This is a genomic window from Methylophilus sp. E2MeOHC9 (assembly GCF_058744375.1).
In genome coordinates, this window is the sequence record NZ_CP196024.1 from 576201 (window position 1) to 631496 (window position 55296).

The window sequence follows — 55296 nt, forward strand, 5'->3', positions numbered from 1 at the left end:
TGTAGATGTCATCACTGCAATTTTCAGTATTGGTGCTCTTGTGATTATGGTCGATTTGGCACAAATCGCTTATCAGCGTGTTCGTCGCCATATCAAAGGTGCAGCTTACTAATTCATCAGCCGGAGAGAAATCTCCGGCCTTCTAATTATGGTTTTCTCACTCGACCCCCAATTTTATTATTTAGCGGCTCTTTTTCTTGGAATGGTATGCGGTTTTGTTACCGTTTTAGGCATTAAAAAATGAAATCTTTTAGATTGATATGTATTGTTTCGGCGTTAATTATTCCATTGAACAGCTATGCGATTTCTAATGCGGCCTATAACGGAAAAATTAATAACGCTATTGGATCAATCATTGAATCAAAAGCGAAGAAAGCTGGATTTGCAGCTAACGATCCTAGGATTACAGAGACTGTTAGTACTGTCTCTAACCAGTTAACTGGTCTTGGCACTAGCATGGTTTCATCTGGAGCGGCGGCGGCATTGTTTGGTTTGTCATGGCCTGCTGTTTTGGCTGCTGTAGGAATTGCTGGGGCCACCTATGTGATTTCAGAAGGTCTTCAAATTGGTGTCACTAGTGCTATTAATTGGGTTTATGGGGACGGTGAAAATAAACAAAAAATTACTGTAAGTGGTACTGGTCTCGGTACCTACGATATCAAGTTATTACCTGTTATGCCTAAAACGTATGAAGAGGTAGCGAATAAATATTCGCCTGATAATGAGTTTTGGTTTCAAGATTCAGGAAAGGCTAGGCAGTTCAGATTCATACAAGTACCTTGCCAAATCTCGAATATATTTTGTAATGGTACTAACCCAAGTACTCAACAAATCGACTACACATTTACTGCAAATACAGGCGGTCCATATCCTGGGGCCAATGGTTATTGGAATAACGTTTTTAGACGAATTATTTCCACTGGTCCTGTTGTCCCTGGTGGTCCTAATGTTAATACAGTTCAGATCCTATACGAGTTTAAACCACCTACATCAGTAACGCTCCAACCTCCGTTATCGACCAACGACTATAAAACCATCCCACAAGCTATTACGGCTATTCCGCAAACGATGGCACCGGAGGCGCTTAGCGATGAAATGCTTGCAGATTTGGTAAATAGAGCATGGACTCAATCATTATCCTCATCTATAGCCGCTGGCCCTGCTACTCCTGATGGGACATCTACTGGGTTTATTCCTCCATTGAAGGTAACCCCATCGGACATTGCACAATGGAGACTGTACAACCCGACTCTCGTGCCTACAGTCCAGGACTTTGCAACACCAGTAGCCCCTTTAGGCGAGAATCAAATTTTTATTCCTCGTACTCAGTCTGGTGAAGATGCTTCGCCTAATCCTGGTACACCAACTCAATCTACTACTACTGATCTTAAGATTGATTTCGGTAGTTTTACGCCTCCCGCTTTGGAAACTGCTCCAACTACTGAGCAAATTTTAGATCCTTTGTTTAATTTTTTCCCGCAGTGGGCGCACTTCCAAATTCCACAGCATTCTTCAAGCTGCCCAACGGCAATGATTAGTGTTCAGTTATACGGCCATCAATTATTTGATGGGGATTTAATGGGTCGGATGTGTGAAATGTTCGAAACTTATAAGCCCACTATTCGAGCACTGGAGATTTTAGGTTGGTCTTTTGCTGCTGCAATTATCGTTTTTAAAGCTTAACAAGGGGTAAATATATGGGAGCCATTTTTACTGCGTTTGCTGCGTTCTTGATTAGGGGTGTAGTTGTTAAGTTGGTTTTATTCTTAGGGTTGATGTATGTCACCACTTCTTTTGCTGCGTATTTGGTTACTAAACTGAGTGTAGTCAACCCAGAACAGATTAATTCAAGCTTTGCCAGCATAACTCCTGCAATGTGGTATTTCTTTGAGTTTGCGGCGCTGGATTACGGTCTGCCACTAATTATTTCGGCATTGATACTTCGCTTTTCAATTCGCCGCATCCCATTGATAGGGTAATTATGTCTGTACTGGGATATTTTGGCATTAATGGTAGTGGTAAGACTTATGAGGTCGTGTCGGCTGTTATTTTATCTGCTATCGAAAATGGCCGCCGGGTAATTACCAACATTGACGGTGTGGACTCAGATCTCATCCGTGAATTCGTTTTTAAGAGGTACAACCTAGATGATTATGACAGGCTTGGAACTGTTCTTAAAGTACATAAAAAAGACATTCTTACAGCTGATTTTTTTCCGTTTTATGACTTAGAACATAACATCATAGCAACAGGTATAGTCCAGCCCGGTGATATCGTTGTAGTTGATGAGGCGTTTAATGTATGGGGTACCGATAACAATATTCATAAAAATCACCTCTCATTCTTTCGTGAGCATCGTCACTTTACTAACCCAGTTACTTCAGTTTCTTGCGATTTAGTAGTAATCAGCCAAGATATAGGCGATGTTCATAAGCTGTTAAAGGCGGTTCTTCAAGAGTCATACATGTGCCATAAAGCGAAAGCAGTTGGCATGTCTGATACTTATACAGTAACTGTTTTTTCAGGTTCAAAAATCAACCGTCGCACAAAATTAAATGATTTCACGCGCAAATATAATGCAGACATATTCCCTTTATATAAAAGTTACTCTGCTGGATCTGGGCAGGAGTCCCAAGTCGATAAAAAAGGAAATTTAGCTGCCGATAAACGTATTTATTACAAGCTCGGTATAGCCCTATGTGTTCTATTATTGTGTGTTTGGAACCTATATAAGAAATTTCATCCGGATTTCAACAAAGGTAAAGATCAAGATTTATCCTCCTTGTCCTCTCAATCTATAAGCGGCCTTCCTGGGCAAGTCAACTCATCTAACCAAAATTTCGCGACCTCACTCCGTATTTCGGGCACCTTAAGAATTGACGGTTTTGATTTTGTCATTCTGACTGGCTCTGATGGACATAGCGAAATACAACCTAGATCTAATTTTTCCGGCTCTGGCATGAATATTAATGGCAATGTTAATGGCCGTAACATAACCAGATTCAGTGCTCCTAAACCTGTATCAAATGATAAAAAGGGTGTTTTATGAAGGCGGCTATCTGTTTTATTTTTATACTTTTATGCTCGCTATCAAATGCTGCTGAAAAGCCTTATTCACCTAGAGACCTCAAAATTGAACTGGACCAGGTAGAAATCAGCGAAGTTGTTCGCTTTGTATATATTGAAGCATTCAAACAAAAGCCATACTTTTTAGCTCCTGAACTTTTAGATGATAAAAGGCTAATCAGCTTTCGTTTTTCGAGTGACTATTCTCAATTCAATCCTTTTTTCAGAGAATTTTTAACGCAACTTGGTTATGAAATTAGGTCACAAAACAATGTTGATTTCATTTCCAAATTAAAAGAAAAGTCCACAGAACTTACGCAAAAGAAGGAGGAATTGGCTCCTGTTTTAGATCCTAATGTTGAAGTATTTTTATATACTCCGAAATATAGACAATCTAACTTTTTGATTAATACACTAAGACCTTTATTCAAAGGTCAATTTACACAGCAAGGTGGAATTACTCCAGCTTCCTCAGGTGCGTTTTCTGCTGTTGATCCATCGTCTCAGCAATCTGGATCAGCTCTTTCAAATGTACGCTTAAATAATGGTGTACTGGTATTTTTTGGGGACAAAAGAGAAGTTGTTGCATTAACTAAACTCTTAGAAAGGATCGACACTAAAACGCCTGAAGTTATGGTGTCCGCTGTTGTGTATGAAGTTGGTACCGATAAGCAAAATCAATCTGCAATTTCAATTATGGCCAACCTTCTGAAAAATACGCTTTCACTCTCTATAGGTACGGCATTCACCGCAGATAATTTTTTCAAGGTAACTACTACAGGCGGTCTCTCTTCTATTATTCAATTGCTAGGCACAGATTCACGATTTTCAGTACTATCAAACCCTTCTTTACGCGCAGTAAGCGGTAAGAATGCGACTATAAATATTGGTGAAGATGTACCTGTAATCGGATCTGTAATCGTTAATCAAAATCAGCCTCCAGTTCAATCAGTGGAATATCGTTCTTCTGGTTTGATTTTTGATTTATTACCAACCGTATATGACGAAATAACAAGTGTCCATGTCGTTCAAGAGTTGTCTAGCTTCACTAATACTAAAACTGGTGTTAATAATACCCCTACTCTAATCAAGAGAAGGGTTGAAACTGATATTCAATCAAGTGATGGCGAATTGATTGTTTTGGGGGGATTAAAGGCCAATAGAGACTCTAAAGGGAGATCTTCATTGCCTTTGCCTGGATCATCAGTAACTCTGGGTAACTCTTCCTCAAATACGACTAGTGAGATCTTGTTACTTTTGGAATTGAAACGTATTTGATAAAAATTTAAGGTTCAGCTTGAAATGATTAATACTGAAGTAGGGGCAAATGAGGTATTACAGTACTGTATTGACTACGACACCCAACAAACTGCATTAAAAGCTGCAAAAATGGACTTTAATGAAGCATTGGCAAAGATAGCGAACACACCAAAGTCTGCCGTTGTTAATAGGCATAAGGAAGTTGACATGGAGAAAGAAAGACCCTATAGTGAAGTTATTGGGGCGACTAAAAAGCCGCCCCAGCCTGACTAAATCAGGCGCTGATTAATATGCAAATCAGCAACGCCGCTGTCACTAAAGCGATTGCTAGAAACATGATAACTCCTTTCGTAATGCGCCGGTCTAGGGCTTAGGTTAGGGAAAATGAAAGCCCTGAGTGTTCCACCACTTGGGGCTTTCGCCTTTCTGGATTGGATATTACAAATCATTATCCAAGTCCAGTTCGATAGTTTTGTTAATCAGTTTATATCTGTTGGGTACGCTTCCAATGCCTTTAAGTACTATCCTTATAGTGCCTTCACTACAAAGTTCATTGAGAATAAGCGCAATCCTTGCTCTAGGTTGTTGACCATTTACTGGAACACCTATTTTCTCAAGTACCTCATGTACATGAGCGACAGTAAATTGCTGATCTGCAAATTGTTTTACTACTTCTTCAATTTCCTGCTTAAAGGTCTTTTTGGCAGGCGTTGAAGCTGCCAAGCTTTTGACATTTATAATTTGATGCCTTGGAATGGTTGGTTTTTCTTTGCCAAATACCTCTTCTGGAGTTTTAACCTGTCCAGAAAGACCCATCATTTCTTCCATTACCTTTAAAGCCTCTTCCTGCTTCTGAATAAGCTTTTTATTTTCTTCTATCTTAAGTCGCAGCTCTAGAAGTGCGTTGTATGCATTATCCATAGGTCACCCCCTTTTTAGGAATGAAGTGAGTATATTCTTAAAGAATGAAGTATGCAACATCAAGATAAGATAATAATTTAAGTGTTGCACTTATCAAATGATGATGATTTAGCATGAAGCTAGATGAAGTAAATAAAAAGCCGCAATTAAGCGGCTTAAGTCTGTCCATTCAAGTATATTATTACCTAAAAAAATGGTACTTCAATCAACTCAGATGGACTGACTCTAACGTTAAGACCGTATTTTTCATTTACATCATTCACTAATTTTACAAACCATTCAGGGGCTTTGGGAGAAACAAATACTTCTTCAATGAGAACGTCCAGATCGCATGGAATCATTTTTCCAATATCCTGATGATAAAAATCAATTATTAATGCTCTGACCTCCCTTTCATGTTCAAACGATTTACGTTTTCTCCAAAATGCTTCATCGACACCTGCATAATTTTTGTTTAGATCGATGTACTTTATACGGCCAATATCTATTTCCGGATCTCTACCTAGAGACTGATATAAACTACTATACGAAGTTCTTACTGCAACTGCATGTTCCAAAAAGCTTGAGTACAGTCTCCACATAGCCTCTGATTCGTGTGCACTCTCATGCCAACAATTTACGAAGGTTCTTTTTTTATTGGCCTCACCAGTTAATTCCATATCTCCAAGCAGCTTTTTTGCTGCCTCTTCAACTTCAGCATCAGACAGTTCGCATTTTCTTCCCTCAGGAGGATTTAATATCGAAGTTCTAAAAAACTGAAGATAGTGTGTATCCCAAGTTAGTTTATTCTTTTTAAAGCCTTTTGCACCCTCAAACAAATCTTCAAAACAATCTGTGCGCGTAAAATACAGAGCTTTGGATGAAAGCAAACTTACATATTTTGTGAAATCCATATAACGCCACAATTTTCCAGATTGATCGGGTAGCTCATACGGTCGTGGACGAAAATAATGTCTTCTGGCTGTTTCCTTTAGGCTGTCTGTACAATTGCCGCAAATATATAAGGGATTGTCACTTTCTCCATAACCAAGGTGTGAAGTATCCCCTTCTTTGAATTCGTATTTGCATAGCACGCAATTGTCATAGTTTTCAAACGCTAAACGTTTCAACTCAATTGTTAAGCGTCCCGTCATTTTTTGCATTTTCTCTCACACCCGTGCATAAGATCAGTCTTGTATTTTCAATTCCGTTATTGATTGCTTATATTCTATTTTTAGTATATTTTTAACAAAAAATAACAATTAAAATTATGGAGGATATTGTGCTAAATGAACTATATCAATTAATCGAAAAAGAAATAAGCCAGCAATTTAAGGTTTCACTAGAAGAAGCTGCTACATATAGAGCTTTAATAGGGTTAGCTCTATTGGTCTTACTAGTCTATTTAGCTCCAATTCCCGGATTGATATGTTTATTTGTAGTAGTAATTTCTCAACTTAGTAATCCTCTGCGTGACCTTGAAGATATGAAAGACGCAGTTGAAGATATTCGAGATGAGCTTAAAAACCGAGACCAATTATAAGTCATTGATTTAATTACGTTTAACGCGTGAAACACTCTTTACAACAATTCCTTTCCTGTTCGCTTTCCAAAGTTAATTCGTTCGTGTTTATTTTCGTCAGTAACCTCTTCCATCAATTCTTCTAAATTAAACTCTGTGCCAGCAGATGGTGTGCATTCAGACAATACCAAATCAGGATGACTATCAGTACTAAGATCGCATTTATCTATCATTTCTTGCAACGTTGATACAGTTAGTAGCTCCATATTTTGCGGAACTATCCTGGCGATTGCTGCTAGTTGCTCAGAAGTAGGTAGTCCATCATCAGGTGGGTATGCGAATCTATTCGTTACACTAAGTTGACTCTTTAAAATTTTTTTCCTTTTTTTCTTCAATTTAGTCATTTCGTAATAAGAATTTTTAGACATAAATTCACCTTTTTCTTAAGACTTTCTGAATTATTCTTACTTCATTTTCTGAAAAATTATTTTATAAATTAATTCAAAATTAATAATAATATTTCATTAAATTTTCTGAAAACTTTACACCCTTGTTTCACGCGTGAAACTCAATTAAATCAACAACTTATATTAATGTCAAATAAATGTTGACAGTCATTTTTGCCTAGTTTAAGATGTGTTTAATGCTTCTAAAGCAGAGCTGTTTTTCTCTTGAAAATAGCATTTCAAAATTAGCCTTGAATGGCGAAAACATGACCCGCGTGAGTTCATGTTTTTAAGAATTTGAAGAGTGGTACCTGCATGAGCTATTTAGTTTATGCTTGTTTCTTCCTAATGTTCGCTTCAATGCGGCAGTCCAATATTTAGTTATTGGCCTGTATTGCCCTTCATGGGAGGGCTGTTCTTCCCCGGAGAACGGCCTTAGAACTAAATCCAATCAAATAACTTGCTGGTCGCTACTGCGTATTTTTTCGCATGCGTTTTCTTTGCCATGTCCGGGGCTTGGCTTTTTGGAAAATGCATTATGAAACAATACGGATTAATTCCAGCTTCTATCTTGCGCTGGAAAGAAGTACGCTTGTTAACCTCTCCACATAAGCTTCTATTTGTGGTGCTATTTGCAAACACGAATAATGCTGGCGTTCATCAAGTAGATGTGGATTTCCTAGCGATTGAAACTGGTCTTGAATCAGGAACAATCTACCCTTCAATTGAGTATTTATCTGCCCAGGGATTGTTGGTATTTGATGCTCAGACAGATGAAGTGTTTTGTACTAAATTCTGGTCTCATAACAACTTCAAATCTTTATCGAAACATTTTCATAAAGACTATGAAGAGATTCAATCAAGCACCGTAAAACGCTCTATTAGCAGCAAAATCAAGCACTTACTTCCTAAAGAAAAGGAAATAAAAGAAAATAAAACCCCAGTGGCCCCCGAGAAACCTTTTACTGAAGTTGATGCCTCTGATAATTCTGGACTTATTTCTGGGGATGGCGGGGTATTTTCAGATGATCAACTTCGACATGAAGCTTCAAGCTATATTCGTCGTAATTGTTTTCCTTTTTGGTCTGATTTTAGCAAGCTTACTTGTAATCTACCTGGATCTGATTGCCTCAAATGGGCATTTTGCTTAGTCTCAATTTATGATGATCCAAACGTAAAAAATACGCTGGCCGTCTTTAATACTCGTTTGAAAAATAACAATCCTGAAGATGGTGGTGCTTATCTAAATTACATCAACAAAGAAAAGAATTTTGCTGAGATACAGAAGCAGCATAAATTAGCTGACCAAGCACTACTTGCCAGCATATCCCCTGCTGCTAAAGCAATCGCCAGCCAGAAGAGCGCTAAAGCTGCTCTAAATGCGTCAAAGCGGGGGGCACTATGATCAGATTACCTCGCCCTTACGGAAAGATGCTTCCAGTAGCCTTAGCCTTGCCTCTGCATAGTGAAAAAGTAGAGCTTGTATACGACCTCCTTTGTGATTCACTTACGGTAGATTCAGATACAGATTCATTGAGCTTTTTTGCACGGTCTATTGGTTCTCAATTGCTTATGTTTATTCCTAAGCAATTCACAGATGAAGAAATCGTTAGAGCATGCATCACCATCATCTGGATGCATCAATTCAAGTTTGCTAACAGAGGTACTGAACGTCATAAAAGATTGTTTTCACAGTACTGCATACGCTACAAGTCATTCATTCTCATAAGCTGGTATCAGCAAAAGGTTGATCAACTTCATTCGAAAGAGAGTTTCTGATGTCCCCTCTCAGTAAAAATGAAATGATTCAATTAACTGGCCGTACTAAGTTCAAAAAAATGGTTGAAGAGCTCAAGTGCATGGGTATTCCATTCTTACTAAGAAAAGATGGATTCCCAGTTGTTTACCCCAAAGACTTACATCGAGGTCCAGAGATAATTGCAAGTGCAAAGAAAAGACCGCCTAGAAATCCGAACTGGGAGGCACTCATATGATGTTTTTTCTGTTTGCATTGTCTTTATCTGCCATGTTTTACGGTTCACTGCACTACGCATGTCTGTTCGCATTCCTGCTTGCAATTGATATTGCTGTGGAGGCGAGATGAAAGAAGAATTTAAGCGTCTAAGGGTAAGAAAGCGTAAAAACGGAAAATCCCATTACTACTATGATCTTCATCAAGACGGTGAGCGAACCTTAATTCCTTTAGGTGATGACTTAGGTAAAGCTATTACCAGGTATGAACATTTAGAACGTAAAGAAGATAGTTCTATAGAAGGGAGTCTTGAGCATATTTGGCTTCTATACGTTGATTCTCCAAATTATGCTCGCCTCAAACCTCGTACCAAAAAAGATTACAAAAAATCATGGGATTCTATGATTACTTATGGGCTTAAGATTGCACCAGTTGATGATCTTCGACCAAGGCATATTCTAAAATTTTTATCCGATAATTCTCATAGACAAATTCCAGCTAATCGTGCAGTTTCGGTTATATCTGTTCTTTTTAATTTTGCTAAAGTTCTTGAATACACTGAAAGAGAAAATCCTGTTTTAAAGGGTATGAGATTTCCAGAAACACCTAGAGATATTTATGTAACTGATGAACAATTGAAAGCTTTCTTAGTTGGTGCTGATACCAATTTTTGCAATGATATCCATTTGCTTTGTCTATTTGCTCAGAGGTTTTCTGATGTCCTTAAAATTCTCAAATCTGATTTTAAAAATCTCAAACAGGATAAGACTGGTGCAAAACTTGAATTTGTTCCTGGGCCACGATTATCTGCACTTATAGAGTCTATTGATCACCACAAACCAACGTTATTTTTTCACTGTGAAAGTGTATTTCGTAAAAAGTTTTATGTGCAAAGAAAGGCGACCGGAATTTACTTTACCGTTCATGACTTACGAGCCAAGGCGCTCTCAGACATTGAAAGAGATTATGGTTTTAATTCTGCTTTTGAATTATCAGGTCACTCTCACCCACAAATGACAAAAGATTATTTGCGTAACAAAATTGGTAAGCGTGCAAAAACGCTTTGAAACGCGAACCAAGTTAGCTAAAAACGCGAACCAAAAAAAAGGGCTTACATAATGTAAGCCCTTGATTTTAAATGGTGGCCCCTCTGTGAGTCGAACACAGCACCAACGGATTATGAGTCCGCTGCTCTAACCAAGCATGAGCTAAGGGGCCGGAAAGCGAGTGATTATAAACTAATCTTGTCCGTTTTCTAAGAAGCTGCGCAGGCGTTCGGAGCGTGTTGGATGACGCAATTTACGCAGTGCTTTTGCTTCGATCTGACGGATACGTTCACGGGTCACGTCAAACTGTTTGCCCACTTCTTCCAGCGTGTGGTCTGTATTCATTTCGATACCAAAGCGCATGCGCAGTACTTTTGCTTCGCGTGGCGTCAGTGATTCCAGCACTTCACTGGTGGCATCGCGCAGGCTAGCGTAAACCGCTGCATCCATAGGCGCCAGTGTGGTGTTGTCTTCGATAAAGTCGCCCAGATGGGAATCTTCGTCGTCACCAATTGGCGTTTCCATCGAGATGGGTTCTTTGCTGATCTTGAGGATTTTGCGGATTTTTTCTTCCGGCATTTCCATTTTTTCAGCCAAGGTTGCCGGATCAGGTTCCAGACCAGTTTCTTGCAGGATCTGGCGGCTGATACGGTTCATCTTGTTGATGGTTTCGATCATGTGTACCGGGATACGGATGGTACGTGCCTGGTCAGCGATAGAACGCGTGATTGCCTGGCGGATCCACCATGTGGCATAGGTAGAGAATTTGTAACCACGACGGTATTCAAATTTATCGACGGCTTTCATCAGGCCGATGTTGCCTTCCTGGATAAGGTCGAGGAACTGCAAACCACGGTTAGTGTATTTTTTAGCAATCGAGATCACCAGACGCAGGTTGGCTTCGATCATTTCGCGTTTGGCACGGCGTGCACGCGCTTCGCCTGTGGTCATTTGCTTGTTGATATCGCGCAGCTCTTTGATAGGCAAGCCAACACGTACCTGCAGGTTTTGCAGGCGTTCTTGCTGATCAAGGATGGAGTGTCTGAAACGTGACAGGCGCTCGGTGTACGCAGGGTTACCCGCCAATTCACCATCCAGCCAGTTCAGGTTGATTTCGTTACCCACGAAGCTCTTGATGAATTGCTGACGCGGCATACCGGCTCTGTCTACGCAGAATTCCATGATTTTACGTTCATGCGAGCGCACTTCTTCAACCATGTTACGCACCTGGTCACACAGGGCCTCTACTTGTTTGGCAGAGAAACGGAAGGTGGTCAGTTCATCCAGCACTTGCTGGTGCAAGGTTTTGTATTCGTCGTTTTGTGTGCCTTTGTCCGCACGGATTTCATTCATCTTGGCATTGGTTGCACGAATGACGGAGAAGCGGTTGAGCACTTCTTCTTTAAGCTTGGCCAGCAACTCGGCAGACATGGAAGACGCTTTGGCTTCATCATCTTCCTCGTCTTCTTCTTCCTCTTCTTCGCCAGCTTCTTCTTCAGCTTCCACCGCAGCCAAGGCGTCGTCCAAGCCCAAGTCGCTATCGATCAAGCCATCCACCAGCTCGTCGACGCTCATTTCGTCTTTTTCGACTTTATCTACCATCTCCAGCAACTGGGCGATGGTGGTCGGACAGGCGGCAATCGCGTGCACCATGTGCTTGAGGCCGTCTTCGATACGTTTGGCGATTTCAATCTCGCCTTCACGGGTCAGCAGGTCAACCGTGCCCATTTCGCGCATGTACATACGCACCGGGTCGGTGGTACGGCCAAATTCTGAGTCCACGGTTGCCAGGGCTTGCTCAGCTTCTTCGGCAGCATCTTCATCGGTGACAGCTGGCGGTGCATCAGACATCAGCAGCACTTCGGCATCAGGCGCCTCTTCGTACACCTGGATACCCATGTCATTGATCATGCCGATAATGCTCTCGATCTGCTCAGAGTCTTGCACATCATCCGGCAGGTGGTCATTAATTTCGGCGTATGTCAGGTAGCCACGCTCCTTACCCAGAACAATCAGGGTTTTAAGGCGGGTACGGCGTGCTTCGGCATCCATTGCCTGTGTGGCTGGGTCTTTAGGGGATTCGACTTCTTTGATTCCGAGTTCTTTATCTAAACTTTTATCTGCTTTGGGTCTGGCCATGGCCGATTCCACCTCTAAAATGATTGTTGTCGAGCGCCGACCATATCTTCTGACACGCCACTCGCTATAACATTACGGGAAACCCTACATTTTACCTGATTTTTACATTTTCTTTAAGCATACCCATGACGCTTTTTGTGGGTATTTGGTAAAAACAGGCTAGCGCTTACTGGTTAACTGCCGTAACGACTCTCGTTCAGCATCTGAGAGTGTAGAAAACGGCTTTTCTGTGAGTTTGCCAAGCAGCGATTTATCTCGCGCTGCCAGCGCCATATCGGATAATTGGGTACACGCCCCCTCAAATTCAAGAGTGAAGTCCAGGCTTTCATCCAGCAAAGACAGCTCTCTGTGCAATTGATTGCTGAATACTTGAGAAATGGCTGGACTGATGATCTGCAACAGCACCACCGGACGCGACTCAGGATGCGTGATTGCCGCCTTGACGATCTCCCGCAGCATGTGCTCTTCATCGCTTTCACCCAGAATCTGCTCGAGTAAATCCTGTCGTGCCCATTGCGGACGCATGAGCAATATTAACGCCAGGCGCTGATGCAAAGATGAAGGTGTTCTTGAACGTGGCCGCGCCGCTTTTTGCTGGGTTTTGGCCGGGTTGGGCAATTTAAGCATGCGTTGCATTTCCCCCTCCCCCAACCCGGTCATTTCAGCGACTTTTTTGCGCAACAACATCGCAAAACGCGGCGCCTGGATCTGCTTGAGGATGGGCTCGGCATCATTCAGGAACTGTACTTTATCCTCCTGTGACGCCATAGCATTATGTTTGCTCAAGTGCTGGATAATATATTGCGACAGCGGCATGGCTTTATCCATCTCCGCCTCGAATGCCTGTTTGCCAAACTCGCGCACAAAGCTGTCAGGGTCATGCTCGGCAGGCAGAAACAGAAAGCGCAATTTCAAGCCGTCTTTAATGGCGGATAAGGCATTCATCACCGCGCGCCAGGCCGCGGTGCGTCCGGCTTTATCACCATCAAAGCTAAAGACGATTTCATCCGTCTGGCGCATCAATTTGGCAATATGGAAAGGCGTAGTTGCTGTGCCCAACGCAGCCACCGCATATTCAATGCCATATTGCGCCAGCGCCACCACATCCATATAGCCTTCAACGACTAACACCCGGCCAGCGTCGCGAATTGCCCGACGCGCCATAAACAAGCCATACAACTCATGGCCTTTTTGAAACAAAGGCGTTTCCGGCGAGTTGTAATATTTTGGCGTATCTTCGGGGTTGATTACACGCCCACCAAAGCCGATCACTTCGCCCTTCTGGTTATGAATGGGGAACATGATGCGGTCACGGAAACGATCATAACGCCGCCCCTGCTCGTTCTGCACGACCAAGCCGGCAATCTCTAGCGCTTCGGCTTCATAATTTGGGAACACTGCCTGCAAGTTTTGCCAGCCAGCGGGTGCGTAACCGACCTGAAACTTGGCAGCCACTTGCCCGCTTAAGCCACGACCTTTTAAATATTCAATGGCATGCGGCGATTTTTTAAGCTCGGCTTTGTAAAAAGCCGCAGCCTGTTGCAAGGTCTCCTGCAAACTCAGCATCACTGCTTTGCTGGGTGCCTCGGGCTGGTTAGGGTCCCGCTTTTCCTGCGGCACAATCATGCCCACTTGCCTGGCCAGGTCATTAATGGCTTCAATAAAGCTCAGCCCGTTATATTCCATTAGAAAACTAAGGGCGGAGCCATGCGCGCCACAACCAAAGCAATGGTAAAACTGCTTGGTCGGGCTCACGGTAAAACTGGGGGATTTTTCGTTGTGGAACGGGCAGCAGGCTGAATAATTCGCACCGGCTTTTTTCAGTGGAACGACCTTGTCGATGACTTCGACAACATCTACGCGATTAAGCAGTTCTTGAATAAAGCTTTCGGGGATCATAAATACAAGTATCGCTTATGCAGAGCAAAAAACAAAGGGCGCTCAATGCGCCCCGTCAATCTCTTACTGCCGAGCACTGGCTTAACCTAAAGCAACCTTGATCAAGCCAGATACTTTTGCCATATCGGCTTTACCGGCAACCAGCGGTTTTACTGCCCCAACCACTTTGCCCATATCTTTAGCACCAGCGGCACCCGTGTCAGCCACTACTTTGGCGATGATGGCGTTAATTTCCTCTTCACTCATTTGCGCTGGCAAATAGCCTTGCAGCACGGTGACTTCGAATTTTTCCTGGTCAGCCAGATCCTGGCGGTTAGCACCTTCATACGCTGCGATTGAATCGCGACGCTGCTTGAGCATTTTCTCAATCGCCGTGATCACTGCCGCATCATCCAGCTCGATACGCTCATCCACCTCGCGCTGCTTGATCGCTGCCAGCAATAGACGAATCACGCCCAGCCTGGCCGTATCTTTGGCACGCATGGCGGTTTTCATGTCTTCGGTGATTTGTGCTTTTAAGCTCATAAGGTATCCAACAAAAAAGGCTGACTATAAATAGCTAAAGGTTGTGGCACGCCACAACCTTTGCAATATCGGGTTAACCAAGCATCTGGCTAACCGCACAACACACTCTAAAGATTAATAGAGTTTTGTCGGCAACTGTTGGTTGCGCAGACGACGGTACTGACGTTTAACCGCAGCAGCAGCTTTACGTTTACGTTCCCATGTTGGTTTTTCGTAGAACTCGCGTGCACGCAAGTCGTTCAACAAACCTGTTTTTTCAATCAAACGCTTAAAGCGGCGCAATGCAACATCAAACGGTTCGTTCTCTTTCACACGAATAGCGGTCATGTAAATCCCTATCCTTACAATTATTTGGTTAGACTAATGGTGCTTGCGGATTGATGCAGCACTGAAAACCGCGTATTCTAGCGCGCTTATTTGGATTTATCAATCTTTTCTGTAAAAAATCATGTACGGGACATTTATTAATGTTGGTATTGGGCATTGAATCTTCTTGTGACGAAACCGGGGTAGCGTTGTACGACACGCGCCGCGGATTACTGGCGCACGCCCTGCACTCGCAGATAGACATGCATGCCGCTTATGGCGGCGTGGTGCCCGAGTTAGCCTCGCGTGACCATATCCGCCGGGCGCTGCCACTGACACAACAAGTACTCACCCAGGCAGATAAAACATTGCAAGACATCGAAGGCATTGCGTATACGCAAGGTCCTGGCCTGGCTGGGGCATTACTGGTAGGCACCAGCATTGCACAATCCCTGGCATTTGCCTTGAATGTACCTTCAATAGGTGTGCACCATCTTGAAGGCCACCTACTCGCACCCATGCTGGAAGAAAACCCGCCAGCGTTCCCGTTTGTTGCCTTGCTGGTGTCTGGCGGCCATAGCCAGTTAATGCGTGTAGACGGTATCGGCCAGTATGAGTTATTAGGTGACACGCTGGATGACGCCGCTGGTGAAGCATTTGATAAAACAGCCAAGCTGATGAAGATAGGCTACCCGGGCGGCCCGGCACTTTCCAAGCTGGCAGAGTCAGGCAAACCACGCTTCCAGCTACCGCGCCCAATGCTGAACAGCCCGGATTTAAACTTCAGTTTTAGCGGCCTGAAAACGGCAGTGCTGACACTGGTGAATAATCAGCCGCAACTCGATGAAGAAACAGTGCAAGACATTGCCTGGGAGTTTCAGGAATCAGTCACCGAGATTTTGACACTCAAATGCATGAAAGCACTCAAACAGACGAAACTGAAAAGGCTGGTGGTTTCAGGTGGCGTAGGCGCCAATAAACGCTTGCGAGAACGCCTGAACGAAGCTGCAACAAAACGCGGTGCAAGCGTCAGTTACCCACGATTGGAGTTTTGTACTGATAACGGCGCCATGATTGCCTTTGCCGGTGCCATGCGCTTGCATGCCATGCAGCACAACATGCCAGATTACAGCTTTAGCGTGCGTCCGCGCTGGGACTTAGCCGAGCTCAAAGCGCCAGCTTAAATCACTTTTTACCGAAGCGGGTTTCGGTACCCGCCAGTAATTTCTCAATATTGGATTGATGGCGGATAATCAAAAACGCCGTCATCACCACAACCACCGCGACATACACCGGATAAGGTGACAGGAACTGCCAGGCAATCACCGGTGCCAATACCGCAGCAACCAAGGCAGATAAAGAAGAAATCCGGCTGATCAAAAACACAACCAGCCACACCCCGACCACACTCAGGGCCAGCCAGCCGGAGAATGCAATCATCACCCCAAGTGCCGTGGCCACCCCTTTACCACCTTTGAATTTGTGATAAATCGGGTATAAATGCCCTAAAAACACCGCCAGGCCGACCAGGGCCACCACATCCATCAGCATGCCAGCCTGCAAAGCCAGCCATACCGGCAACCAGCCTTTAAATGCATCGCCCAACAAAGTCAAAATAGCTGCTGATTTCTTTCCGCTACGCGCCACATTGGTCGCACCGATATTGCCACTACCAACGGATCGCGGGTCTGGCAAACGATATAGTTTGCTGACAATAATGCCGAAAGCAATTGAACCGATCAAATAGGCTGCCACCACCCAGATCAGCGCTTCCACCTCAAACCCGAAACCAAATTCACTCATGCTCAAACTCTCAAGAGATGCGCAGCAGGCGATATGTCAGCCACTGCGCGATGTTGTATGATGCCGAATCATACTGGATTCCGGCCCGCGCGGAAATAACAAAGGACGCATAGCGATGGACACGATTTTTCTCGAACAAGTCAAAGTACAAACCAAACTCGGCGTACCGGATTGGGAGCGCGCCGTGCCACAAACTATTATTCTGGATATTGAAATTGGCTATGACTTCAGCAAAGCCTGCCAAAGTGACGCGATTGAAGACACCGTTGATTATGGCAAGGTCGTGGCGCGTATCCGCGAGACATTGGCGGAGCGTAGTTTTAAATTGGTGGAAGCGCTGGGCGAGCATGTTTGTCAGTTGGTATTGCAGGAGTTCAACGTGCAGAATGTGAAGCTGAAGGTGAGTAAGCCAGGGATATTGCCTGGGTTGAAAGCGTTGGGAATTACGATTTACCGGGAAGGTTAAAAAGTAGTTATATATTAGTACGGATTTAAGGTCGCTTTTCGCCCCTAGGCGAGTAACTTTTCTTTGCTTGCCCAAAGAAAACGAAACCAAAAGAAATGCACCCTAGCTTCCGCTTATTCCCTGCGTTGCTCATCCTAGGACTTTCGTCCGTAACCGGACTCTATGTGGGCGTCCAACGAAACTCGCCCTGACAAGCCACACACAACGTGGCTTGTTGCGGAACTCGAACAGCCGCTGGCCGAAACCTCCCACGCCGACTGCGCTACTCGGCGCGTCAGATAGGGGCCCGTGAAAAGCACTGCGCGGTTACTTAAGTGATATTTCTAACATCGTGTCCCGTACAACCATTGAAATAAAACATAGTAATAAAACAAACCAAGCCCCCCCCCCACAAAACAATTGAATTGGTTTGTGGGGGGGCTTGCTTGGTTTAGAAGTTAAAGAAGTCCCTTAGCGCCCCTTAATGCCATACGTTTAACCAACATTTCATCGTGGTGGTTTGCAACGGGCCCCTATCTGACGCGCCGAGTAGCGCAGGCAAAATAAGGAGGAAGGGAGCGACTGTCCGAGTTCCGCGGTGGCTTGCGTAGTGTGCAAGCCGCTAGGGCGAGTTTCGTGACCGCTTATGCCTAAGTCCTGCAAGGCAACGGACGAAAGTCCTAGTTCGAGCAACGCAGGACATAAGCGGAAGCTAGGGTGCCCTTTCTTTTGGTGACTTATTCTTTGGGCAAGCAAAGAAAAGTCACTCGCCTAGGGGCGAAAAGGAAGGGTGCAATATAGCAACGAAGATAGAATGCTTAACCACCCAAAGAAATACCGATTAGGACTTCACAGAAGGTGCAGCATTCACTCTTTATTGTATCCAGGTGATGCATGAACTCCGCCTGGATTCTGGCCTTCGCCAGAATGACGAGCATTTACAGCATGCAACTGCTTTCATGTAAGCCAGTCATTACACAGGCGCATGGCACACTCTAACCACCTCCATTCCTTCCTACGTTGTAGTGGATCTCATGGAAATCACCCCCTCGGATGATGCATCTTATGCAACTGCTGCAACCTTTCCCTCGCCACATGCGTATAAATCTGCGTCGTCGAAATATCCGCATGCCCCAACAACATCTGCACCACCCGTAAATCCGCACCATGGTTAAGCAAATGCGTGGCAAACGCATGCCGCAATACATGCGGGCTGATGTGCTGAGAAATACCTGCCTGTAACGCATAACGCTGAATCAAATGCCAGAAAGCATGCCGCGTCATGGCATCGCCACGATTAGTGACAAATACCGCGTTACTTAAGCTGCCTTTTAATATTTCCGCCCTGGCATGGGCTAAATAACGGTCTATCCACTCAGCGGCTTCCTGCCCCATAGGCACCAGCCTGGTTTTGCTACCTTTGCCTGTGACGCGCACCACGCCATCTTGGGTGCTGACTTCCGCAATCGTGATATTGACCAGCTCGGAAACACGTAGCCCACTCGCATACAACAATTCCAGCATGGCCCGGTCGCGCATGCCTAGTGGCGTATTCACATCCGGCGCATGCAGCAGATCCTCCACTTGTGATTCGCTCATGGTTTTGGGTAATTGCTTGGGCATCTTTGGCGCTTCGATATGCAGCGTCGGGTCCTGCTTGATCAGGTTGGCCAGCAGGGCATAACGGTAAAAGCGGCGCAGGGTCGCGATCAGCCGGTTGATACTCCTGACCTTAACCAGGGGAAAACGGTGCGCTAGATACTCCTGCACATGATGTGACTGTACCTCCCACAGCGTGAGCGTATGTTTGCTGCCCCATTCGGCAAAGCCTTTGAGGTCATTGCGATAACTGGCAAGTGTATTCGGTGACAGCCCGTCTTCCAGCCATAGCTGATCGATAAAACTATCGATCTCGGGAAACGCGGCAACTGCCGTATTCTCTTTGTTTTGCAACATGGGAGATTTATCTGGCACGCTGCTCGTGCGCCAACAACCAGCGCTTGATATCCAGACCACCTTCTATGCCTTGCATAAAGCCTCCCAGGCCGTTGCTGGCGACAATACGGTGGCATGGGTTAAACAAAGGCAGTGGATTGGCGCCACAGGCGTTGGCGACGGCACGTGGGCCAGACTGGACAGCTGCAGCCAATTGCCCGTAGGTACGCGTTTCGCCGACCGGGATTTCGCGCATGGCTTGCCAGACACGTTGCTGGTAAGGGGTGCCACGGTTCGGGGTGATCGTTTGCCAAACTGCATGCGGATCTTCCAGATAAGCGGAAACTTGCTCAGCCACTGCGCGGGCACGCGGATTCGGATGGGCTTTCAGCGGTAAGGCATGTAACAAGAACTGGAGTTCTTCCCCTGTTTCGTAACAGCGCACCCCGACAAAACCGAACGGTGCAGGAATCAGGGCATCGAGCGCATCATAAAGGCTTTTCATCCACCTATTAAACTGTAATCCTGTGCCTGGCGCAATAACATATACGGCACTTTTGGCAATAAAAAAGCCCTTCGAAAGAAGGGCTTTTTGAGCAACGCTTAAATTAACTGTTGCTTGCAGCGATGTCTTTCTCGCGCGCAACCAGTTTTTCTTTAATACGTGCAGATTTACCTGAACGCTCACGCAAGTAGTACAACTTGGCGCGACGCACGTCACCACGGCGTTTCACTTCGATAGAAGCGATCTGTGGAGAGTAAGTCTGGAATGTACGCTCTACACCTTCACCTGAAGATATCTTACGTACGATGAATGAAGAGTTCAGGCCTCTGTTACGCTTGGCGATAACAACGCCTTCGTAAGCCTGCACACGTTTACGTGTACCTTCAACCACGTTCACACCTACGATCACTGTGTCGCCTGGTGCAAAGCTAGGGATGGTTTTGTTCAAGCGGGCGATTTCTTCCTGCTCTAACATTTTGATAATGTCTGCCATGTTACTTCCTTTCGTTCCTTTTAATTTTAAAGAGCTCGTTCCTACTCGACTTCTTTGAGTAGCCTAGCCTCTTCCTTCGTCAACTGCCTTGCGGCGAGTAAATCCGGGCGTTTAGCCCTTGTTAGCAACAGCGATTGTTGTAACCGCCATTGTCTAATCTTTGCGTGGTGCCCCGACAATAACACCGGTGGCACCGCTAATCCTTCAAATACTTCCGGGCGCGTGTAGTGCGGGTAATCGAGCAGGCCGTTTACAAACGAATCTTCCTGCGCTGAATCAGCATCACCCAGGGCACTTGGCAACTGGCGGATAATCGCATCCAGTAACACCATGGCCGGTAACTCGCCACCACTTAACACATAATCACCGATAGAGATTTCTTCATCTACCAATGACTCCAGCACGCGCTGGTCTACCCCTTCATAGCGGCTGGCCAACAGCACCAGCCCCTCACAATCTTTGAGCGCCATCACCTTTTCATGGGTGAGTGGCTGTCCTCGTGGTGATAGATGAATCACCTTTGGCGTTAACCCTTTTGCCAGCAAGCTTGCCTTGGCAGCGCCAATCGCTGCTGCCAGCGGCTCAGCCATCATCACCATACCAGGGCCACCGCCATACGGCCGGTCATCCACGGTGTGATGCACATCCTGCGTATACTGGCGCGGGTTAGTCAGGTTTAACTGATACAAACCACGCTGCCTGGCACGACTGGTAATGCCATGTTCAGTCAGTGCTGCAAACATCTCAGGAAACAAACTGATGACTTCAATCTGCATCATGAGTGCTGTTTCCTTTTAAAAATCGGCATCCCAATCAACCAGCACCGTGCCGGCTTTGATATTCACATCCGGCACTGCATCACTGGTAAAAGGAATCAAGCGCTCGCGGTATTCCTCATGCACTTTGCCATCTTTACCCTTGACGCTGGCAGGCTGCTCTTCACGCACGACCAGCACGTCATTGGCACCGGTTTCAAACACCTGGGTGATCTTACCGAACACGACACCTTGCGTATTGGTGACACTCAAACCTATCAAGTCAGACCAGTAATACTCACCTTCATCAGGTTCTGGCAAGGCCTCGCGCGGCACTGCGATTTGCTGGCCTTTCAGGCTGAATGCGGCATCGCGGTCTGCGACACCTGCCAGCTTGATCAGCAACACATCGTTGTGAATCTTGGTTTGTTCTACCGTGCATTCACGCCAATTTGGCGCTTTACCTATCCACCAGGCTTTGTAATCCAACAGCCCATCCAGATGCTCAGTATCGGGGACTACTTTAAGCCACCCATAAACGCCATATGGGGCGACAATGCGCCCCATTACAACCATATCTTCAAACGCCATCTGAGTTCAGGCGTAAGAAAAATTATTCAGCAGCTGGTGTTTCAGCAGCAGCTGCGGCGGCTGCAGCATCTGCTTCAGCTTTAGCATCTGCATCAGCTTTTGCCTTGGCAGCGGCTTCTGCAGCAGCGGCGTCAGCTTCAGCTTTCAGCTTGGCAGCAACTTCAGCTTCTTTTTTCGCTTTGGCAGCATCCGCTTTAGCAGCGTCTTTAGCTTTAGCAGCAGCCATGCCATCCACGCCTTTAGCGTGAAACTTGACCAGACGGGCAACGGTGTCAGACACCTGAGCGCCAGTACCGATCCAGTATTGCGCGCGCTCTTCATTGATACGCAGGCCTTCTGCACCAGCACGCGCTGATGGATTGTAAAAACCGATGCGCTCAACGAAACGACCGTCACGACGGTTGCGGGAATCTGCCACAACTACGCTGTAAAACGGGTTCTTCTTAGAACCACCGCGTGATAAACGAATAACGACCATAATCTTTGTTCTCTTAAAAATGAATTCTTAGCAGAAAGGCGCGGATTATACTTGATAATCGCGGGCAGTGGCAAGTGTTTTTCACTTACCTGATCAGGCATTCCGGTACGGGGTCGGATCGTCCACCCCCGCTTGCACGAAACCTGTTTTGCGGAACCGGCAGGAATCACAGACGCCACAAGCTGCACCGGCATCATCTGCCTGGTAACAAGAAACCGTCAGCCCGTAATCTACGCCTAAGGCATGGCCAGTACGGATAATATCGGCTTTAGTCATATCGATCAGCGGCGCATGCACGGTGATGGGTTGCCCTTCCACGGCGGCCCTGGTTGCCAGGTTGGCCATTTGCTGAAAAGCCTTCACATACTCGCTACGGCAATCAGGATAGCCGGAATAATCCAGCGCATTCACGCCAATAAAAATGTCATTGGCTTCCAATACTTCTGCCCAGGCTAACGATAATGACAACATGATGGTATTCCGCGCTGGCACATAGGTGACAGGAATACCTTGCGTTTCGTGCTCAGGCACGGCGATGGCATTATCTGTGAGCGCCGAACCACCAAACAGTGACAGATCCAGTTGCACGGTTTTATGTTCCGCTGCGCCTAGCGCTTTGGCGACGCGTTGTGCAGCCAGCAATTCGACATTGTGGCGTTGGTGATAATCCAGGCTGAGGCAGTAACACTCGTAGCCTTGGGATTGCGCAATCGCCAGCACGGTGGTGGAATCCAGCCCACCGGATAATAAAATAACCGCTTTAGGTTTACGTCCCGATGGCGCGTTATGTTGATTTAAAACAACCACCTTATACTCCTTGCTTCTCGCCCCAGAGAATTTTATGTAATTGCAGCTGCATTCTGACATGCAGCTGATCCTGCAATATCCAGCTGGCCAACGTCTCGCCGCTCACCTGGTTAAAACTGGGAGAGAACAAATGGTCACAGTTGGCTGGAAACGGCTGTTCTGCCATCATCTGCCTGGCCCAATCGTAGTCTTCGCGGCTACAGACCACCCATTTCACTTCGTCACCGACTTTAAGCAACGGCAGGTTTTCCCAGCGATTTTTCGACATTTCGCCAGAACCAGGCGTTTTTACGTCCATAATAACTTTGACACGGGTATCTACCGGCGTGAGGTCCATGGCACCGCTGGTTTCCAATGAGACCTGGTAACCTGCATCGCACAGCCTGGTCAGCAAAACGCTGCAGCCTTTTTGCGCCAGGGGTTCGCCACCGGTGACACATACATAGCGTGTGCCGTGCTGCTTGATCTCTTGCATGATCTCGTCCACTGACATATTGCCGCCGCCTTTAAACGCATATTCGGTATCGCAATACACGCAACGTAACGGGCAGCCGGTCAGGCGAATAAAGATGGTCGGCAAGCCGACGCGCGAACTTTCGCCCTGCAATGAATAAAAGATTTCGAAAATTCTGAGTGTGGTCATGGGCGTATTAAAGTAAACGGGCAGATATTGCTATCTGCCCGTTATTATCGCCCAAATAAGGCAATTTCACTCATACAAACTGCTATTTAATGCTTTCAAGCACCTTCAGGCGTTTTTGCGCGCTAGGCGTGACTTCCGCAGAAGGGTGGGCTGCAATCAGATCTTTCAATGTCTTCTTGGCCGCTGGTATCTGCCCTAACTGAATCTGGCTATTGGCCAGACTCAGCATGGCGTTCGGTGCCAGCGGATGTGAAGCATAACTATCCAGAAACTTCTGCTGGGTAGCCACTGAAGATTTGTAGCTCTTGAGCGCAAACTGGGCGTAACCCATGCCATACAAGGCATCAGGTGCCAGCTTGCTGCCCGCGTAAGTTTTCAGGAAGTTGTCATACGCAGTAAACGCTTCCTTATACTTACCAGCCTGATTCAGCGATTCGGCCTCTGAAAACGCACGTGCTTCTTGCTGGGATGCATCAGGCTTGCCATCACCACCATTGGCGGCTTGCGCTGCCCCTGACCCCAACTGCCCGGTCACTTGTTGTGCAAGCGATTCCAGGCCTTTTACACGGCTATCCAGATCAGTGTACTGGGCATTTTGCTTGGTACGCATATCTTCCAGTTGATGGTTGACCACTTCAAGGTCACCCTTCAACTGCGCTACGTCCTGGCGAATCTGCTCCAGCTGGTTCTGCATATCCAGCAAGCCTTTGCCATTCATCATGGCCTCCAGGCTTTGCACCCTTTTATCCAGGGATTGCTGGGTGCGCGTCAAATCGCTGATGGATTTTTGCTGGGCATCGTGCTCAGAAGTCTGCTTGTTTTCAAGCTCCAGGATCCGTTTTCTGGCCTCGCCATCATCAAACAACGCCGCGTGACTGACTGCTGGAACAGTCAGCCCCATCGCTAAAGCCATCAAGATGGCTGAACGCAAATTACTGGCCTGCATACACAACATCTACGCGACGGTCATGCTGGAAGCAATCTTCATCTGCGCAATTTTGCTTGGAACGCTCTTCACCGTAGCTCACTGTTTCAATCTGGCTATCGCTAACGCCCAACACGTTCAAAGCGTTTTTAACCGCAACTGAACGACGTTGACCCAATGCCAGGTTGTATTCGTGCGTACCGCGCTCATCGGTGTTACCTTGCAATACCACTTTAGTTTGTGGATGTGCAGCCAGGTATTTAGCGTGGTTAGCCACCAGGTCTTTGTACTCTGCACGAATCGCATCGCTATCGTAATCAAAGAAGATCTGGCGTTTTGCCAACTCGGCAGCGCTCAGTTGATCCTGGCTATTATCTACATCTACTGTTTTGATGTCGATTTTGTTGCCATTTGCAGAGCTGTCAGCACCATTGTTCTGTGAGTTAGAAATCGGCTTGGTCACGCTGGAATCCTCAACCTTGGCCGGGTTCATCGGTGTGCTTTTACAAGCGGTTAACACCAATGCCAATGCAGCAATTTTCCAAATATTATGTTTCATACTTTCTCCTTAAAATTGAGTTAAAAAACCAAAAAAACTGATGACTACTTGGGAGATGCCTGAGCAGGCCCCCATGCAGGTTCACGAATATCACCGCCAGCTTCAGACAGGCGCTGTCTCACCAGACCATCCACGGCCACTGTGGCCAATGTCCCTCTACCACCAACCCGCGTGGCATACATCAAGGTACGTGAATTCGGTGCGAAGCTTGGGGATTCATCTTGTGAACCGCTGCTGAGTAATTTGACGGCGCCAGTGCCAAGATCCTGCACGGCGACCTTGAATGAACCGCCATCGTTACGGATGTAAGTCAGGTATTTGCCATCCGGGGAAAAGCGTGGGCCATCGTTATAAGCACCTTCAAAGGTCACTCTTGAAGGCGTGCCTCCTGCAGCAGGCACCTTGTAGATTTGCGGGCGGCCGCCGCGGTCAGAAGTAAAGTATATCCATTGTCCATCGGGCGAGAATGCGGGGGAAGTATCAATCGCACTGCTTTTTGTCACCTGTTGCAGATTAGACCCATCAGCCGAGATAGTATGCAGCTGAGAGTTTGCGCCATATGTCAGTACGACTGCTAGCTTGCTGCCATCTGGCGACCAGGCAGGCGCACTGTTATTGCCTTTAAAGTTGGCAACCACCTTGCGCTCACCAGTATAAAGCGACTGTACAAACACAATCGGTTTCTTTTTCTCAAAAGACACATAAGCCATTTTGCTGCCATCGGGCGACCAGGCAGGAGAAATAATCGGCTCGTTAGAAGACACCAATGTCTGAGCGTTAAAGCCATCAGCATCAGCGATCTGCAAGGTAAAACGTTTACCTGTTTTAGTCACATAGGCAATGCGGGTAGCAAACGCCCCCGGCTGGCCGGTAAATTTTTCGTAGATTTGGTCGGCAATCAAATGTGCCACATGGCGGTATTGACTCGCTGGCACAGTGTAAGTCGATTGCAATAAAGGCGTTTGACGTAAAACGTCTATTACCTGCACATTGACTTTTAAATTGCCATTGGCCGCCTGCTGCACTTCACCAATGCTTAAGCCCTGGGCTTTGAGTGCGGTCCAGTCGGTATATTTGATCTGTGCAGCGGTGGTTGGTAATGAAGGAATACCACTCGTGTTCAGAATGCGGAACATGCCGCTGCCTTTTAAATCGTTACTGATGATCTCATGAAGACGGTTTTTGCCCTGCACATTGGCAGGCTCGGTGAATGGAAGGATCGCAATTGGAATCTGGATAGCACTACCGCCGCTGATTTCAATGTCGAGCGCGGCATGCGCAGGGCTTACAAATATCCAGGCGAATGCACTGGTACACAATGCTTTTACGAATACCCAACGAGACTTTGTCAGGTGACTTTTAACAGTTTTCATGGTCTCAGTATTGTTCACTTTATATAATTATCCTGTTAGTTGAAGAATTATAACGAAAAGCCCGCTCAACGTCATTGTTACGCTAAGCAACTCTAGCCGCGATATTCTAGCCGCGCGGCTTAAACTTCAAATGCAGTAAATCAAGCAAGGCTTTACGCGCTGCCGGGTCATCAGGTAAATCAAACGGCTTGGCCGCAACAATTGCGCGAAACACAGCATCATCACACACGCTGTCGCCAGAGCCTTTAATCATTTTTGGCATGCCGGACAAATCACCCGTATTGGTTAACTGTATGTCAAACAACAACTGCGGATTCGAAACCGGGCATAGGCCAGGATTCACATTGCTCCTGATTTTGCGATTCATCAGCCCAACGTAGTAGCTCAACACGGAAGGATCCACTGGCCCTGTGGCCGCAGCCTGCGCATCCATATCCTGCTGACGCATGGCATCCTGGATTTTCTTCAGTTTTTCCTGCTCTTCTTCCTTACGTAGCGCTTCCTGAATCTTCTTCAGTTTTTCTTCCTGCTTTTTCTTCTCTTCTTCTTTCTTTTTCTCTTCCTCTAGCAGGCGTTTTTTTTCATCGTCCCGCTTTTTGAGTGCAATTTCGGCTTCTTGTTCCGCTTTATTCACTTGCGGCTCAGGCGGGGTGACCTTTTCAGGTGGTTTTGGCTTAGGTTCCGGCTCAGGCTCGGGCTCTGGTTTAGGCGGCTCCGGCTTTGGAGGTTCAGGTGCCGGTTTTGGCGCCGTTTTGCTGGGCAAACTATCCCACAATGTCGCCTCCATCACGGATGGATTCACATGCACGGCTTTCCAGTCGATCATAAAGATCATCGCCAGAAACAGAACGACATGCATCAGCACAGACAAGATTGCTGCGCGCCTGCGGAAAACCTGATCCTGTGGGGAATGTGCGATTTTCATCTAAATATGCGACCTGTCGCTTATTTTTCGTTCTGAAACAACAAGCCAACCTGGTTGACTTGCGCCTGCTTCAATAGATCCATGACAGATACCACTTCACCGTAAGGTGTGTTTTTATCGGCCGACACCACTACAGGCTTTTCTGATTCGGATAATTTCTGACGGATCAATGCCAGCATGTCATCACGCTCCATTTCCCTGCCATCCATCGTCACAGTCCCCTCTTTTTGCACGGTGACTACAATCGGGTCGCCACTCTGCTTTAGGGCCTGGCCGACTTTGGGCAACTCCACCATGCCCGGGTTAGTCATTGGGGCGGTCACCATAAAAATCACCAGCAATACCAGCGTCACATCAATGTATGGCACCACATTGATCTGGTTCATCATGCGCCGTTTACGCGTTCTGCTCATAAGCGCTCCGATCAGGCTCTACGTTGCAAAATGTTGGTAAATTCTTCCATAAAGCTTTCGTAACGGACCAATAACCGGTCTACGTTGGCCGCAAAGCGGTTATAGGCGATCACAGCCGGGATCGCCGCAAACAGGCCAATCGCGGTCGCCACCAATGCCTCGGCAATCCCCGGAGCCACCTGGCTCAGGGTTGCTTGCGCCACATTAGACAAACCACGGAAGGAGTTCATAATGCCCCATACCGTACCGAACAAGCCGATATACGGACTGACGGAACCCACAGACGCCAGGAACGGCAGATGTGAATCCAGGTAATCCAGCTCGCGGTTATAGGCTGCACGCATGGCACGACGGGTGGCTTCCATCACGTCGCTGACTTCAGCATCTTTTTGTGTATCTTTCTGCTGTTTGTGGCGAATAAATTCTTTCAACCCGGCCTGGAAAATGCTGGCCATGCCTTGCGGGGTTTTACGGCCGGAACCGATGCGCTCATACAATTCATTCAGGTCACCGCCTGACCAGAACTGTGCTTCAAACTGATCGACATTCTCAGCGGCAGCCTTTAATGAAAACACTTTAATGAAGATATACCACCAGGAGGCCAGCGAGGTCAGCAGCAAGATCAGCATGACCACCTGTACGGGCAAACTTGCGCCGCTCACCAGGGTAAAAATCGACATATCGTTTGTGACATTCATGAAGACTCCAGTGCTATTTTGATACGGGCCGGAATACCCGTGGGTTTAAATGAATCCGCATTGACACAGGCAACCTTTACCTGTGCTTCTAATAAAACCAATTCGTCGCGCATGATCTGTTGCTGGCAGCTAAAGCTACCACGGCCCATTTCAGTCACATGCGAGACTATTTTTAATTCATCATCCAGCCTGGCTGGTTTTTTAAACTGTATTTGCATGCTATGCACTACAAACAGCACCTGTTCATTTTGCCGCAACACGGTCTGTGCAAAGCCCAGCGCGCGCAACCATTCAGTCCGTGCGCGCTCCATAAAGTTCAGATATTGGCTATGGTAAACCACGCCACCGGCATCGGTATCTTCGTAATACACACGCACAGGCAATACAAACATATTACTGCCCGGCATCCTGCCACAGCTCGCTGCTGACCATACTGGCCGGTGCTCTTAAGCCAAAGTGCTGGTAGGTCAACAAGGTCGCCACACGGCCACGCGGCGTGCGCATCAGATAACCCTGCTGAATCAGATAGGGTTCGAGTACATCTTCTATCGTATCGCGTTCTTCGCCGATCGCAGCCGCCAGGTTATCCAGGCCGACCGGGCCACCTCCAAACTTTTCTACCACCGCTTGCAGCAACTTGCGGTCCATCACATCCAGACCTTGTTGATCGACATCCAGCATTTTCAGCGCCGCATCGGCAATCTTGTCTGTAACCACGCCATCGGCTTTCACTTGCGCATAATCGCGTACACGGCGTAGTAAACGATTGGCGATGCGTGGTGTGCCTCTTGCTCTACGGGCGATTTCAACCGCACCCGCTTGCTGCATTTCGACTTCCAATAGCTTGGCTGAACGCGCCACAATGCTGGACAACTCTTCATGACTATAAAACTCCAGCCGCGCCACAATACCAAATCGATCACGCAACGGATTCGTCAACATGCCTGCCCGTGTGGTGGCGCCTATTAATGTAAAAGGCGGTAAATCCAGGCGTACACTGCGCGCTGCCGGGCCTTCGCCTATCATGATATCCAGCCGGTAATCTTCCATCGCCGGGTATAAAATCTCTTCCACCACCGGGCTTAAGCGATGGATTTCATCAATAAACAGCACATCATTGGGTTCAAGATTGGTCAGCAGTGCGGCAAGGTCACCAGCACGCTCCAACACCGGGCCTGAGGTCATGCGCAAGTTAACGCCCATTTCCTTGGCGATAATATGGGCAAGTGTGGTTTTACCTAAACCAGGCGGGCCGAACAGCAGCACATGATCCAAGGCTTCCTGGCGGCCGCGGGCTGCATTGATAAAAATCTCGAGTTGACCGCGTGCCTTTTCCTGCCCAACGTATTCATCGAGCAATTTGGGTCGAAGTGCCCGCTCCAGCGCTTCTTCCTGAACGCTGACCGTAGCTGGGGCAACAAGTCGATCGGTTTCTATCATGGGATGGTCGGGGAGGAGGTCATGGAACACTTAAAAATTGGTGCAAATTTAATCAGTGCAGGACGTCATTGCCGCTAATTATAGAAGTTATTTTTATGCATCATACCATGCTGTGCCTGACTATCACAGGCACCTGACGATGCCAGACTATTGTCATTTGTGATTTGGTATTATTTGGAGAGATACTTCAGCGCTTGCCGGATACCATCACTGACGCCAACGCCCGGCTCCAGCAACTTGATGGTCGCAGTCGCTTCGCGTTCATGATAGCCCAGCGCCACCAGCGCATTCAGGATATCATCGGTCGCCGCCTTGGCTACAGGCTGTGCCGAGGTAGAACCGGTTACGACAAACTTGTCTTTCAGCTCCAGCAACAGGCGCTCAGCGGTTTTCTTGCCAATACCAGGCACACGCGTCAACATGGCAACCTCTTGCTGGCTGACGGCAAGCATCAAATCATTGACGCTGACCCCACTTAAAATCGACAGCGCCGATTTAGCGCCTATGCCATTCACTTTAAGCAATTGCTTGAAGGTGTTTTTTTCCTGCTCGCTGCCAAAACCATACAGCAATTGCGCATCTTCACGCACGACCATATGGGTAAGTAGCTGCACCGGCTGGCCCAGCTCTGGCAGGTTGTAAAACGTGCTCATGGGCACTTCCACTTCATAGCCTACGCCATTGCAATCCACCACAATCAGCGGCGGCGATTTTTCCAGCAAACGACCATTCAAACGCGCAATCATACTAACCTTCCATTTTTGACCCTGAACCCGGTCGTTGCCAGTGCACCCAAGCCTTGGCCGCCATGCGCATGACAGATGGCACATGCCAGCGCATCCGCCGAATCAGGGCTGGGGTTTGCAGGGAGTTTTAACAAGCGCTTGACCATCTCCTGCACCTGCTCTTTTTGGGCGTGCCCGTTGCCGACCACAGATTGTTTTACTTGTAATGCGGTGTATTCTGCCACTGGCAACTGCCTGATGACAGACGCTGAAATCGCCGCGCCTCTGGCCTGGCCCAGCAACAAGGTCGATTGTGGATTCACATTCACAAACACCTTTTCTATCGCTACCTGCGTCGGCTGGTAAGTATCAATCACTTCAAACAGGCCGTCGAGAATGACTTTCAGGCGCTCGGGCAAGGCTTCTTTTTCTGCTTCACCAGCCACACTTTTTTTGGCTGATGCAGTTTTAATCACACCGCTGGTGACATAACTCAGCTTGCCGCCCAGGGTTTCTATCACGCCAAAACCGGTGACACGCAAGCCGGGGTCTATGCCCAGAATACGCTGTACGGTCATGGCAGGTTCGCCGCAGAAAAAATCAATTAGCTCTCTTCAATCACGGCAGAGGTATACACATCCTGCACATCATCCAGGTCTTCCAGCATGTCGAGGATTTTTTGCATTTTGACCGCATCATCACCGGTAAACACCACTTCATTGAGTGGTTTCATGGTCACTTGCGCCATCACTGCTTTCAGGCCTGCGGCTTCCAGCGCTTCTTTCACGCTGATAAAATCACCAGGCGCCGTGATCACCTCAATACTGCCGTCTTCATCGGTGATAATATCTTCCGCACCCGCTTCCAGCGCTGCTTCCATCACTGCATCTTCTGACACACCTGGCTCAAAAACCAGTTGGCCACAGTGTTTGAACATAAAGGCGACGCTGCCGTCAGTACCCAGATTGCCGCCATGTTTAGTCAGTGCATGGCGCACATCCATCACGGCGCGCTGACGGTTATCAGTCAGGCAATCCACAATAATAGAGGCGCCATTGATGCCATAGCCTTCATAGCGGATTTCTTCGTAATTGACGCCTTCTAGCTCGCCCGTGCCTTTTTTAATGGCGCGGGTGATATTGTCCGAAGGCATATTTTCTTCTTTAGCAGCGGCAACGGCTGCGCGCAGACGCGGGTTCATGGCGATATCACCGCCACTCAGCCTGGCTGAGACAGTGATTTCTTTGATCAACTTGGTGAAAATTTTGCCGCGCTTGGCATCCTGACGACCTTTACGGTGCTGGATATTGGCCCATTTACTATGTCCTGCCATGTGGTTTTCCTGTATTTTTTGACAAGGTTATTGAATAATCCGAATCTGGCGATTTTACCACAGGCCTGCATGCTCTTCGCGGCCAGCCTGTCGCACTCGACTACGCCTTAAAAACAAAAAGCCTGACAGCGTCAGGCTTTATTTATTTACTCGTCATGATTGTGTGTTTTATGGCGGCAGCGTATCCGCCTTATTCACAGGCCGCATCATCAGCACTGAAATCAGTACTAATGAAAAGATGATTAACCCCATGCCAGTGATTTCCATCTGGTCTGGCACTTCATTCAGCTGTATCCAGGCGGCAACCACCCCTATCACTGGCGCCAGCATAGAACCCATACTCGCGACACCAGCCGGCAACCGTTGCAAGGCAAACAGCCACAACAACCAGGCAAACGCGCCACACAGGATGACATTGAATAATACGGCGCCTATCAAATAGGTGGTCCATAAAATGGGTGGTGCAGGCATCAAAAATGCAATCGCTACCATGGGTAGAGACCCTAGCAACATCGGCCAGGCAGTCAGGTTGATCAGGTCCAGCTCAGGGTGGCGCCTGTGTAATTTCTTGGTCATGATCACAGACAGCGCCCATGAGATACCGGAGATCACCGCCAGCATCATGCTGAAAGCATCGGCACGGATATGCAGCGGATCAAAAATAAATACCATGCCCAGCACGGCAGCAATCACGGCCAGCCACTGCCAGCCATGCACGCGTTCGCCCAACAACGGCCAGGCAAACAATAATGTCCAGAACGGCATGGTATAAGTCAGCACGGCGGTTTTACCAGCGCCACCCTCTACCAATGCCCACATCAACACGCCGGTAAAACCTACATTTTGCAGCAGGCCCAACATCAGCATGGTCGGAAATTCTGTCAGCCGCATGGAACGCCGCGTGACATATAACACCAGAAACAGCACCAGCGCACCGAAAAATGTGCGCATGGCGGCAAACTGGAAAGGCCCGGCATAATGCAACGCACTCTTCATCACCACCCAGTTGTAGCCCCAGATAATAGCGAGGACTAACAGGGCGGTGAGTGCCTGGGAACGTTGTTTAACCAGTTGATCCATATACTTGTCTCTGGATAATTTTTGTTGGAAAAATACTGCTGATTAATTCCAGATGTGCGTCACGGCCAGCCACTGACCATCGGCCTGTTTCTGAAATACCACTTGCACATTGCCGCCAAATTGCTGTTTTACGCCATCTTCACCAACCAGCGCGCCTGCCCAGTTGCCTGTTTGCGTAGCCAGGGCATCGGTCACAATCGCGTCGTTCATGGTCAGCGCGTGCTCAATCACGCCGGCTTGAATCAAGCCACCAAAGAAATCTGCGATCGCCTGACGGCCTTTGACTGGCTGGCCTGCGGGCGCTGGCAACACAATGGCGCTTTCGGCATATAAAGCGGCAATCGCTTGTGTGTTTTTGCTGTTGAACGCGGCATCAAATTGCGTGTTCAATGCTTTTAAAGTCTCTACTACTGTCGTCATGGCTAAACTCCTTTGTAAAATGCTATGAATTACTGATTGAAATCCCAGGCGGACATTCCATCATCTATCACGCCTAAAATGCTTTGCAAGTCACTACGCTGACTCTCTGACAAGCCCTGCATACACAAGCGCAAGCGGCTGTAATAATCCGGCATCACCGCATCCAGCTTGGCTTGGCCTGCAGGTGTCAATTTAATCTGCACACTGCGCCTGTCCTGCGGCGCAGAAACGCGTTGCAACAACCCGCCTTGCTCAAGACCATCCAGCAAACCAGTCATGCTGGCACGTGTGACGCCGAGCTTTTCCGCGAGTACAGAAGGCTGTGACGTTAAATCACTCTCCCGCATCAGCAAAATCAGCACCCACCAGCGCCCCTGTAACAAGTCATGCTTGGTCAGGCAGGCATCCAGCGCCACAGATAAATCCGTTGCCACCCTCAGTAACATTAAAAAGCTGGCAATCGCCGTGACGTCAGCCGCAGGGTAACGTTCAGCAAAGCGCTGTAATACTTCTTGGGTAGGAAGGTCTCTGAGTTGCAACATAATTAGCAACATTATAGTTAGCCTCCTAACTATGTCAAGTCTTATCAACAGTTTTGCTTACGCACACATGGGTGTATATTAGTTATCCGAGATGATGGAAGGAGGAAGCGATGAAGACACTTCAACAAGTACTCAACCTGAAAACACACCAGGGTATCATCAGCATTGCGCCCAATCGGCCGGTGTATGATGCTTTGGTGATTCTTGCCGAGTACAAAATCGGTGCACTGGCAGTGATTAAAGATGGCGAGTTAGTCGGTATTTTTTCCGAACGCGATTATGCGCGGGAGATTATATTGAAAGGCCGCTCATCCAAAACCACAGAGGTGGCTGAAGTCATGACGCAAAAAGTCATCACCGGCAAACCTGACGAACTGGTGGAATCCGCCATGAACACCATGCTGGAAAAACGTTTTCGGCATTTGCCGGTCGTCGACAAAGGCAAAATGCTGGGCATGCTTTCTATTGGTGACATCCTCAAGGAAACCATCAGTTACCAGCAAGAACTGATCAAGCAACTGGAAAGCTATATCCATAGCTGAACTTCTTTTATGCCCTGATTCAGGTTAAAAAGCCTGAGCCAGGGTTTTGCAACTTGCTTATAAAGCCTGGCGATACAACTTACTCGCCAATAATCTTCACCAGCACGCGCTTGTTGCGTCTACCATCGAATTCGCCGTAAAAAATCTGTTCCCAGGGGCCAAAATCAAGTTGCCCTTCGGTCACGGCCACCACGACTTCACGGCCCATGATCTGGCGTTTGATGTGCGCATCGGCATTATCCTCACCAGTATCATTATGACGGTAGCCACTGACAGGCTCATGCGGTGCCAACTTCTCCAACCAGATCTTATAATCATGATGCAGGCCGCGTTCATCATCGTTGATAAACACGCTGGCAGAAATGTGCATGGCATTAATCAATACCAGGCCCTCTTTGACGCCGCTTTCGCGCACGCACGCCACTACATCCTGCGTGATATTTTTAAAATCCATACGCGCCGGAATGTTGAACCACAATTCTTTACGAAAACTTTTCATGCTTGTTTCTCCTGTCCCCAAGTGAATTAATTTTAACACTGTGCGTGCACAGTTCACCGACTGCTGAATGTTAAATGCCATAAAAAAAGGGCCTCATTTGAGGCCCTTTTATATGCATGTCAGCTTAACTATGAACATCGGCAGTTTGCGTAAAAGACTTGCCTTCATTATCCGTAGCGACGACTTCAAGCTTGCCTGGAGCATCAGGGATAAAACTGAATTTCATGTAAGGATCTTCACTGGTACCTACGCCCACATCTACCGTCATTAGTTCTTTACCGTTATAGGTAAAAGTGGTTTTATTGATATAAAACGCCGGCACATAACCTTGTGACACCAGATCACGCTGCAGGCCGGTACGCATGACATGCTTGATATTAAAAGTCGCGGTGGCTGGCTCACCCATTTTTGGCGCGTCTACATTGAATTTTATTTTTCCCGCAGCAGCACGCACTTCGGATTCGTTATTATCTACCGTACCACCACAGCCACCCGCGGCACGGATTTCGCGCTTGGTCATATACAGCTTGCCATCCGCTGTTTCACCAATCAGACGCACGAAAGAATCTGACTCCTGTCGTATCCTGGTCGCCATCTGGAAGCCGTTTAAACCATCGGTTAAATGGTAGGTTGACGCCAGTTGAATCGGGTTGGCATCGACGATCACATACAGTTTTTTAATGGCTATGCCATTGGCGGCTGCTTTGTCATAAATCAGTGTCACCGGCACCTGTGCACCGCTTTCTGCACGCCGTGGCGCTTCAATCTTCAAGAAATCCACTTCCTGGATATCACGTTTGGGGAAGAATGCCTCTTTCACCACCGTCCATAATTTCGGATCTGCTTCAGCTTGCGCCAAGGTACTGAAACCTAAGCCACTCAAACACAAGGCAGAAATGCCTGCTACCAATATCCATGCTCTATTCATCGTATTCCCCATATATCGCTTTGTAATTATATGATTTGCATCAAAGCCATTCTCTGCTGAAAACACAACTTCAATCTGTGATTTCCATCACACATGATTGAATGCTCAAGCAAGCTTGCTCGGGTCGCCGGAAGGACGCATTTCGTAAGTCGGGTCGGCAAATTCTTCAAAATTCAGTTCGACGCCATTGCCGGCCGGGTCGCGCATGTTGATCTGGTGTATGCCATTGGCCAGTATGCGGGTGGTATAGGTCAGCGCATGTGCTTGCAGCCGCGCTTCCATCTCCGGCATATCGGTACAGGTAAACGACACATGGTCAAACGTACCATGCACATGCAATTGCGGCGCTTCAGCAGTTTTATATTCCGCCAGGTGGATCACATCATTATTGCCGATATAAAGCCAGTAGCCATAAGTGGTACTCGCTACACGCTTGCCAACCGTGAGCCCGAGCACATCACAATAAAAATCGCGCAGTTTGTGCATGGTGTCGCGGTCAGAACGGAAATTAACGTGATTGATTTCGGTCAGTGGCATGATTACCTTATAGATTCATTGATGCAAGTCGGCAACTATAGTACAAATTTTGTTGTGTACAAACTAATGCGCTTTAATCAATGCCCTGAAAATTGACACAGGGCAAATCCTTGTACGCCGGCAGCTGCCAATTGCTGCATACCGCCGAGCTCTGGGAGGTCAATAACGAAGGCAGCCTGTTCGACCACGCCACCTAACTGGCGAACCAGCGCCACCGCCGCCATCGCGGTACCACCAGTCGCGATCAAGTCATCTACCAACAGGATGCGTTCACCCGGCTGGATGGCATCTTGATGAATTTCCAGGGCATCACTGCCATATTCCAACTGATAGGGCTGCGAAATCGTCGCCCAGGGTAACTTGCCGGGTTTGCGTGCGGGTACAAAGCCAGCGCCTAATTTCACCGCCAGCGCGGCGCCGATAATAAATCCGCGCGCTTCCATGGCGACTACTTTATCGAAAACCTGGCCCTGATAATGCTGGCCGAGGATATCAATGGCAGCGGCAAACCCCTGCTTGTCCTGTAACAAAGTGGTGATATCCCTGAACTGGATACCAGGTTTGGGATAGTCAGGAATCGTGCGAATCAAAGTCTCAAACATCATCACCTTGCGAATCAACTGTTAGCTTGTAAGAAAAAAGCGCGCCCGGCTGGACGCGCTTTTAATGATGGCTGCATGTTTATTTATTGTGTGGCATCGCGAACCATGCCAGCGCAAACATGTTTAGCTGGTAGCCGTATTTTGCTGACGTACGCGAATATGTAATTCACGCAATTGCTTCTCATCCACCTCGTTAGGGGCATTGGTCATCAGGCACTGCGCGCGCTGCGTTTTCGGGAAAGCGATCACATCACGGATAGACTCAGCGCCTGTCATCAATGTCACCAGGCGATCCAGGCCGAAAGCCAGGCCGCCATGCGGTGGCGCACCGTATTGCAGGGCATCCAGCAAGAAGCCGAACTTCTCTTGCGCCTCTTCCTTGCTGATCTTCAACGCATCGAATACTTTGGACTGCACGTCCTGCTTATGGATACGCACGGAACCGCCGCCCACTTCCCAGCCGTTCAGCACCATGTCGTAGGCTTTAGACAAGCATGCGCCAGGATTGCTGACCAACAGATCTTCATGGCCTTCTTTAGGTGCAGTGAACGGGTGATGCAGAGCCACCCAGCGGTCATTCTCTTCATCATGCTCAAACATCGGGAAATCAACCACCCACAACGGCGCCCACTGACGGCCATCCAGATGGCCTTTTTCGTGGCCGACTTTGCTACGCAATGCACCCAATGCCTCATTAACGATTTTGGCTTTATCGGCACCGAAGAACACGATGTCGCCATTTTGCGCACCAGTGCGGTCAATGATCGCTTGCAGCGCATTGACATGAATATTCTTCACGATCGGGCTTTGCAGACCTTCTTCGTTCAACTTGGTGATATCGTTGATCTTGATATATGCCAGACCTTTGGCACCGTAGATTTTTACAAACTCGGTGTAAGCATCAATCTCGGAACGGCTGATAGCCGCGCCGTTAGGCACGCGGATCGCCGCCACACGGCCACCCACCATATTGGCAGCACCGGCAAATACCTTGAAATCGACATCTTTCATTACGTCACTGAGTTCAGTGATTTCTAGCGTCACGCGCATATCCGGCTTGTCTGAACCGTAACGGTTCATCGCTTCGCTGAATGGCATGCGCGGGAACTGCGCTGGCAAGTCCACGTCCTGCACTTTTTTCAGCATGCGGCGGATCATTTCTTCCACCAGGTCCATGATGTCGTTTTCTTCAAGGAATGAAGTTTCGATATCCACCTGGGTGAATTCCGGCTGGCGGTCTGCACGCAAATCTTCGTCACGGAAACATTTGGTGATCTGGAAATAACGGTCAAAACCCGCCACCATCAGCAATTGTTTGAACAATTGTGGCGATTGCGGCAAGGCAAAGAACTGGCCGTGATGCACACGCGAAGGCACTAGGTAATCACGCGCGCCTTCTGGAGTAGAGCGTGTCAGCATCGGTGTTTCTACTTCAATAAAGCCGTTTTCATCCAGGTAGTCACGCAGGTTTTTTGCCACTTTATAACGCAGCATCAGGTTTTTCTGCATGGCCGGACGGCGCAAATCGATATATCTATGCTCCAGGCGCACGGTTTCAGTCAGCGTGTCATCATCCAGCATAAACGGTGGCGTCAATGAAGCATTCAATACTTCGATCTCAGTCGCCAGCATTTCGACTTCGCCAGTTGGCAAGTTGCTGTTCACTGTGCCTTCAGGGCGGGCACGCACTTTACAGACCACACGCAACACAAATTCGTTACGTACGGTTTCTGCAATGGCAAAAGCCTCTTTGGTATCCGGGTCAATCACGATTTGCGCCAGGCCTTCACGGTCACGCAAATCAATAAAAATCACGCCCCCATGGTCGCGACGACGGTGGGCCCAGCCACACAGTGTCACAGTTTGTCCAATATGTTCGCGGTTCAGGTGACCGCAGTAATGTGTACGCATCATATATATTTTATTAAAGTTAAAAGGGTTGCGATTAATGCTGCTTGGGCAAAGGCGCCACTGTACCCATGCTGATAATGTATTTCAAGGCTTGATCCACACTCATATCCAGCGTGATCACATCCGCCTTGGGTAACATCAGGAAAAAGCCCGAGGTCGGGTTAGGCGTAGTAGGCACATAGACGCTGACATATTCGCCCTGCAGGTGATTAGCGACATCACCACCGGGCGTGCCGGTCAGGAAAGCGATGGTCCATACGCCCTGGCGGGGATATTCAATTAACAGTGCCTGGCGGAAGGCATTGCCGGAATCTGAAAACAAGGTATCTGATACCTGTTTGACGCTGGAATAAATGGATTTCACCACCGGCACGCGGATAAGCAGGCCTTCCCACAGCTCTATCAATTGCTGGCCAAAGATATTGGTCGCCACCAGGCCGGTCGCCAGCACAATGACAACCGTCAGAATCACACCAAAACCGGGGATATCAATGCCCAGCAGGGTCACTGGACGCCAGGCCGTCGGCAGTAAAAATAAGCTCTGATCCAGCGTTTGCACTAAAGTTTTGAGCACCCATACCGTAATGAATAACGGGACCAGCACCAGCAAGCCTGTAATGAAATATTTTTTCATGGTGATATTTTTCGAGGTTAGTGACAGGCGCAGCCGGTAGCGCATTTAGCAGCTGCTGGGCTGGCAGTGTCTGTACTGGCGCTGGTGGATTCAGCAGCTTTACTGCTGGAAGCACCGCCGTTTTTAAAGTCTGTCGCGTACCAGCCACTGCCGCTCAGCTGAAAATTAGGCGCAGACACTTTTTTAGAAAAAGTCTGCTGTTTGCATTGTGGACATTCATCCACATTAGGGGCAGAAACTTTGCGCATCAGCTCTTGCTGATATCCGCATTCGCTACATTGAAAATCGTAGATAGGCATATGTAAACGCAACCCAAAGGACAACTTGCTGAAAAAGATTTACCAAGCGGCAAATTATACCTGATTCGCGCTGTAAAACATCAAAGCAGCCGCGATGTAATTGAATTAAAAAGACTTTAAGGATATTTGCATGCAACAAACAAATGCTAGAACCGTGGCACTTTCCACCTTATTTGTATTTTTAGGATTGGTCAGCCGCGACCTCAATGCACATCACCAACCGCTATCACTCCATAGCACCCCGCAAAAAGCGCGTACATTTTCTGTCGTGGTCACGGATTTACTATATGCCGAACCTACCCTGACTATCCGCAAGCTTAAATAGGCTGCAACGTTTATCAGCCACCAAGGCTGGTTATAGTTTGATTGGCTACACTTAAATTCGGCTAGACTTGCGCCTCATATGCGGCCTGATCCAGCAATGCCTCAGCGCCACTGGCGCTGGCTTCCAGCTTGAAAATCCAGGTGGCATAGGGGTGGTCATTCACTTTTTCAGGCGAAGACAACGCTTCTTCATTGATTGCCAGCACCGTGCCGGTCAGCGGCGCATAAATATCAGAGCCGGTTTTTACCGACTCAATCAGGCCGCAGACAGCAAATTGTTCAACCGCCTGGCCGACCTTAGGTGGATCAATAAATACCACATCACCCAGCATATTTTGCGCATATTCACTGATACCAACTAGCCATGAGCCATCTTCCGACTGCGCCGCCCAAGTGTGTTCTTTAGAAAAGAGGTATTTCAAGCCTGTTGACATAAGATTAGAAATCAAAAAATTAGGTGATAATGATTGTGCCATAGTCTATTAACCACACCAACGCTTATTCAGTATTCACTTACTGCACCAGTTGTTGTAAAGGTTTAACTTTTTACACTAAAAAATTGCGATAAGTGATTGACGATGAATAATAACTGGGCAATAATAAAACTGGTTTGTGGAAGGTGGATTATGAGTTTTTTCAAGCATTGTCTTAAAGTTTTACTGGTGAGTTCCATCGCATTTGCGCCAGCAGGTCAAGCGATTGCAAAATCTCCGTCTAAAAAACACGCTGTTTCTGCCAGCAAGCAGAAAAAATATAGCCCACGTATTTCTTCAGAATACCGTATCAATCCGAATAAAACCAAAGCCATGCGCCCAGCCAAGGTGCACGCACGAAAATCTGCAGTAGATGCAGAAATGTTTGATTCGTTTACAGGCAAATCAAGCAACAGCAATTTGGCGATCGCTTCGACCAAAGCGCTGGTGATGAACCAGAACACTCACGAAATCATTTATTCAAAAAACCTGGACACCCCAACCCCGATTGCTTCTGTCACCAAACTGATGACAGCCATGGTGGTACTGGACGCCAAACTCAACTTGAATGATGAAGTCTCCATTACCGAAATGGATGTGGACTATCTAAAAGGCACTTCTTCACGCCTGCCGGTGGGCACCACCATGACACGTGAAGATTTACTGAACCTGGCATTGATCGCTTCAGAAAACCGCGCCGCCTCCGCTTTGGCCACGCATTACCCGGGTGGCAAACAACGCTTCATCCAGGACATGAATGCCAAAGCCGCCAGCCTGGGCATGATGAACACCCACTTTGAAGATTCTACCGGCCTGAACAGCAACAACGTTTCTACCGCGATGGACCTGGCAAGAATGGTACATGCGGCATACCAATACCCCATGATACGCCAGATCACCACCACTTCTGACTACGACTTGAACGTTCACAGAAGACAACCACTACACTTCCATAACACCAATGCATTGGTCAGGGAAAACACAGGTAGCAGTTGGGAAATCGGCTTATCAAAAACCGGCTACATCAGTGAAGCCGGGCGCTGTTTGGTCATGCAAGCCACCATTGCCGGCGAACCACTGATCCTAGTATTACTGGATTCTGTCGGCAAACTGACTCGTATCGGCGATGCCAAACGCATCAAAAAATGGATGGAACATAATTACAGCACGCTGAGTTCACATAATGATGGTCGCGGTGACATCGTGCTGACAGGTTTATCCATGAGCAAGACATTGGGCGAAGACGCTAACTGATCAGATTGAATGCAATAAAAAGTCCGCGTTATTCGCGGACTTTTTATTGCACCTCGCCAAACCAGGCCTAAGCCTAATTCACTACCTAACTTTAAATCCAAGTAGTTTTAAATCCAGCCTAAGGCTCAGCACCATCAAACTCCGGATCATAACCTTCATTAGCCGCGGCTTTACGCTGATGTTCTTTCCACTGCTTGCGTAGCGCTTCTTTCTTATCAGGCGTCAAGCTCTGGAACTGCTGGTAGCGTTTACGCGCATTTTCACGCTCATAAGGTGTCATGCGGCTCCACTTTACCAGCTGTTTTTGCACACGCTGCTGTTTCTGCGCATCCATCTTTGGATACTCACGGGCGATATCCAGCATTTTTTCGCGCTGCCACGGGCGCAATGTATCCCACTCGGTTTTTAACGGCGCCAGCACCATACGCTGCTGCTCCGTTAATTGCACCCATGTCACATTGGCCGCAGGATCATCCGGTGACAGATCATTTTTGATCGCACCGATATCCGCCATCGCCAGCAACGACGTACTAGAGTAAACATCAGCGGCTAACGCTTGTGCCAAATGCACATTGGCAGCGACACTCAAAGACAATACCACCCAGCTTAATACAAACGAATGATTTCGCATCACTTCTCATTGTTCCAGTAATTTAATACGCATACCCTGAACCTCAGATATGGTCTGAATAGTGCCAGGGCTCAAAGCCATTATCGACAAATGCCTCTATCGGCAAATCTGCGCTCAACAGCATGGCATCATCATTGTGCTGCATAGACACCATCAGCACCCCAACCACCAGGCACACAGACAACGCTGCAGCGCCCATCATGCGTGGATGGCCAAATGACGCCCACGACAAAATATCACCCACTGCGGGTGACGTTCGCTTGGTTTCGGCAAAGCGCCGCAAAGCAGCCTGCCTGGCTTCATTTAAACGGGTTTCAACCTCTGCGGATAATGGTCGGACATCATTTTTCAGTAAATCCACACATTCGCGCAGAGGGGGTGACAAGTCGTCTTCCGGATGACGCTGTTTCCTCATGGCTTTACTCCTCTTTTTTGCAACTTCTGGACGCCTAGACCGGCCTGGCCTAATGACAACGACAAAGCACCGACCGCGCGTGAGCAATGCGTTTTAACGCTTCCCTCCGAACAACCCATCGCGGCCGCAGTTTCGGCAACATCCAATTCTTCCCAATAACGCAATACGAATGCTTCTCGTTGACGTGCTGGTAATTTTTCTAGCGCTTTTCCTATCAAGGTCATGGTTTGCGAGCGCTGTAACTGTTCGGCAGGGTCACTTTCAGTCCCTTCTACATCTATGGTTTCCAGCAGGTCAAACTCTTCGTCGTCCTGCGAACCAAAAGAAGAAAACAAAGAGGTCCATAAATTACGGACCTTTTGCCTGCGCCAGAAATCGCGTGTGGTATTTTGCAAAATACGCTGAAACAGCATCGGGTATTCCGCAATCGGCTTATTGGCATATTTATCCGCCAATTTCAGCATTGCGTCCTGCACTATATCCAGCGCTGCATGGTCATCACGCACGGCATAGGCAGTTTGCCTGAATGCCCGCTTTTCAATCTGACGTAAAAAATCTGATATTTCTTGCGCACTTGCCACTACGGTTCCTAATCCCCGAGATAATCAAAGTTTTCAACTTGACGATCACTATTACTTTGCTGCATTTGTATGTATTTTTGGCAGTCAAAGAAATAGGCATCGTTTATCTCCCTGTTGATCGGAGTATATCAGTTTTAATTTTATTACTGATAGAATAAGGCTTGATGGCTGCAAAACGATGGTTTACCACATGACACTCAAACAAAAATGCGCTTCAACACCTGGCATGCAGTTGCATCGCTTGAACATAGTTACGGCCTCCTGGGAGCGTGAGTGATGGCCTCTGCATTGCCTGCCGATCAGCTTGAAAAAACACCCGATGTACAACATCTCAGGCTATACAGCCTGTATCGCCTTTGCGCTTCCGGCATGTTGCTGGGCAGCCAGTTGTGGCCATATTTAAGGCATACATTTGCCGAACCAGCCTATGTTTTCGCGGCGCTAGTCGTGTTTTTCTTTTATGCGCTGACTGTCAGCGTCGGTTTCAGGCGCCTGCAATCCAAAAGCGGTCTCGCGCTTAAACTGCAAACCAGCCTGGATATCGTTTTTATCGTGGTTATGATGCATTTCCTGCAAAGTAGCCAGAGTGGTATCGGCCTGTTGCTGATCATTAACATCATCTTTGCCGGTTTGATCAGCGATGGCCGCTTTGCCATGTTCTATGCGGCGATTGCCACGATAGGTATATTGCTGGAAAACACGCACCGCATAATGAAGCACAGCCTGCTTGGCAATAGTTACAACGATTACAGCAGTGCAGTGTTGCTCTCGTTAAGTTGTTTTGCCACGGCTTGGCTGGCACAAACGCTGACCACTCGCATGCAGAGCAGCGAAAAACTGGCGACTGAACGTGGCCAGGATATCGAGCAGCTTGCCAGGACCAATGCGCTGATTACGCAAGAAATGCCAAATGGCGTGCTGGTGATAGATCAGCATCAGCGCTTAAAACATTACAACTTTCAGGCATGCAAATTACTGGGGTTGGAAGACAGCCAGTGCCAGGAAGCAGTGCGCTCACAAGCTGCGTTGAGCATGCTCACCCCAGCGATTACCCAACTATTGCTCACCGCGCCCGCGAACAAACTGACGCCGCAGGATGCCACCAAACTCACCATCAATAACCGTGACCTGGGCATCCGTTTCCATGCCATTTCCGAAAACATTAATAATGGGGTGGTGATTTTTATTGAGGACTGGTCACAAATCCAGACGCAAGCGCACCAGGTGAAACTGGCGGCACTGGGCAGGCTGACCGCTAATATTGCCCATGAAATCCGCAATCCGTTAAGTGCGATCAGCCATGCCACACAGTTATTGCAGGAAGACTCCGTGGAGCCGGGAACAGAACGCATGCTACAAATCATTTCAGATAATGTGCAGCGACTGGACCAGATCATTAAAGATGTACTGGAGCTGAACCGTAGGGACCGTACCAATCAGGAACGCTTTAATATCAAAACGTTTATGCAGGAGTTTTACCAGCAATTTTGCGCTGTAGAAAAAATAGAACCACAGAATTTCACGCTCAGCATCCCCGAAAGACACGGCACCATCGTGTTTGATCGCCGACATATCAACCAGATACTCTGGAATCTATGTAAAAATGGTTGGCGGCATAGCAAGCAACAGGCGCGCAGCCTGCAACTCAAAGTATCTGGAGATAAAAGCGGCCAGTTCATCCACGTGCTGATCAAAGATGATGGCAGCGGCATAGACCCGAAAATCCAGCCGCATTTGTTTGAGCCGTTTATGACAACCGAAAAAACCGGTACCGGCCTGGGTTTGTTTATCGCACGCGAGCTGGCCGAAGCCAATGGCGCAAAACTGGATTATTCGAGCACGGCCAGCGGCACACAATTTTCACTGACAATTAAGAAGGTAATCGTTTAATGGCAAACTCCTATCGCTGTCTGGTGGTCGACGACGAGACAGATATCCGTGAATTAGTCGTCCTGACACTGGAACGCATGGGCATACAGGCAGAGAGCGCCAGCAATGTCACGGACGCCAAACATATGCTGCACTCTTTCAGTTATGACTTGTGCCTGACCGATATGCGCCTGCCGGACGGCTTAGGGCTGGAACTGGTGCAACATATCAATGCACAATTCCCTGGTTTGCCAGTCGCTGTCATTACCGCCTACGGCAGTGCCGAAAATGCAGTTTCAGCGTTAAAAGCCGGAGCATTTGATTACATTACCAAACCGATCTCCTTGAAACAATTGCGGCCACTGGTGGAATCTGCCCTGAAACTCGCCTCACAAAAAGAATCGCATGGGGCCAATACCGTCGATTTGATAGGCGCCTCCCCGGCCATGAGTTATGTACGCACCATGATCGCCAAGCTGGCACGCAGCCAGGCACCTGTCTATATCAGTGGCGAATCCGGTAGTGGTAAAGAGCTGGCCGCCAGGCTGATCCACCAGAACAGTTCACGCAAGGACCAGGCTTTTATTGCCGTCAACTGCGGCGCCATTCCCGAGAACCTGATGGAGAGTGAATTTTTCGGCTACAAAAAAGGCTCATTCACTGGCGCTATCCAGGACACGCAAGGTTTATTTCAGGCTGCCAATGGCGGCACCTTGTTTCTGGACGAAGTCGCCGATTTACCACTGGCCATGCAAGTGAAATTATTGCGCGCCATCCAGGAAAAGAAAGTCCGCGTGGTTGGCAGCACCGTGGAAGAAACAGTCGATGTGCGTATTATTTCAGCTACCCACAAAAACCTGAATGCCATGATGGAAAAAGGCGAATTCAGGCAAGACTTGTATTACCGCCTGAACGTGATTCAACTCAAAATGCCTTCTCTGCGCGAACGGCCGGAAGATATCCCGGAACTGACCGAGCGCTTGCTGGGCAAACTCTGCCAGAACCAAAGTATCAGCAAGCCCGGCATTGCGCCCGAAGCCAAAGTCTATATCCAGCAATTACAGTTTCATGGCAATGTGCGTGAACTGGAAAACATGCTGGAACGCGCGCTGGCATTGTGTGATGGCCTGAACATCGCGATAGAAGACTTATCCCTGGAGGATATGCCTGCGGCGCCAATGAGCGACAGACAGGTGATGCCATGGAACACATCTGCCATAGAAGACCGCGTGGACACACCTGCCAGCAATGCCTTGCATAGCGAAGTGATCGCCCCACTGGAAAGGGCGACAGGCACGGCTGGCAATACCATGTTGCCTATGGATGTCAGCTTGTCTGATTATCTGGAAGATATCGAGAAACGCACCATCTTGCAGGCGCTGGAGAAAACCAATAACAACAAAACCGCTGCCGCTAAACTGCTAGGCATCAGTTTCCGTACATTACGCTACCGCTTATCAAAACTTGGCCTGTCAAAAGAACAGGATATAGAAGATAGCGACGGCGAAGAGGAATAAGGTTTAAAAGAGTTGAAACACAGGGTGGGAAGAAGATATAACGGTTTCAATGACCGTTTTACCTTCTTCTTGAAAGATGGCTAGTTAAATGACTAACTCAGCACAATAGCCAGATACAAAAGATAGAACAGGCCATTGACCAGCAGGTGCCATACCAGTAAACCACCCTTGGCTACGCGGTAGCGCATCCAAACCGCAGCCAGCAGGGTGATCAAAATCCCCAGCGCCACCTCTGTTCTTGGCGCCCAGTCTGTCAGCATGATGCCGATGGCCGGCAACAATGTGCCCTGGAACACCATGGCACCGGTGATATTGCCAAACGCCAGCGTATCCTTGCCTTTGCGTATCCATAAAATGCTGTTTACTTTTTCTGGCAGCTCGGTGGCAATCGGGATAATCAGCAATGACAACAGTAATGCTGATACGCCCAGGATCGCGGCGGCCGTTTCAACCTCATTGATAAAGCCTTTGGCGCCTGCGATCAGCAAACCAAGCCCGATCAGCAATTGCAGCACGATGGTGAAGATATTGGTTGGCAAGCCAAGCTTGGCCAGCATCATGACATCTTCGGCCTCGGTGGCATGCCCTTCTTCAACCAACCCACGTGATGCCTTGATGGTCATCAGCACATAGACAAAATAGATCAGCACCATCACTATGCTGATGGCATAGCGCACCATGGCTTCGGTGTGCGGCACAAACATGGCGATCGTGGCGAAGATAAATGCCAGGATAAAGAAATTCAGATCACGCACCAGCCCGGTACGCTCGGGGCGGATATGCCCGGCGCTGCCACGTCGCTTCCAGACCGACAAGGCCATCAAACTGATGGAAAGTGTGGCCAGCATCAAGGGCGCACCCAGAATCGCACCCACGCCAATATCATGACCGGCATGGCTATCGCCAGTGGATGAGGTATAAGAGAAAATGGCCAGTAAAGGCACCAGCGTTTCAGGCAACGCCGTGCCCACTGCCGCAAAAATAGACCCGGTCACGCCTTCTGAAATGCCCAGTCGCTCACCCAGGTGCTCCAGCGCATTGGTAAACACTTCCGCTGCGATCAGTATCACCACCAACATTAAGAATAACTGTAAGAAAACCATGACTCGTTCCTGTCTGGCGGCAATCAGTTTTCCATGCGGCCTCCGCCAAAGCGGCATGGAATGACAAACGTGTGGTTGCGGGCGGAATCATAACGCAATTCGCCCAAATTCACCTACAATGTTGGCATGTCGCCACCGCTTTCCACCACGATTACAATTGACGATCAAGGTATGGCCAGCCCCTGCCAGGTCATACAGTCACCGAATACCGACCCTCGCCCGGCGAATACTGATATTGACATGATTGTCATCCATAACATCAGCCTGCCGCCCAACCAGTTTGGCGGCCCTGGCATCGTCCAGTTATTTACCAACCAGCTAGATGCCACTGAGCACCCTTATTATGCAGAGATTGCGCATTTAAAAGTCTCTTCGCATTTCCTGATCCGCCGCGATGGAGAGCTGATCCAGTTCGTCAGTTGCAACCAGCGCGCCTGGCACGCCGGTGTGTCTGCCTGGCAGGGCCGGGAACGCTGCAATGATTTCTCGATAGGCATTGAGCTAGAAGGTAGTGATGATTGCGCTTTTAATGACGCGCAGTATCTCGCTTTACAAGCGCTGATTACCGCCCTGCAACACCGCTATCCAATCAAACATATCGTCGGTCATTCGCAGATCGCGCCAGGAAGAAAAACAGACCCCGGCCCCTTTTTTGATTGGCAACGAGTTAAATAATCCTCATCACCGGCATTTCCAAGACCACCTACGCTTAAACCTCAGGATCCGTCGCTCGTGGCTGCGGCGTGGTATCCATACTGACCGCAATCACACCAGTCATCACCAGCACAGTGCCAACCCCTTGTACCCATGACAACTGCTCATCCAGAAAGATATAAGCCAGCACAATGGTAGACACCGGGCCAATGGCGCTGATCAGCGATGCCTTACGGCTGCCCAATTGATGAATACCCAGATTCATCAGCATGGTGGGCAATACCGTGGCTATCACTGCCATTAACAATGCCAACACATACACCTCTTGCGGGAAAACGGTGAGTGTCGAAAAAGAGGCATCAACACCAAAATGACATGCACTCACGAGCGTCGTCAAACTCATGACAATGGCTGTAAACCTTGTCGCACCAAGCTTGGGAATTAACTGCCCGCTACCTAATAGATAAGCGGCAAAAATAATGGCACTGAGTAATATCAGCCATGCGCCATACAGGGTATCGCTTGAATGCAATGTGGCAAATTCAACATCGTGCCAGACAACCAGGATGACACCGGCATAACTGGTGATCATGGCAAGCCATTCACGCCGCGTGATATGGTGCTTAAAAAAGACTGCACTCATGACAACCACCAAGGTTGGATAGAGAAACAGAATCACTCTTTCCAGTCCGGCCGACACATAATGCAGCCCTTCAAAATTCAGCCACATTGAGCCATAACCGCCAACCGTCGTCAGAATCACCAGAAAAATCCAATCTTTGGCTGTCATCGTCACCGGTGATTTCTGGCGCATGGCCCACCAACCCAGGCCAATAAAGAATGGGAGTGCGAATGCCATGCGCAAGGCAATCAGGCTAGATGTATCTATGTGATACACATAGGCGAGCTTGGCCATGATCGCTTTTGAAGAAGCGAAAATAGACGATAACAGCACCAGCATGGCGCCATAATAAGGATGGGTAGCGTGTTTCATTTCAGCCCTGAATGTCATGGGCTCAACGGGAAGGCAATGCAAGATCAACCGCGGAGAGCCCGCGGTTGCAAAAGTTTAAGACAAGCAGCAACCGCGACAGGATGTGGCGACCAGCCACAATGCCTTTCGGGTCATCGTCACAACAGGAAGTTGGGAAAAGTGCTTGTGCATAAGGTTGCGGAATTTACGCGGATTTGAGGGGATGGTCAAGCGGGCAGTATTTGCATCGGTGGCTTCAATGCGTGATTTACTGGCAGGGAAGAACATATCGGCTTCATTTTGAAGCCATTTAGAGCCTTATGTAAGGTACTGTTTCGCCACTAGGCGACCCTCTTTCTTATGCTTGTCCATAAGAAAGAAGGCAAAGAACAAGACACCCTAGCTTCCGCTTGTTCCCTGCGTTGCTCGTCACCGTGGGCGTCCAGCGAAACTCGCCCTAGCGGCTTGCACAAGACGCAAGCCACCGCGGAGCTCAAACAGGCGCTGGCCGAACACTCCCACGCTGACTGCGCTACTCAGCGCGTCAGATAGGGGCCCGTGAAAAACACTACGCAGTTAGTTAAGTGAGGGTTCTCACATCGCGTCCCGTACAACCATTGAATAAAACAAACAAGAGAACCTCACAAAACAATTGAATTGGTTTGTGAGGTTCTCTTGTTTTAGAAATTAAAGAAGTCCCTTAGCGCCCTGAGTGCTATACGTTTAACCAACATCTCATCGTGGTGGTTTTAACCGGGCCCCTATCTGACGCGCCGAGTAGCGCAGGCAAAATAAGAAACAAGGGAGCGACTGTCCGAATCCCGCGGTGGCCTGCGTAGTGTGCAGGCCGCTAGGATGAGTTTCGCGACCGCTTATTTTGACGAGCAACGCAGGAATCAAGCGGAAGCTAGGGTGCCCTTTCTTTTGGTGACTTGTTCTTTGGGCAAGCAAAGAACAAGTCACTCGCCTACAGGCGAAAAGGAATGGTGTAATAAAGCAGAAAAATCGATTGATCAGCCAACCAAAGAAATAACGATTAGAACATCACAAAAGGTGCAGCATTCACTCTTTATTGTATCCAGGTGATGCATGAACTCCGCCTGGATTCTGGCCTTCGCCAGAATGACGACTGATTGCAGGGAGAATAAATCATAAGTCAGCCGTCTCACAGGTGCAAAGCATGCTCTGTAAACCCCTCACCAGCAAAACGAACAGAGGAGACGCGCTTAGAAGTAACGTACAGATCACTAAGCATCGAAAAGCCTAAAAGACAGGCATTACAACCAACAATCAATCACAACGCCTTCTGCAAAACAATCAACTGCATATTCTCAACCTGCGCCTGCCACATATCCGGCTGGTGCGGAAACGGCACCGTTTTCCCCGTTGCATGGTATCCCAACCGCTGGTAAAACGCGATCAACTCCTCACGCAGGCTGATCACCATCATTTCCGCGTGTTTCGCCTCCCACTGTGCCTTCGCCAGTTTTTCTGCTGCGAGTATCATGGTTTTTCCATAACCACGATTCTGCAATAAGGGCGAAACGGCAATCATGCCCAAATGCACTGTGTCTGCAGGCTCAGGATGCCGCTCCAGGCAAATACAGGCAGCCACTACACCGCCGGCTTCTTCGCCGAGTAAGATACACGCTTCTTCGCTTTCAATCAGCGCCTGTATGGTGCGTTCACTGGTGCGCACGCCGGTTAATAAATCCGCTTCTGTGGTCCAGCCTGCACGGCTGGTCTCGCCGCGATAGGCTGCATTCACCAATGCGCAAATGACGGGAGTATCTGATACCTGAGCAATGCGTTGTTCTAACATGGGATGAATTCTAGCTTGAAGATCTGGTTTCCGTCACGTGTTGTACCACCAGGCTACCTATCATGTCGCCTTCGACGTTGACTGCGGTTCTGACTGTATCCAGCAAGCGGTCGATTGGCAGTAATATCGCAATCGCTTCTGCCGGCAAGCCCACGCTCTGCAGCACCATCACCATGGTGACCATGCCGGCGCTGGGGATGCCAGGCGCGCCCATGGCGGCAATCATGGTGGTAAAGCACACCACCAGTTGCTGACCCAGGGATAGATCTATCCCTGCCAGTTGCGCTACAAAAAGCGCGGCAGAGGCTTCATACAAGGCGGTGCCATCCATATTCACAGTCGCCCCTAAGGGAACGACAAACCCGGCGATTTCAGGTTTCACTTGCATGTTCTGCGTGGTGCAGCGCATGGTGACCGGCATGGTCGCATTGCTTGAACTGGTGGCAAATGCTGTCAACAAAGCTTCGCGCGCATTGCGCAAAAACCATAATGGTCGCTTGCGGGTGAGTAGATATAACAAGGCTGGCAACACCACCAGCCCATGCAGCAAGGTGGTGCCCATGACTAACAGGATGAATTTGGTCAGCGTCGCAAACAGACTCACGTCTTGCGTGGCGACCAGTCTAAACAGCAACGCCGCAATGCCAAAAGGGGCCAGCCGCATAATCCAGTTGATCATCTGCATGCAAACCGTCATGCCTTCTTCAAACAGACCCAATAATTGCGGATAACGGTCTGAAGCCATCACCAGCGCAATCCCCAGCACCAATGCAAATGCCACAATCGCGATGATATTGCCATCGGCCAGCGCCTTGAACGGATTCATGAAAATGCCATGCAAAAACTGGGTAAAGAATTCGGGCAAGGTGAGTTGTTTGGATTCAAACTGCTGCATGGCATCGGCAAACATATCCAGATGCAAGCCAGCTCCAGGCTGCACAATATGTGTGGCACTCAGGCCAATCACAATCGCAATGATGGTGGTTGTCGCAAAAAACAGTAAGGTGGTTTTCCAGACCGTATTCATCTGGCTATGTTGGCGCAGGTTGGCGATGCCAGTCACGATGGCGCAGAATACTAGCGGGATCATGACCATTTTGAGTAGATCGATAAAGAGCGTACCGACCAGATTGGCTGCATAAAGGCTCCACTGCGCTGTTTCTGAATCAGCGGGCAAGCCATGCAATGCCCAACCGCCAGCTACGCCCAGGAGCGCAGCGATGAGTATTTGCAGATTCAGAGTGAGTTTCATCATGTCTATAGTTTTATAACCGTATAGGGCTCAAGAATAACCCAAAAGCCTGACATTGACCTATACGCACAGCACTTATGATGCTTAATGGAAAGTATATCGGTCAACATACTTTCTGGCATTGCGGCAAATACAAAAAACGAGCGCCCATGACTGGGCAACTAAACAGGCGTGATGAAGTACTCGATATTGCGCTGGAGCTAACGGGCAAACAATGCGGAGATGCCATCAGAATTGGAGTATCCGCCGAGAGTTGGATTCGTCCAAGTGCTAGCTACCAACTTGGACGAAAGGTTTTGGTTCAAGCGCTGTGAAGCGGGTGATAAGACTGGATATATTGCTAGCTAATGTTACCAATCAGGCACTGGTTTTTTCAGCATCTTTTACTGGGCTTGCTTTTTCAAACACTGCGGCAAAGAATCCGTCTGTTCCATGCAAATGCGGCAGCTGTTTTAAATACTCGCCAGTATCCAGTTCAATATTCTGCTGCGCCAACACTTCGCTCGCCGGGATCAATTTAAAGTCTGGATGCGCTTGCAGAAACGCTTCGGCAATCGCTTCGTTTTCATCACGCAACAGGCTGCAAGTCGCATAGATGACCCTGCCACCGGCTTTGCACAACTTGGCTGCACGCGCCAGGATGTTAGTCTGTTTTACATTTAACTCGGCAACATCCTGTTCGGTCTGGCGCCATTTCAAATCCGGGTTGCGGCGTAAGGTGCCCAAGCCGCTACAGGGCGCATCTACCAGCACACGGTCAAACTTGCCGTTCAGGCGTTTGAGTTTTAAGTCATTTTCGTTGTTGATCAACTGCGCTTGCAGGTTGGATAAACCGCTACGTTTCAGGCGATGACCTAAATTATTCAAGCGTTTTTCTGAGACATCGAACGCATATAAACGGCCGGTGTTTTTCATCAATGCCCCCAACGCGAGTGTTTTACCACCAGCACCGGCACATAAATCAGCCACCATCTGGCCACGCTTGGGCGCTACTAAATAACTCAGTAACTGGCTGCCTTCGTCCTGCACTTCAATTTTGCCTTCGGTAAACAAAATATGTTTGCCTATGTTCAGGCGTGCGCCCATGCGGATGCCGACTGGCGAATACGGCGTGGTGATGATCACGTTATCTTTCACAGTGTTTTCGGCCAACATGCGTGCCATTACTTCTTCGCGCGTCGCCTTGATGGTATTCACGCGCAGATCGAGGCTGGCTTGTTCAAACATGCTGCGGCAGATGGTCATGGCTTCAGTTTCGCCATATTGCGCCACCAGCTTATCCCAGAACCAGTCGCGCACATCAGCCAGAATGGCGGGCGCAAAACCTTCGCTGGTTTTGCTTTTAATTTGCACTGCCCATTCTTTTTGGCGCTCGTCTAGCATCTCGTCAAGGTCGCGTATGCTTTTGCCTTCGATCTTGATCAGATAAGCCAGGATCAGTTTACGGGTATCTTCCTGCTCGTCCGCTTCTGTGATGCTGATTTCGCGCAAATAACGGTAGCGGCGTAATACTCCATAAGCGGTTTCGGCGATCCAGGCGCGCTCTTTGGTGCCTAGCTCCCTATGCTGGCGAAAGAACTCGCTGAGTTTGCCATCGGCCGGACTCTCGAATTGCAGCATGTCGTTTAATAAAGCCGCCGTTTGGCGCATAAGGGTGGAGTTCATGAATGTCTTTCAAATATGTTGCGTCTTGCGTTATTCAGTGATCAAACGCGTGGCGACTTGCTCAATCACCATGCCGTTTTTTTCCTGTTTTCTGATCTTGACTGGCACATAGCGATAATCGCTGGCCAGCCACAATTCTATTTTCTCGTCCGTCTCGCCACGGGTATGGGCAATGTGTACGGTCTGGATAGTCTGGTCGGCAATCACCATGGTATCCTCGCCTTCAAATTCGTATTGGTAAGTGCTCAGGCGCCGCCCGTTGGTAAGGGCGATGTGCATTTCCTGCAATGGCGGCACAAACATAAACTGGTACATAAAACTCAGGATGTCTTGCGTGTTGTTTGGCAGGTCAGTCCGTTGCTCGCCCTTAGCTGTTTTCAAGGTAATCAAGTTGGTTTCCCAATCTAAATTAGCCTCGTATATTTTGTCTTTCTTGTTGCCAAACGCATATCGGTAAAAATGCGGCTTTAATCCATGCGGGCCAATGTCACCCTGGCTTTGTTGCTCCAGCGTCGGGTAGAGCAACTTTAGCAGTCCACGCCCTTCAACCACCCAGCGCAGCGCATACTGCCCGGATGGCTGTTGCACATAATCGATTTTCGCACTACCCGCAGGCTGTTTTTCGCCATTCACGTAGACCGCAAACTCAGTACTGACGCGCTGATAGGGCTGGGGCGATGCGGCTTCTGGCTCGGCAACCGCGTTGTCAGTCTCATGCCAGGCGGCGATTTCTGCCTGGCGGGCTTCTTCAGCTTTCTCTGCGCCCTCTTCACTCGTGGCTACTGGCGGTGACACATCCGGTGCTTCAGTGACTGGCGGCGGCGAATGCGTCACCGGGGCAG

General features: G+C 48.3%; 65 protein-coding genes and 1 tRNA gene (2 of these 66 running past the window's edge). 18 read left to right on the forward strand and 48 right to left on the reverse strand.

The window, feature by feature from the left end; translation table 11 throughout:
- The 6 genes from ACSSVF_RS02780 to ACSSVF_RS02805 all read left to right on the forward strand — a co-directional run.
- A protein-coding gene (locus tag ACSSVF_RS02780) for a hypothetical protein (RefSeq protein ID WP_492405325.1) crosses the window boundary here: on the forward strand, positions 1-112 show its end. The gene continues 113 nt to the left of window position 1, outside the view; 112 of the gene's 225 nt are visible here — the last part of the coding sequence; its start codon lies beyond the left edge, outside the window; its stop codon occupies positions 110-112.
- A gap of 128 nt (positions 113-240) precedes the next feature.
- Positions 241-1683, forward strand: coding sequence for a hypothetical protein (locus tag ACSSVF_RS02785; RefSeq protein WP_492405326.1), 1443 nt, complete (start codon positions 241-243; stop codon positions 1681-1683).
- Positions 1684-1697: 14 nt separating this feature from the next.
- Positions 1698-1979 (forward strand): DUF2523 family protein, encoded by a 282-nt coding sequence (locus ACSSVF_RS02790; RefSeq protein WP_492405328.1) that lies wholly within the window; start codon positions 1698-1700, stop codon positions 1977-1979.
- 2 nt (positions 1980-1981) lie between these two features.
- Complete coding sequence (locus ACSSVF_RS02795) at positions 1982-3049, forward strand: zonular occludens toxin domain-containing protein (RefSeq protein WP_492405330.1); 1068 nt, start codon at positions 1982-1984, stop codon at positions 3047-3049.
- Positions 3046-4344, forward strand: a complete 1299-nt coding sequence (locus tag ACSSVF_RS02800) for a type II secretion system protein GspD (RefSeq protein WP_492405332.1) — start codon at positions 3046-3048, stop codon at positions 4342-4344. Before ACSSVF_RS02795 ends, ACSSVF_RS02800 begins: the two co-directional genes overlap by 4 nt.
- Before the next feature lie 24 nt (positions 4345-4368).
- On the forward strand, positions 4369-4599 hold the full coding sequence (locus tag ACSSVF_RS02805) for a hypothetical protein (protein WP_492405333.1): 231 nt from the start codon (positions 4369-4371) through the stop codon (positions 4597-4599).
- Between the two features lie 165 nt (positions 4600-4764).
- Here ACSSVF_RS02805 and ACSSVF_RS02810 read toward each other — a convergent pair whose 3' ends face one another.
- Entirely contained in the window at positions 4765-5247 is a 483-nt protein-coding gene (locus tag ACSSVF_RS02810; protein ID WP_492405334.1) for a hypothetical protein, read from the reverse strand.
- A 185-nt stretch (positions 5248-5432) separates the two neighbouring features.
- A complete protein-coding gene (locus tag ACSSVF_RS02815; protein ID WP_492405336.1) occupies positions 5433-6389 on the reverse strand; it encodes a hypothetical protein in 957 nt (318 codons plus the stop codon).
- 119 nt (positions 6390-6508) lie between these two features.
- Here ACSSVF_RS02815 and ACSSVF_RS02820 point away from each other — a divergent pair, with 119 nt between their 5' ends.
- Positions 6509-6769, forward strand: coding sequence for a hypothetical protein (locus ACSSVF_RS02820; protein WP_492405337.1), 261 nt, complete (start codon positions 6509-6511; stop codon positions 6767-6769).
- A gap of 38 nt (positions 6770-6807) precedes the next feature.
- Here ACSSVF_RS02820 and ACSSVF_RS02825 read toward each other — a convergent pair whose 3' ends face one another.
- Positions 6808-7176, reverse strand: a complete 369-nt coding sequence (locus ACSSVF_RS02825) for an AbrB/MazE/SpoVT family DNA-binding domain-containing protein (RefSeq protein ID WP_492405339.1) — start codon at positions 7174-7176, stop codon at positions 6808-6810.
- 556 nt (positions 7177-7732) lie between these two features.
- On the opposite strand from ACSSVF_RS02825, the gene ACSSVF_RS02830 reads away from it, so the two are divergent.
- The 3 genes from ACSSVF_RS02830 to ACSSVF_RS02840 all read left to right on the forward strand — a co-directional run bounded on the left by ACSSVF_RS02830 (position 7733) and on the right by ACSSVF_RS02840 (position 10233).
- Positions 7733-8599: a hypothetical protein gene (locus ACSSVF_RS02830; protein WP_492405340.1), complete on the forward strand. Its 867-nt coding sequence runs from the start codon at positions 7733-7735 to the stop codon at positions 8597-8599.
- A gap of 433 nt (positions 8600-9032) precedes the next feature.
- On the forward strand, positions 9033-9188 hold the full coding sequence (locus tag ACSSVF_RS02835) for a hypothetical protein (protein WP_492406291.1): 156 nt from the start codon (positions 9033-9035) through the stop codon (positions 9186-9188).
- Positions 9189-9294: 106 nt separating this feature from the next.
- Entirely contained in the window at positions 9295-10233 is a 939-nt protein-coding gene (locus tag ACSSVF_RS02840) for a hypothetical protein (protein ID WP_492405342.1), read from the forward strand.
- Positions 10234-10305: 72 nt separating this feature from the next.
- On the opposite strand, the gene ACSSVF_RS02845 is transcribed toward ACSSVF_RS02840, so the two are convergent.
- From ACSSVF_RS02845 to rpsU, 5 genes are all read right to left on the reverse strand, one after another.
- Positions 10306-10384, reverse strand: a tRNA-Ile gene (locus ACSSVF_RS02845).
- Between the two features lie 20 nt (positions 10385-10404).
- A complete protein-coding gene (gene rpoD / locus ACSSVF_RS02850; RefSeq protein WP_492405344.1) occupies positions 10405-12351 on the reverse strand; it encodes an RNA polymerase sigma factor RpoD in 1947 nt (648 codons plus the stop codon).
- Between the two features lie 159 nt (positions 12352-12510).
- Positions 12511-14250, reverse strand: a complete 1740-nt coding sequence (gene dnaG / locus ACSSVF_RS02855) for a DNA primase (RefSeq protein ID WP_492405346.1) — start codon at positions 14248-14250, stop codon at positions 12511-12513.
- Positions 14251-14331: 81 nt separating this feature from the next.
- A complete protein-coding gene (locus tag ACSSVF_RS02860; RefSeq protein ID WP_492405348.1) occupies positions 14332-14775 on the reverse strand; it encodes a GatB/YqeY domain-containing protein in 444 nt (147 codons plus the stop codon).
- 114 nt (positions 14776-14889) lie between these two features.
- Entirely contained in the window at positions 14890-15102 is a 213-nt protein-coding gene (gene rpsU, locus ACSSVF_RS02865) for a 30S ribosomal protein S21 (RefSeq protein WP_055828694.1), read from the reverse strand.
- Between the two features lie 140 nt (positions 15103-15242).
- Here rpsU and tsaD point away from each other — a divergent pair, with 140 nt between their 5' ends.
- On the forward strand, positions 15243-16265 hold the full coding sequence (gene tsaD, locus ACSSVF_RS02870; RefSeq protein ID WP_492405350.1) for a tRNA (adenosine(37)-N6)-threonylcarbamoyltransferase complex transferase subunit TsaD: 1023 nt from the start codon (positions 15243-15245) through the stop codon (positions 16263-16265).
- Position 16266: 1 nt separating this feature from the next.
- On the opposite strand, the gene plsY is transcribed toward tsaD, so the two are convergent.
- The gene (plsY, locus tag ACSSVF_RS02875; RefSeq protein WP_492405351.1) at positions 16267-16884 is read right to left on the reverse strand and encodes a glycerol-3-phosphate 1-O-acyltransferase PlsY; all 618 of its coding nucleotides are present in this window, start codon (positions 16882-16884) and stop codon (positions 16267-16269) included.
- Between the two features lie 115 nt (positions 16885-16999).
- On the opposite strand from plsY, the gene folB reads away from it, so the two are divergent.
- Entirely contained in the window at positions 17000-17350 is a 351-nt protein-coding gene (folB, locus tag ACSSVF_RS02880) for a dihydroneopterin aldolase (RefSeq protein WP_492405353.1), read from the forward strand.
- 1020 nt (positions 17351-18370) lie between these two features.
- Here the strand turns inward: folB and xerD are convergent.
- The 22 genes from xerD to ACSSVF_RS02990 form a co-directional block, all read right to left on the reverse strand.
- Positions 18371-19285 carry a site-specific tyrosine recombinase XerD gene (gene xerD / locus ACSSVF_RS02885; RefSeq protein WP_492405355.1) on the reverse strand — a complete coding sequence of 305 codons (915 nt, stop codon included), beginning with the start codon at positions 19283-19285 and terminating at the stop codon, positions 18371-18373.
- A gap of 7 nt (positions 19286-19292) precedes the next feature.
- Positions 19293-19769, reverse strand: a complete 477-nt coding sequence (locus tag ACSSVF_RS02890; protein WP_492405357.1) for a methylated-DNA--[protein]-cysteine S-methyltransferase — start codon at positions 19767-19769, stop codon at positions 19293-19295.
- A gap of 103 nt (positions 19770-19872) precedes the next feature.
- Positions 19873-20262: a 50S ribosomal protein L19 gene (gene rplS / locus ACSSVF_RS02895; RefSeq protein WP_492405359.1), complete on the reverse strand. Its 390-nt coding sequence runs from the start codon at positions 20260-20262 to the stop codon at positions 19873-19875.
- A 41-nt stretch (positions 20263-20303) separates the two neighbouring features.
- Entirely contained in the window at positions 20304-21038 is a 735-nt protein-coding gene (gene trmD, locus ACSSVF_RS02900) for a tRNA (guanosine(37)-N1)-methyltransferase TrmD (protein ID WP_492406292.1), read from the reverse strand.
- A gap of 18 nt (positions 21039-21056) precedes the next feature.
- The gene (gene rimM / locus ACSSVF_RS02905; protein ID WP_492405360.1) at positions 21057-21608 is read right to left on the reverse strand and encodes a ribosome maturation factor RimM; all 552 of its coding nucleotides are present in this window, start codon (positions 21606-21608) and stop codon (positions 21057-21059) included.
- Between the two features lie 22 nt (positions 21609-21630).
- Entirely contained in the window at positions 21631-22086 is a 456-nt protein-coding gene (gene rpsP / locus ACSSVF_RS02910) for a 30S ribosomal protein S16 (RefSeq protein ID WP_484179852.1), read from the reverse strand.
- A gap of 93 nt (positions 22087-22179) precedes the next feature.
- The gene (gene queC, locus ACSSVF_RS02915; protein ID WP_492405362.1) at positions 22180-22893 is read right to left on the reverse strand and encodes a 7-cyano-7-deazaguanine synthase QueC; all 714 of its coding nucleotides are present in this window, start codon (positions 22891-22893) and stop codon (positions 22180-22182) included.
- Between the two features lies 1 nt (position 22894).
- Positions 22895-23536 (reverse strand): 7-carboxy-7-deazaguanine synthase QueE, encoded by a 642-nt coding sequence (gene queE / locus ACSSVF_RS02920; RefSeq protein WP_492405363.1) that lies wholly within the window; start codon positions 23534-23536, stop codon positions 22895-22897.
- A gap of 82 nt (positions 23537-23618) precedes the next feature.
- A complete protein-coding gene (locus ACSSVF_RS02925) occupies positions 23619-24482 on the reverse strand; it encodes a YbgF trimerization domain-containing protein (RefSeq protein WP_492405364.1) in 864 nt (287 codons plus the stop codon).
- Positions 24469-25020: a peptidoglycan-associated lipoprotein Pal gene (pal, locus tag ACSSVF_RS02930; protein WP_492405366.1), complete on the reverse strand. Its 552-nt coding sequence runs from the start codon at positions 25018-25020 to the stop codon at positions 24469-24471. Before pal ends, ACSSVF_RS02925 begins: the two co-directional genes overlap by 14 nt.
- Before the next feature lie 44 nt (positions 25021-25064).
- On the reverse strand, positions 25065-26393 hold the full coding sequence (gene tolB, locus ACSSVF_RS02935; RefSeq protein WP_492405368.1) for a Tol-Pal system beta propeller repeat protein TolB: 1329 nt from the start codon (positions 26391-26393) through the stop codon (positions 25065-25067).
- Between the two features lie 106 nt (positions 26394-26499).
- Positions 26500-27318: a TonB C-terminal domain-containing protein gene (locus ACSSVF_RS02940; RefSeq protein WP_492405369.1), complete on the reverse strand. Its 819-nt coding sequence runs from the start codon at positions 27316-27318 to the stop codon at positions 26500-26502.
- Between the two features lie 20 nt (positions 27319-27338).
- Positions 27339-27731, reverse strand: coding sequence for an ExbD/TolR family protein (locus ACSSVF_RS02945; RefSeq protein ID WP_442585326.1), 393 nt, complete (start codon positions 27729-27731; stop codon positions 27339-27341).
- An 11-nt stretch (positions 27732-27742) separates the two neighbouring features.
- Positions 27743-28429: a protein TolQ gene (tolQ, locus tag ACSSVF_RS02950; protein ID WP_442585325.1), complete on the reverse strand. Its 687-nt coding sequence runs from the start codon at positions 28427-28429 to the stop codon at positions 27743-27745.
- Positions 28426-28821 carry a tol-pal system-associated acyl-CoA thioesterase gene (ybgC, locus tag ACSSVF_RS02955; RefSeq protein WP_492405371.1) on the reverse strand — a complete coding sequence of 132 codons (396 nt, stop codon included), beginning with the start codon at positions 28819-28821 and terminating at the stop codon, positions 28426-28428. Before ybgC ends, tolQ begins: the two co-directional genes overlap by 4 nt.
- Position 28822: 1 nt before the next feature.
- Entirely contained in the window at positions 28823-29869 is a 1047-nt protein-coding gene (ruvB, locus tag ACSSVF_RS02960; RefSeq protein ID WP_492405373.1) for a Holliday junction branch migration DNA helicase RuvB, read from the reverse strand.
- Positions 29870-30039: 170 nt separating this feature from the next.
- Positions 30040-30615, reverse strand: coding sequence for a Holliday junction branch migration protein RuvA (gene ruvA, locus ACSSVF_RS02965; RefSeq protein ID WP_492405375.1), 576 nt, complete (start codon positions 30613-30615; stop codon positions 30040-30042).
- Entirely contained in the window at positions 30612-31172 is a 561-nt protein-coding gene (gene ruvC / locus ACSSVF_RS02970) for a crossover junction endodeoxyribonuclease RuvC (protein ID WP_492405376.1), read from the reverse strand. Before ruvC ends, ruvA begins: the two co-directional genes overlap by 4 nt.
- A 26-nt stretch (positions 31173-31198) precedes the next feature.
- Positions 31199-31927 (reverse strand): YebC/PmpR family DNA-binding transcriptional regulator, encoded by a 729-nt coding sequence (locus ACSSVF_RS02975; RefSeq protein ID WP_492405378.1) that lies wholly within the window; start codon positions 31925-31927, stop codon positions 31199-31201.
- A gap of 168 nt (positions 31928-32095) precedes the next feature.
- Positions 32096-33007, reverse strand: coding sequence for a DMT family transporter (locus ACSSVF_RS02980; protein ID WP_492405380.1), 912 nt, complete (start codon positions 33005-33007; stop codon positions 32096-32098).
- Between the two features lie 42 nt (positions 33008-33049).
- Positions 33050-33427, reverse strand: a complete 378-nt coding sequence (locus tag ACSSVF_RS02985) for a YybH family protein (protein ID WP_492405382.1) — start codon at positions 33425-33427, stop codon at positions 33050-33052.
- 29 nt (positions 33428-33456) lie between these two features.
- Entirely contained in the window at positions 33457-33969 is a 513-nt protein-coding gene (locus ACSSVF_RS02990) for a MarR family winged helix-turn-helix transcriptional regulator (protein WP_492406293.1), read from the reverse strand.
- A gap of 110 nt (positions 33970-34079) precedes the next feature.
- Between ACSSVF_RS02990 and ACSSVF_RS02995 the strand changes: the two genes are divergently transcribed.
- Positions 34080-34511, forward strand: a complete 432-nt coding sequence (locus ACSSVF_RS02995) for a CBS domain-containing protein (protein WP_492405383.1) — start codon at positions 34080-34082, stop codon at positions 34509-34511.
- A 79-nt stretch (positions 34512-34590) separates the two neighbouring features.
- On the opposite strand, the gene ACSSVF_RS03000 is transcribed toward ACSSVF_RS02995, so the two are convergent.
- The 7 genes from ACSSVF_RS03000 to ACSSVF_RS03030 form a co-directional block, all read right to left on the reverse strand.
- Complete coding sequence (locus ACSSVF_RS03000) at positions 34591-35010, reverse strand: secondary thiamine-phosphate synthase enzyme YjbQ (protein ID WP_379057272.1); 420 nt, start codon at positions 35008-35010, stop codon at positions 34591-34593.
- 124 nt (positions 35011-35134) lie between these two features.
- On the reverse strand, positions 35135-35938 hold the full coding sequence (locus ACSSVF_RS03005) for a quinoprotein dehydrogenase-associated SoxYZ-like carrier (protein ID WP_492405386.1): 804 nt from the start codon (positions 35936-35938) through the stop codon (positions 35135-35137).
- Positions 35939-36043: 105 nt separating this feature from the next.
- Positions 36044-36475, reverse strand: a complete 432-nt coding sequence (locus ACSSVF_RS03010) for a VOC family protein (protein WP_492405388.1) — start codon at positions 36473-36475, stop codon at positions 36044-36046.
- A gap of 77 nt (positions 36476-36552) precedes the next feature.
- Positions 36553-37080 (reverse strand): adenine phosphoribosyltransferase, encoded by a 528-nt coding sequence (locus ACSSVF_RS03015; RefSeq protein ID WP_492406294.1) that lies wholly within the window; start codon positions 37078-37080, stop codon positions 36553-36555.
- 120 nt (positions 37081-37200) lie between these two features.
- Entirely contained in the window at positions 37201-38991 is a 1791-nt protein-coding gene (gene aspS, locus ACSSVF_RS03020) for an aspartate--tRNA ligase (protein WP_492405390.1), read from the reverse strand.
- A 31-nt stretch (positions 38992-39022) separates the two neighbouring features.
- Positions 39023-39622, reverse strand: a complete 600-nt coding sequence (locus ACSSVF_RS03025; protein WP_492405392.1) for a DUF502 domain-containing protein — start codon at positions 39620-39622, stop codon at positions 39023-39025.
- A 17-nt stretch (positions 39623-39639) separates the two neighbouring features.
- Positions 39640-39921 carry an FmdB family zinc ribbon protein gene (locus ACSSVF_RS03030; protein ID WP_492405394.1) on the reverse strand — a complete coding sequence of 94 codons (282 nt, stop codon included), beginning with the start codon at positions 39919-39921 and terminating at the stop codon, positions 39640-39642.
- A gap of 130 nt (positions 39922-40051) precedes the next feature.
- On the opposite strand from ACSSVF_RS03030, the gene ACSSVF_RS03035 reads away from it, so the two are divergent.
- Positions 40052-40246, forward strand: coding sequence for a hypothetical protein (locus ACSSVF_RS03035; protein ID WP_492405396.1), 195 nt, complete (start codon positions 40052-40054; stop codon positions 40244-40246).
- A 61-nt stretch (positions 40247-40307) separates the two neighbouring features.
- On the opposite strand, the gene ACSSVF_RS03040 is transcribed toward ACSSVF_RS03035, so the two are convergent.
- A complete protein-coding gene (locus tag ACSSVF_RS03040) occupies positions 40308-40667 on the reverse strand; it encodes a glycine cleavage system protein H (protein ID WP_492405398.1) in 360 nt (119 codons plus the stop codon).
- A 240-nt stretch (positions 40668-40907) separates the two neighbouring features.
- On the opposite strand from ACSSVF_RS03040, the gene pbpG reads away from it, so the two are divergent.
- Complete coding sequence (gene pbpG / locus ACSSVF_RS03045; RefSeq protein ID WP_492405400.1) at positions 40908-41972, forward strand: D-alanyl-D-alanine endopeptidase; 1065 nt, start codon at positions 40908-40910, stop codon at positions 41970-41972.
- A 118-nt stretch (positions 41973-42090) separates the two neighbouring features.
- On the opposite strand, the gene ACSSVF_RS03050 is transcribed toward pbpG, so the two are convergent.
- The 3 genes from ACSSVF_RS03050 to ACSSVF_RS03060 all read right to left on the reverse strand — a co-directional run bounded on the left by ACSSVF_RS03050 (position 42091) and on the right by ACSSVF_RS03060 (position 43599).
- Positions 42091-42486 (reverse strand): DUF3106 domain-containing protein, encoded by a 396-nt coding sequence (locus ACSSVF_RS03050; protein ID WP_492406295.1) that lies wholly within the window; start codon positions 42484-42486, stop codon positions 42091-42093.
- A gap of 160 nt (positions 42487-42646) precedes the next feature.
- Positions 42647-43018: a DUF3619 family protein gene (locus tag ACSSVF_RS03055; RefSeq protein ID WP_492405402.1), complete on the reverse strand. Its 372-nt coding sequence runs from the start codon at positions 43016-43018 to the stop codon at positions 42647-42649.
- Positions 43015-43599, reverse strand: a complete 585-nt coding sequence (locus ACSSVF_RS03060) for an RNA polymerase sigma factor (protein ID WP_492405404.1) — start codon at positions 43597-43599, stop codon at positions 43015-43017. The genes ACSSVF_RS03055 and ACSSVF_RS03060 overlap by 4 nt, the downstream gene beginning before the upstream one ends.
- A gap of 276 nt (positions 43600-43875) precedes the next feature.
- On the opposite strand from ACSSVF_RS03060, the gene ACSSVF_RS03065 reads away from it, so the two are divergent.
- Positions 43876-45489, forward strand: a complete 1614-nt coding sequence (locus ACSSVF_RS03065) for a two-component system sensor histidine kinase NtrB (protein ID WP_492405406.1) — start codon at positions 43876-43878, stop codon at positions 45487-45489.
- Entirely contained in the window at positions 45489-46985 is a 1497-nt protein-coding gene (locus tag ACSSVF_RS03070) for a sigma-54-dependent transcriptional regulator (protein ID WP_492405408.1), read from the forward strand. The genes ACSSVF_RS03065 and ACSSVF_RS03070 overlap by 1 nt, the downstream gene beginning before the upstream one ends.
- Before the next feature lie 92 nt (positions 46986-47077).
- Here ACSSVF_RS03070 and ACSSVF_RS03075 read toward each other — a convergent pair whose 3' ends face one another.
- Positions 47078-48088, reverse strand: a complete 1011-nt coding sequence (locus ACSSVF_RS03075) for a sodium:calcium antiporter (protein ID WP_492405409.1) — start codon at positions 48086-48088, stop codon at positions 47078-47080.
- A 126-nt stretch (positions 48089-48214) separates the two neighbouring features.
- Between ACSSVF_RS03075 and ampD the strand changes: the two genes are divergently transcribed.
- A complete protein-coding gene (gene ampD, locus ACSSVF_RS03080) occupies positions 48215-48763 on the forward strand; it encodes a 1,6-anhydro-N-acetylmuramyl-L-alanine amidase AmpD (RefSeq protein WP_492405411.1) in 549 nt (182 codons plus the stop codon).
- Positions 48764-48797: 34 nt separating this feature from the next.
- Here the strand turns inward: ampD and ACSSVF_RS03085 are convergent, their stop codons facing one another.
- The 5 genes from ACSSVF_RS03085 to ACSSVF_RS03105 all read right to left on the reverse strand — a co-directional run.
- The gene (locus ACSSVF_RS03085) at positions 48798-49736 is read right to left on the reverse strand and encodes a DMT family transporter (protein WP_492405413.1); all 939 of its coding nucleotides are present in this window, start codon (positions 49734-49736) and stop codon (positions 48798-48800) included.
- A 1273-nt stretch (positions 49737-51009) separates the two neighbouring features.
- Positions 51010-51537, reverse strand: coding sequence for a GNAT family N-acetyltransferase (locus ACSSVF_RS03090; protein WP_492405415.1), 528 nt, complete (start codon positions 51535-51537; stop codon positions 51010-51012).
- Between the two features lie 10 nt (positions 51538-51547).
- Positions 51548-52789 carry a dicarboxylate/amino acid:cation symporter gene (locus ACSSVF_RS03095; RefSeq protein WP_492406296.1) on the reverse strand — a complete coding sequence of 414 codons (1242 nt, stop codon included), beginning with the start codon at positions 52787-52789 and terminating at the stop codon, positions 51548-51550.
- A gap of 357 nt (positions 52790-53146) precedes the next feature.
- Entirely contained in the window at positions 53147-54454 is a 1308-nt protein-coding gene (locus ACSSVF_RS03100; protein WP_492405416.1) for an RsmB/NOP family class I SAM-dependent RNA methyltransferase, read from the reverse strand.
- Between the two features lie 30 nt (positions 54455-54484).
- Positions 54485-55296: the 3' portion of a DUF3108 domain-containing protein gene (locus ACSSVF_RS03105; protein WP_492405418.1), read on the reverse strand. It continues 256 nt past the right edge of the window; 812 of the gene's 1068 nt are visible here — the last part of the coding sequence; its start codon lies off the right edge, out of view; it ends in the stop codon at positions 54485-54487.

Bases quoted from the DNA above. Each gene is read 5' to 3' on its own strand.
- queE (WP_492405363.1), bottom strand. From the start codon at position 23,536: ATGACCACACTCAGAATTTTCGAAATCTTTTATTCATTGCAGGGCGAA.
- ACSSVF_RS02800 (WP_492405332.1), top strand. From the start codon at position 3,046: ATGAAGGCGGCTATCTGTTTTATTTTTATACTTTTATGCTCGCTATCA.
- ACSSVF_RS02890 (WP_492405357.1), bottom strand. From the start codon at position 19,769: ATGAAAAGCCTTTATGATGCGCTCGATGCCCTGATTCCTGCACCGTTC.
- ACSSVF_RS03035 (WP_492405396.1), top strand. From the start codon at position 40,052: ATGCAACAAACAAATGCTAGAACCGTGGCACTTTCCACCTTATTTGTA.
- ACSSVF_RS03065 (WP_492405406.1), top strand. From the start codon at position 43,876: ATGGCCTCTGCATTGCCTGCCGATCAGCTTGAAAAAACACCCGATGTA.
- ACSSVF_RS02980 (WP_492405380.1), bottom strand. From the start codon at position 33,007: ATGGATCAACTGGTTAAACAACGTTCCCAGGCACTCACCGCCCTGTTA.
- ACSSVF_RS03015 (WP_492406294.1), bottom strand. From the start codon at position 37,080: ATGATGTTTGAGACTTTGATTCGCACGATTCCTGACTATCCCAAACCT.
- ACSSVF_RS03030 (WP_492405394.1), bottom strand. From the start codon at position 39,921: ATGCCTATCTACGATTTTCAATGTAGCGAATGCGGATATCAGCAAGAG.
- ACSSVF_RS03085 (WP_492405413.1), bottom strand. From the start codon at position 49,736: ATGAAACACGCTACCCATCCTTATTATGGCGCCATGCTGGTGCTGTTA.
- dnaG (WP_492405346.1), bottom strand. From the start codon at position 14,250: ATGATCCCCGAAAGCTTTATTCAAGAACTGCTTAATCGCGTAGATGTT.
- ruvA (WP_492405375.1), bottom strand. From the start codon at position 30,615: ATGATTGCGCGTTTGAATGGTCGTTTGCTGGAAAAATCGCCGCCGCTG.
- tolQ (WP_442585325.1), bottom strand. From the start codon at position 28,429: ATGAATGTCACAAACGATATGTCGATTTTTACCCTGGTGAGCGGCGCA.
- xerD (WP_492405355.1), bottom strand. From the start codon at position 19,285: ATGTTGCAAAACAAAGAGAATACGGCAGTTGCCGCGTTTCCCGAGATC.
- ACSSVF_RS02975 (WP_492405378.1), bottom strand. From the start codon at position 31,927: ATGGCAGGACATAGTAAATGGGCCAATATCCAGCACCGTAAAGGTCGT.
- ACSSVF_RS02805 (WP_492405333.1), top strand. From the start codon at position 4,369: ATGATTAATACTGAAGTAGGGGCAAATGAGGTATTACAGTACTGTATT.
- aspS (WP_492405390.1), bottom strand. From the start codon at position 38,991: ATGATGCGTACACATTACTGCGGTCACCTGAACCGCGAACATATTGGA.
- ACSSVF_RS02840 (WP_492405342.1), top strand. From the start codon at position 9,295: ATGAAAGAAGAATTTAAGCGTCTAAGGGTAAGAAAGCGTAAAAACGGA.
- ACSSVF_RS02810 (WP_492405334.1), bottom strand. From the start codon at position 5,247: ATGGATAATGCATACAACGCACTTCTAGAGCTGCGACTTAAGATAGAA.
- rpsU (WP_055828694.1), bottom strand. From the start codon at position 15,102: ATGACCGCTATTCGTGTGAAAGAGAACGAACCGTTTGATGTTGCATTG.
- ACSSVF_RS03070 (WP_492405408.1), top strand. From the start codon at position 45,489: ATGGCAAACTCCTATCGCTGTCTGGTGGTCGACGACGAGACAGATATC.
- ACSSVF_RS02995 (WP_492405383.1), top strand. From the start codon at position 34,080: ATGAAGACACTTCAACAAGTACTCAACCTGAAAACACACCAGGGTATC.
- ybgC (WP_492405371.1), bottom strand. From the start codon at position 28,821: ATGTTTGTATTGCCTGTGCGTGTGTATTACGAAGATACCGATGCCGGT.
- ruvB (WP_492405373.1), bottom strand. From the start codon at position 29,869: ATGATAGAAACCGATCGACTTGTTGCCCCAGCTACGGTCAGCGTTCAG.
- ACSSVF_RS03075 (WP_492405409.1), bottom strand. From the start codon at position 48,088: ATGGTTTTCTTACAGTTATTCTTAATGTTGGTGGTGATACTGATCGCA.
- ACSSVF_RS02990 (WP_492406293.1), bottom strand. From the start codon at position 33,969: ATGTTGCAACTCAGAGACCTTCCTACCCAAGAAGTATTACAGCGCTTT.
- ACSSVF_RS03000 (WP_379057272.1), bottom strand. From the start codon at position 35,010: ATGAAAAGTTTTCGTAAAGAATTGTGGTTCAACATTCCGGCGCGTATG.
- ACSSVF_RS03050 (WP_492406295.1), bottom strand. From the start codon at position 42,486: ATGGCGGATATCGGTGCGATCAAAAATGATCTGTCACCGGATGATCCT.
- ruvC (WP_492405376.1), bottom strand. From the start codon at position 31,172: ATGACCGTACAGCGTATTCTGGGCATAGACCCCGGCTTGCGTGTCACC.
- folB (WP_492405353.1), top strand. From the start codon at position 17,000: ATGGACACGATTTTTCTCGAACAAGTCAAAGTACAAACCAAACTCGGC.
- ACSSVF_RS02860 (WP_492405348.1), bottom strand. From the start codon at position 14,775: ATGAGCTTAAAAGCACAAATCACCGAAGACATGAAAACCGCCATGCGT.
- ACSSVF_RS02945 (WP_442585326.1), bottom strand. From the start codon at position 27,731: ATGAGCAGAACGCGTAAACGGCGCATGATGAACCAGATCAATGTGGTG.
- ACSSVF_RS02795 (WP_492405330.1), top strand. From the start codon at position 1,982: ATGTCTGTACTGGGATATTTTGGCATTAATGGTAGTGGTAAGACTTAT.
- plsY (WP_492405351.1), bottom strand. From the start codon at position 16,884: ATGAGTGAATTTGGTTTCGGGTTTGAGGTGGAAGCGCTGATCTGGGTG.
- ACSSVF_RS03025 (WP_492405392.1), bottom strand. From the start codon at position 39,622: ATGAAAAAATATTTCATTACAGGCTTGCTGGTGCTGGTCCCGTTATTC.
- ACSSVF_RS02830 (WP_492405340.1), top strand. From the start codon at position 7,733: ATGAAACAATACGGATTAATTCCAGCTTCTATCTTGCGCTGGAAAGAA.
- tolB (WP_492405368.1), bottom strand. From the start codon at position 26,393: ATGAAAACTGTTAAAAGTCACCTGACAAAGTCTCGTTGGGTATTCGTA.
- trmD (WP_492406292.1), bottom strand. From the start codon at position 21,038: ATGCAGATTGAAGTCATCAGTTTGTTTCCTGAGATGTTTGCAGCACTG.
- ACSSVF_RS02815 (WP_492405336.1), bottom strand. From the start codon at position 6,389: ATGCAAAAAATGACGGGACGCTTAACAATTGAGTTGAAACGTTTAGCG.
- rimM (WP_492405360.1), bottom strand. From the start codon at position 21,608: ATGGCGTTTGAAGATATGGTTGTAATGGGGCGCATTGTCGCCCCATAT.
- rpoD (WP_492405344.1), bottom strand. From the start codon at position 12,351: ATGGCCAGACCCAAAGCAGATAAAAGTTTAGATAAAGAACTCGGAATC.
- ACSSVF_RS03090 (WP_492405415.1), bottom strand. From the start codon at position 51,537: ATGTTAGAACAACGCATTGCTCAGGTATCAGATACTCCCGTCATTTGC.
- ACSSVF_RS03100 (WP_492405416.1), bottom strand. From the start codon at position 54,454: ATGAACTCCACCCTTATGCGCCAAACGGCGGCTTTATTAAACGACATG.
- ACSSVF_RS02985 (WP_492405382.1), bottom strand. From the start codon at position 33,427: ATGACGACAGTAGTAGAGACTTTAAAAGCATTGAACACGCAATTTGAT.
- ampD (WP_492405411.1), top strand. From the start codon at position 48,215: ATGTCGCCACCGCTTTCCACCACGATTACAATTGACGATCAAGGTATG.
- ACSSVF_RS02940 (WP_492405369.1), bottom strand. From the start codon at position 27,318: ATGAAAATCGCACATTCCCCACAGGATCAGGTTTTCCGCAGGCGCGCA.
- tsaD (WP_492405350.1), top strand. From the start codon at position 15,243: ATGTTGGTATTGGGCATTGAATCTTCTTGTGACGAAACCGGGGTAGCG.
- ACSSVF_RS02825 (WP_492405339.1), bottom strand. From the start codon at position 7,176: ATGTCTAAAAATTCTTATTACGAAATGACTAAATTGAAGAAAAAAAGG.
- ACSSVF_RS03010 (WP_492405388.1), bottom strand. From the start codon at position 36,475: ATGCCACTGACCGAAATCAATCACGTTAATTTCCGTTCTGACCGCGAC.
- ACSSVF_RS02835 (WP_492406291.1), top strand. From the start codon at position 9,033: ATGGTTGAAGAGCTCAAGTGCATGGGTATTCCATTCTTACTAAGAAAA.
- ACSSVF_RS02785 (WP_492405326.1), top strand. From the start codon at position 241: ATGAAATCTTTTAGATTGATATGTATTGTTTCGGCGTTAATTATTCCA.
- ACSSVF_RS02790 (WP_492405328.1), top strand. From the start codon at position 1,698: ATGGGAGCCATTTTTACTGCGTTTGCTGCGTTCTTGATTAGGGGTGTA.
- ACSSVF_RS03095 (WP_492406296.1), bottom strand. From the start codon at position 52,789: ATGAAACTCACTCTGAATCTGCAAATACTCATCGCTGCGCTCCTGGGC.
- ACSSVF_RS03055 (WP_492405402.1), bottom strand. From the start codon at position 43,018: ATGAGGAAACAGCGTCATCCGGAAGACGACTTGTCACCCCCTCTGCGC.
- rpsP (WP_484179852.1), bottom strand. From the start codon at position 22,086: ATGGTCGTTATTCGTTTATCACGCGGTGGTTCTAAGAAGAACCCGTTT.
- ACSSVF_RS03005 (WP_492405386.1), bottom strand. From the start codon at position 35,938: ATGAATAGAGCATGGATATTGGTAGCAGGCATTTCTGCCTTGTGTTTG.
- rplS (WP_492405359.1), bottom strand. From the start codon at position 20,262: ATGGCAGACATTATCAAAATGTTAGAGCAGGAAGAAATCGCCCGCTTG.
- ACSSVF_RS02925 (WP_492405364.1), bottom strand. From the start codon at position 24,482: ATGCAGGCCAGTAATTTGCGTTCAGCCATCTTGATGGCTTTAGCGATG.
- pal (WP_492405366.1), bottom strand. From the start codon at position 25,020: ATGAAACATAATATTTGGAAAATTGCTGCATTGGCATTGGTGTTAACC.